Raw genomic sequence first — 57,671 nt, forward strand, 5'->3', positions numbered from 1 at the left:
CGCGCCTGCGACGTCCTCGCGCGGCGCGCGGGCGACGTCGACCGAGCCCGCCTCGGCCCGCCGGGCGGCGGGTCCGCGCTCGGCCGCCGACGCGGCGGGCCCGCGCGACGTCGCCGCCTCCGGCGGGGGACCCGGCGATCCCGCCGCCTCCACCGTGGCCGACCGCAGCGGGCTGCCGGGCGCACCTTCGCAGCCGGGCCGACCGACCCTCCCCTCGAGGCCATCCGTCCCGACGAGCGGATCGACGCCCGGGCGCATCGACGCGCTCGGCGGCGACCTGGGCGGCGGAGCGCCGGAGGCGGTCCACGCGCGTTTCGCCGACGCGACCGCGCCCGATGCCGCTGCCCGCCTGCGCGAACGACGCGCTGCGCTCGACGCCTGGGGAGCGGCGCAGCCGCCGGAAGCCATCGTGACGCTCGCGCAGGACACGCTGTCCGGGTTCTTCCCGCGCGAGATGGTGGAGAGCCGGTGGAGCGAGCTCGCGGAGCTGCGCAGCACCATGCTCGCCGACCTCACCGGAGTGGGGGTCGCGCCGAGCGACAACTTCTGGGGAGGCGTCTGGCAGCCCCACTCGGCCGAGTGAGTACGGCCGTGGGGACGCGTGCGGACCTGCGCACGCGCGTGCAGGGGGAGCTGTTCGTCGTGCATCTACTCAAGCGCACCTATGAATGGCGCGAGTACGGCCGGTGTCGGCTGAGCGACGAGCAGGAGCCCCTGCACGAGCGCCAGCCGCTGCACGCCCGCTCGGCCTCGGGCGAGGCGCCCCCACCCGCCGGCGACGTCGACTTCATCGCGCTGCGTCCGGGCGTCGACGTGGTGGTGCAGGGAGCCGCCTACACCGTCAGCGCGCGCCAGACGGAGTCGTCGGTGTCGGTCGAAGGACCGGCATTGCGGCGGACCCTGCGCGTGATCGGGGACCGCGTGGCCGAGATGACGGCGGACGGATGCATCCGCTTCAGCGCGCCCCGCCCGTTCCGCCGCATGCCGGTGCGGTACGATCGCGCGTACGGCGGCCACGACGCCCAGGCGCTGGCGCGCTATGGGGACAGCGCGCGCGAGGTGCTGCGGCCACCCGTCGGCGCGCGTGAGCCGACCACGCGCTTCCACTATCCGCGCAATCCCAGCGGCACCGGGTTCGTGGTGGAGCCGACACGGGCGGCGGTCGACGGCCGCCGTCTGCCCAACCTCGAGTTTCCGGACGATCCGCTCACCCCCGCACGGCTGGCGTGCGGGCACATGGATCGCTGGCCGCTCGCGCCGTTGCCCGCCGGTCTGGATTGGTACGGGCTCTTCTGGTTTCCGCGCTCCGCCTACCTGGGCATGATCCCCCGGCACGCGCCGCTGGACCGGCCGCTGCCCGAGGTGCGTGCCCGCGTGGCGTCCGAGGATCTCCTGGCCATCCGCCCGCCGTGGGCGAGCCGCCTCGATCCGCGCGCGGAGTACGCCCAGGGCGCCTCGCCCGGCATGACGCTCGCCACCCTGCGCGCCGATGCCTCCTTCCGTCTGCGGGGCTTCTTTCCCGATCGCACCGAGTGGGTGGTGCGCCTGCCCGGCGAGGTGCCGCGGGTGGCCGCCGTGCCCAGCGGGCGGCGTGCGCCGCCGGTGGAGCCGCGCCTCAACTCCGTGGTGTTCCAGCCCGAGCGACGTCGCATGACGCTGACGTGGGCGGCGCTGGTGCCGGCGGACGCGGCACCCGGAGGCGAAGCGCGGGTGGAGTGGGAATCGCTGCACGTGCACTGAACCTCGCGGGGCCGCCCGCCCGGTCGTCGGGGGCACTGGCGTTGACCTTGCATCCGCACCGGGTCCATACTGCCGGTGTCCGGCCTGTCGGCAGGGCCACCCCCCATCGCTCCCCCGACGCCGATGAGCGCAGCGCACGAGGTCACCCGCCTCTTCACCGCCTGGCGGGAGGGAGACGAAGCCTCCCTGGAGCGGCTGATGCCGCTCCTCTACGACGAGCTCCGCCAGCTCGCCTCCCGCTACATGCGCGGCGAGCGCAGCGATCACACGCTGCAGGCCACGGCGCTCGTCAACGAGGCGTATCTGCGCCTGGTGGGGTCGGATGTCTCGTTCGCCGATCGCTCGCACTTCCTGCGCATCGCCGCGCAGGTCATGCGGCGCATCCTGGTGGATCACGCCAAGGCCAAGAAGGCGCTCAAGCGGGGTGGCAACCAACACCCCGTCACGCTGGACGAGTCGGTGTTGGCCTCGGACGACGCGCCCGAGGTGGTGCTCGAGGTGGACGAGGCCCTCCAGCGCCTGGCCGAGCACGACGAGCGCAAGAGCAAGGTGGTGGAGCTGTTCTATTTCGGGGGGCTCTCCTACGAGGAGAGCGCGGCCGCGCTCGGGATCTCCGAGGCCACCGTGCACCGGGACCTGCGCTTCGCGAAGGCCTGGCTGCACAAGGAGATCGAGGCCCAGCGCCGCGGCGGGTCGGAGACGGCCGGCAGCGCCTGATGCGCAGGCGGGCGCGTGCGCGCCCGCCGACCGTACGACGCAGCGCGCCAGCGGGGACCCCCCGACCGGATCCGCCGATCCGCCCGCGCTGGACGCCCCCTCAGTCCCCGCCCACCAGGCCCAGCAGACCGTCGAGGAGCGGCCGCCCGTTGGCGGCCACGACCGCTCCCGGCCTCAGGTCGAGCGGCCGCCCGTCCGGGCGGACCGCCACGCCGCCGGCCTCCTCCAGGAGGATCAGCCCGGCCGCGATGTCCCACGGGGCCAGGTGGAGCTCCCAGAAGGCATCCAGCCGGCCGGCTGCCACGAAGCACAGGTCGAGCGCCGCCGCGCCCGCGCGGCGGATGCCGGACGTGGCGCGCAGCACGCGGTCGAACTGCACCAGGTAGGGTGGCAACGCCTCCAGACGCTTGAAGGGGAAGCCCGTCCCGATCAGCGCGCCCGCCAGCTCCCCGCAGGTGGAGACCCGCAGCGGCACGGGTGCAGGCGCGCGCGGGCCCTGATACCAGGCCCCACCGCCCTGCCGTGCCCACCAGCGCTCGCCGGTGGCCGCCGCGGTGACGGCGCCCGCCACCACGCGCCCCGCGACGGCCACCGCCACCGAGGACGCGAAGAACGGGTGCCCGTGCAGGAAGTTGGTGGTGCCGTCCAGCGGATCGATCACCCACAGCGGTCCCTCGCCCGGGTCCTGGTCGTGCCCGAGGCCTTCCTCCTCGGCCAGGAGCGCGTGATCGGGATGCCGGGCGCGCACGAGCGCCTCGATCTCGGCCTGGGCTTCCAGGTCGACGGCCGAGACGAAGTCGCTCCGGCCCTTGGTGGTGACGGAGCCCGTCTGCGAGGCGCCGAGGTGGTGCGCGTGCACGCGCGCCGCGGCGTCGGCGGCGTCCCGGGCTGTCGTCAGCCACGCATCGAGGGCGTCCAGCGCTGCCTCCGTGGGTTCCGTGGTGTGGGGGGGCAGTCTAACTTACCCGCCCTCTCCCACCCGTACAGGGAAGCGTGCAGTCGTGAGCAAGAAGCCGGTCGTCCTCAGCGGAGTCCAACCCACGGGCGAGGCCCACCTGGGCAACTACCTGGGGGCGTTCCGCCAGTGGGTGGACATGCAGGACCGCTACGACGCCTTCTACTGCATCGTGGACCTGCACGCCATCATCACCGAGTACGATCCGCGCGACCTGCCCGACCGGGTCTTCGACATGGCGGTCAGCTTGCTCGCGGTGGGGATCGACCCCGAGCGCTCGACGCTGTTCGTGCAGTCGGATGTGCCCGAGCACGTGGAGCTGAGCTGGCTCTTCAACGCGGTGGCGCCCGTGGGGGACCTCGAGCGCATGACGCAGTACAAGGACAAGTCCGCGAAGCTGGAGTCCGTCCCGGCCGGTCTGCTCAACTACCCGGTGCTGCAGGCGGCGGACATCCTGATCTATCGCGCGGACGCCGTGCCGGTGGGCGAGGACCAGCGCCAGCATCTCGAGCTCACGCGCGACATCGCCCGCAAGTGGAACGCGCGCTTCGGGGAGTACTTCCCCGAGCCCGAGGCCATCGTCCCCCAGGTGGGTCGCATCCTGGGCCTGGACGGCGAGGCCAAGATGTCCAAGTCGCTCGGCAACACCGTGGGCATCCTGGCCGAGCCGGACGAGATCTGGGAGCGGGTGCGCACGGCCGTGACGGACCCGCAGCGGGTGCGCAGGACCGACCCCGGCCGACCGGAGGTCTGCAACGTCTACACGCTGCACACGCTGATCACGGATCCGGCCCTGCTGGAGGACATCGCCACGCAATGCCGGGGCGCCACCCGGGGCTGCGTGGACTGCAAGCGCATCCTGGCGGACTCCATCGCCACCACGTTCGCGCCGTTCCGCGAGCGGGCCCGGGAGCTGCGCGCCCGCCCGGAGCGCGTGCAGGAGATCCTGCACGCCGGCGCCGAGCGCGCCCGGTCGGTGGCGCGGGAGACGATGGCGGAGGTCCGGGAGCGGATGGGGCTGGACTGGCGGGTGCGCCAGGCCTGACCGCACGAGGGCGCTCCCGGGCGCAGCCCTTCCGCCACACCCCCGCCGGCTGGTCCGCTTCCTGCTCCCCACGCCGTCCCGGTGGGATCCCCTCCCCCCCAAGGGCCCCGCAAGGCCCGGAACGACGCCGTTTCCGCCGTCCCCCGGGTCGGCGGCGCGAGGTCGCCCGGCACGGAAGGCCCGGCGGAGGGCGTCCCTGCCTACCCCGACCGGCAGAGGCCCATGACCGAGATCTTCAAGGCGGCCATCGAGAAGGGCGCCAGCGACATCCACCTCAAGTCGGGTGACGTGGTCCGCGCGCGGATCCACGGGACCCTCTATCCCCTGACCGAGCAGAAGCTGACGCACGAGCAGGTGCGGCAGATCGCGCTCAAGCTCATCCCCCACGAGCGGGACCGGCAGCGGGTGGACGAGCTGCTGGACTACGACTGCTCCTGGGGCCTGCCGGGGCTGGGTCGCTTCCGCGTCAACATCCTGCGCCAGCGCGGCACGTTCTCGATCATCATGCGTGTGATCCCGATCGAGATCCCGACCTTCGAGGACCTCAAGCTGCCCGGCGTGCTGGAGAAGATCTCGCAGAGCGAGCGCGGCCTGGTGCTGGTGACCGGCGTGACGGGGTCCGGGAAGTCGTCCACGATGGCCGCGATGATCGGCTACATCAACCGCAACCGTCAGCGCCACATCGTGACGCTGGAGAACCCGATCGAGTTCCTGCATCGCGATCAGAGCTCGTCCATCACGCAGCGTGACGTGGGCACGGACACGGACTCCTTCCAGACCGGCTTGCGCGCCGCACTGCGTCAGGACCCCGACGTCATCCTGATCGGCGAGATGCGCGACAAGGAGACCATCGACATCGCGCTCAAGGCGGCCGAGACCGGCCACCTCGTGATCTCCACGGTGCACACCCAGAACGCCTCCCAGACCATCTCGCGTCTGATCGCGGTCTTCGAGCCCACCGAGCAGGAGATGATCCGCATCCGTCTCGCGGAGACGTTGCAGGCCGTCGTCAGCCAGCGACTGCTCCCGCGCTCGGATGGGCAGGGGCGCGTCGTGGCCGCCGAGGTGATGCTGGTCACGGGGACCATCCGCGACTGCGTGCGCGATCCCGATCGGATCGAGGAGATCAGCGAGCTGATCGAGGAAGGGCGCGGTCACTACGGCTCGCAGACGTTCGACCAGCACCTCATGGAGCTGGTGCGCGCGGGGTTCGTCGAGTTCGAGGTGGCCAAGGCGGCCGCGAACAACCCGAACGACTTCGACCTCAAGATGAACCTGTTCGGCGACAGCTCGCCGCAGGATCGCATCTCGGGCGGCCGCGAAGGCGGGATGGCCCAGGAGATGGCGCAGTTCTTCACGTGATCCGGAGCGCCTCCGCGCCCTCGCGGGGCGGAGGCGCGCGGCGCACCCCGAGCAGGGCCTTGCGGGTCGGGAGGGGAGACGAGACGATCCCTGCCGGGATCCGCGCGCACCCACCCTCCAGCCACCATCGGGCAGTCATGGCCACCGCTTCCAGCATCGACCTCTCCGGCGTCTTCATCCCCGCCACCAGCCCCTTCGACCCGGTCTCGGGCGACCTCGACGTGATCGGGCTCCGCAGCAACGTGCGGCGCTGGAGCACGACGGGCGTGCGCGGCATCGTGATCGGGGGCTCGACCGGTGAGGCCATGTTGCTGGACGACGACGAGCGCCTGGCCGCCCTGGATGCGACCGCCGACATCCTGCCCGACGGCATCCTGCTCGTGGCCGGCACGGGCGGCGAGTCGACGCGACGCACCATCCGCCTCACGCGCGAGGCCGCCGAACACGGCGCCGACGCCGTGCTCGTGCAGCCGCCAGCCTTCTACAAGGGCGCGATGACGCCCGAGGCGCTGCAGGTCCACTATGCGGCGGTGGCGGACGCATCGCCGGTGCCGGTGATCGTCTACCAGGTGCCGCTCCGACTCAGCACGCTGGATCTTCCCACCGGCCTGGTCGTGGAGCTGTCGAAGCACCCGAACATCGTGGGCATCAAGGATTCGCGTGGACAGCTCGAGCTGGTCGGGGAGCTCGCCACCCAGACCGCCCGCGGCTTCCAGGTGCTGGTGGGCAGCGGCGCGCACCTGTATGCCTCGCTCGAGGTCGGTGCGGTCGGCGGCATCCTGGGCGTCGCCAACCTGGCGCCGGCGGAGTCGGCGGCCATCTGCACCGCCTTCCAGCGCGGGGACCATGCGGGAGCCGGTCGTCTGCAGAAGGAGGTGGGACCGGTCCACGTGGAGATCGTGGGCGGGCTGGGCGTCGCAGGCGTCAAGGCCGGCCTCGATCTGCTCGGGTACCGCGGAGGCGATCCGCGCCCGCCGCTGCGCCCGCTGCCGGAGCGCGGCCGCGAGACGGTGCACAAGGTGCTGCGCAGCGCGGGTCTGCTCGAGCCGGACCGTGCCGCCCGCGCTTGAACCGGAGCGGATTCGCCGGTAGCTTTTCCCAGAGGATGCCCGAAGCGGGCCCGTCCCCCCGGACGGGCCCGTTTTTCTGTGCCCCGTCGAGGGGCCGGCCGACATCGGCCGGGGCATCCACCGGCGCAACGTCGGCGCCATCGTGATCCGGGAGACCGCGCATCCCGGGTCGCTCACCCTGTATCGATGACCTGCGAGAGGAGTTCGGACGTGTCCGGAGCCCGCCGAGGGCGTTGCACGGTGGTGGTCGGCTGTCAGTGGGGCGACGAAGGGAAGGGCAAGATCGTCGACGTGCTGGCTGCCGACGCGCAGATCGTGGCGCGCTACCAGGGTGGCGCCAATGCCGGGCACACGGTGCACGTCGGCGACGACGAGTTCATCCTGCACCAGATCCCCTCGGGCGTGCTGCACGACGGCAAGCGTTGCCTCCTCGGCAACGGGGTCGTGCTCGACGTGCGCCAGTTCTTCGACGAATACGATGCGCTCGCGGCCCGCGGCATCCGGCTGGACGGTCGCGTGGGCGTGAGCGGCCGCGCCCATGTGCTGCTGCCGTTCCATCGCGCCCTGGACAAGGCACGCGAGGCCGCGGCTGCCGAGAAGATCGGCACCACCGGCCGCGGGATCGGCCCGGCGTACGAGGACAAGGTGGGCCGGCGTGGCCTGCGGGTGGGCGACCTGGCCGACGCCGCCGGTGTGGAGCGCTGGCTGGACGGCGCGCTGACGCGCGCCGAGGCCCAGTTGCGCGAGCTGGGCGAGGACGTCGACACCGTCGCGGCCGAGACGCGTGACGCGTTGGGTCTGGCGGCCCGACTGCACGCCCTCTCGACCGAGGTGGGCGTCGAGATCCTGGAGGGTCTGCGCGCGGGTCGGGACGTCCTGCTCGAGGGCGCGCAGGGCGCGCTGCTCGACCTGGATCAGGGCACCTATCCCTTCGTGACGTCCTCCAACACCACCGCCGCGGGTGCGCCTGTGGGGGTGGGGATCGGCCCCACGGCCGTGGACGATGTGCTGGGCGTCCTCAAGGCCTACACGACCCGCGTCGGCGAGGGCCCGCTGCCCACCGCCATGACGCCCGAGCTGGACGAGCAGGTCCGGCAGTGGGGCGGCGAGTTCGGCGCCACCACGGGCCGCCCGCGTCGCTGCGGATGGTTCGACGCGGTCGTGGCGCGCCACGCCGCCCGCGTGAACGGCCTCACCGGCCTGGCCATCACGAAGCTGGACGTCCTGGACCAGCTGCCGGAGATCCAGATCGCGGTGGGCTACCGGGTGGACGGCGAGGAGACGTCGCACTTCCCCGACGCCGGCTGCGGATACGACGCGATCGAGCCCGTGTACGAGACCGTGCCCGGCTGGAAGGCCTCCACCGCGGACGCACGCAAGCTGGAGGACCTGCCCCGCGCGGCCCGGGCCTATCTGAGCCGCCTCCAGGAGCTGGTCGGGGTCCCGATCTGGATGGTCTCGGTCGGCACCCGGCGCAGCGACATCATCCGCGTCTGATCCACCCGGCGGAGGATTCCGCCCCCCATGGCCGCATCCATCACCTCCTACGCCTGGCTCTCGGTCGGGCTCGCCCTCGCCACCATCGGGCTCAAGACCTGGGCGTGGTGGCTGACGGGCTCGGTCGGCCTGCTGTCGGATGCGGTCGAGTCGGTGGTCAACCTCGTGGCCGCGCTGTTCGCGCTGTTCATGGTGGGTCTGGCGCGCCGCCCCCCGGACGAGGAGCACGCCTACGGCCACGCCAAGGCCGAATACTTCGCCAGCGGGTTCGAGGGCGCGTTGATCCTCTTCGCCGCGGGCTCCATCGTGTGGGCCGCGGTGGGCCGCATGTTGGATCCGGTCGCGCTCGAGCGCTGGGGGCTGGGTGTGGCGGTCGGGGCGGTCGCGACCGGTCTGAACGTGGCCGGTGGCTGGATCCTGATGCGGGCCGCCCGCCGCTTCCGCTCCATCGCGCTGGAGGCGGACGCCGAGCACCTCTATTCGGACGTCTTCACGTCCGTGGCCGTCCTCTCCGGTGTCGTGGCCACCGCGCTGTCGGGGGTCTCGTGGCTGGATCCCGTCGTGGCCCTGGGCGTGGCCCTGAACGTCTTCCGGATCGGATTCAACCTGGTCCGCCGCTCGCTGCTCGGTCTGATCGACACGGCGCTGCCGGCCCAGACCCGCGCTGCCGTCGATGCCGTCCTCGCCCGCTACCGCACCGGCGGCGTCGATTTCCACGCCCTGCGCACCCGGCAATCCGGGTTCCGGGGCTTCGTCTCCATGCACGTCCTGGTGCCCGGCGCCTGGAGCGTACAGCAGGGGCACGACCTGCTGGAGCGGCTGGAGGAGGAGATCCGGGCGGTGGCGCCCGACCTGACGGTCTTCACCCACCTGGAACCGGCCGAGGACCCCGCATCCTGGCACGATACCGAGCTGGATCGGAGCGAGGAGGCCCCGGAGCGGAGGCACGGGGCCCCGGATCGCCGGCACGCCGGCGGGGAGTAGGGAGGCCGATCCGGGCTCGTCCTTGAGCCATTCCGGGGCCGGTGGCTATCTTTTCAAGCTTTGCCACCGCCGTCCGACGCGCCTCGGGGCGCGCCCCTGCGGCGGACCTGAGTCTTGGCAGTGGGGCCGGGGAGGCCCGATTCCGGATGTTCGACGAGCTCGGCCAGAAGCTGGACACGGTCCTCGGGCGCTTCCGCCAACGAGGTCTGCTCACGGAGCCCATGATCAAGGAGGGGCTCCGGGAGGTTCGTCGTGTCCTTCTGGAAGCGGACGTCAACTACCAGGTCACACGCGACTTCCTGACCCGCGTCCAGGCCCGGGCGCTCGAGGAGCCGGTCCTCAAGTCCGTCTCCCCGGGACAGCAGATCGTCAAGATCGTCCACGACGAGCTGGCCCACCTGCTCGGCGACGAGCGGCCTTCGCTGCGCTGGGCGCCCTCGCCGCCTACCGTCTTCATGCTGGTCGGTCTGCAGGGGTCCGGGAAGACCACCACCATCGCCAAGCTCGCCCGCCGGCTGGTCAAGGAGGGGCGCCAGCCGCTCCTCGCGGCCTGCGACCTCTACCGGCCCGCGGCCGTGGATCAGCTCCAGACGCTGGGGCAGAAGATCGGCGTGCCGGTGCACGCCGGTGCGCCCGGCTCCGATCCCGTGGACGTGGCCAAGGCCGCGCTGGTGGAAGCCCGCGCCCAGAAGCGGGCCGTCGTCCTGGTCGACACCGCGGGACGCCTGCAGATCGACGAAGCCATGATGGACGAGCTCCGCCGCCTCAAGGCCGAGCTCGCTCCGCAGGAGATCCTGCTGGTCGCGGACGCGATGACCGGACAGGAGGCGGTGAAGATCGCCGAGGGCTTCGATCAGGCGTTGGACCTGACCGGGGTCATCCTCACCAAGATGGACGGCGATGCGCGGGGCGGTGCGGCGCTGTCCATCCATGGCGTGACGGGCAAGCCCATCAAGTTCGTGGGCACCGGCGAGGGCGTGGCCGAGCTCGAGCCCACGGACCCGCAGCGTCTCGCCGGACGGATCCTGCAGCTCGGCGACGTGGTCGGCCTGGTGGAGCGCGCCTCGGAGGCGTTCGACGCCGAGGAGCAGAGCCGCCTCGAGAAGAAGGTGCTCGGCAAGGGCCGCTTCACGCTCGAGGACTTCCTCGCCGCCATGCGGCAGATCCAGAAGATGGGACCGCTGGAGCAGATCGCCCGCATGATCCCGGGCGTGGGCAAGAAGCTGCCCGTGGGCGCGGTCGATCCCAAGCGGATCAAGCACGTGGAGGCGATCATCCTGTCGATGACGCCCTCCGAGCGGAAGAAGCCCGAGATCCTCAACGGATCCCGGCGCGCGCGCATCGCGCGCGGTAGCGGACGGCCGGTCGCCGAGGTCAACCGGCTGCTCAAGCAGTTCAAGGAGATGGAGAAGTTCCTCAAGCAGATGAAGGGCATGGTGCCCCGCTGAGGGCTTCCCGAAGGCGTTCACCGTACGATCCACACCACACAGAGGACCGATGGCCGTTCGCATCCGACTCCGGCGCATGGGCCGGAAGAAGCAGCCGCACTACCGCATCGTCGTCGCCGACAGCGCCGCTCCCCGTGACGGTCGCTTCGTCGAGACCCTCGGCTACTACAAGCCCCTGAGCAAGCCGGCGCGCGTCGTGGTCGACCTCGAGCGCGTGGACTATTGGGTGGCGCAGGGCGCGCAGCCGTCGCACACGGTGCGCTCGCTCGTCTCCAAGGCCCGCACGGGCGGTGACGCCAAGGTGGCCGTCGGCGCTCCGGACGTCGAAGCCGAGAAGGCCCGCAAGGCCGCGGAGCTCGAGGCCAAGCGCCAGAAGGAGGCGGAGGCCGCCCAGGCGGCCGCCGAGGCCGAAGCGGCCGCGGCCGCGGAAGCCGCCGCCGCCGAAGCGGCGCAGGCCGAGGCCAGCGCGGAGCCCGAGGCCGCCGCGGAGCCCGAAGCCGCCGAAGAAGAAGCGGAGCCGGAAGCCGGCTCCTGATCGGAGCCGGCCCTGCGCGACGTGGCCACCAGCCCGCCGCCCTTCCTGGTCGTGGGCCATCTCAACAAGGTCCACGGCATCCGCGGTGAGCTCTTCGTCTGGTCGTTGACGGACCGGGCGGAGGACATCTTCCATCCGGGCGCCACGTTCCGGTTGGGGGACGCCGACGCGCAGCCGATGGACGTGCCGGTGCGCTCGCTCACCATCGAGTCGGTGCGTCCCTACCGCACCGGGTGGCTGGTGCGGTTCGAGGACGTGGAGGACCGCACGCAGGCGGAGTTCCTCGCCGGCAGCTACCTCCTGCAGCCCTTCGCGGAGGTGGATGCGCCGGAGGAGGGCGAGTATTTCTACCACGAGCTGCTCGGCGCCACCGTGGCGACGGGGGACGGCACCGTGGTGGGAACGGTGCGCGAGGTCTACGAGCTGGCCCCCGCCCACATGCTGGAAGTCACGCGTCCGGGGCGGCCGTCCCTGCTCGTCCCGCTGTCGCGTCCGATCGTGACGTCGGTCGAGCGCGATCCGCTCCGCATCGTGATCGAGCCGCCGGACGGTCTGCTGGACCTCTGAGCGAGGGCGCGCCGATGCGCATCAACATCGTCACGATCTTCCCCGGGTTCTTCGCGGCGCCGCTCGCGCTGTCCATCCCCGGTCGCGCCCAACGGGCGGGACTGGTGGAGTACCGGGTGGTCGACCTGCGGGACTTCACGCACGACCGGCACCGCACCGTGGACGACGTCCCCTACGGCGGGGGCGCCGGGATGGTCATGAAGCCCGAGCCCTTCTTCGAGGCGGTGGACCACCTCGCCCCCACGGGCCCGATCGTGCTGCTGTCCGCGCGCGGCCGGCCGTTCCGCCATGCGGATGCCGTGCGCTTCGCCGTGCAGGACGAGCTCACCCTGCTCTGCGGGCACTACAAGGACGTGGACCAGCGCGTGGCCGATCACCTGGCCACGGAGGAGCTGGCGCTCGGCCCGTTCGTGCTGTCCGGGGGGGAGATCCCCGCGCTGGCCGTCACGGACGCGGTGGTGCGGTTGCTCCCCGGCGCCCTCGGCGACCACGACTCGGCCGCGTCGGATTCGTTCTACGAGGAGGAGCGCGTGAGCGCACCCTCCTGGACCCGCCCGCCCGAGTACCGCGGCCATGTCGTGCCCGACGTGCTGCTCTCCGGGGACCACGCCCGCATCCGCGCCTGGCGGGAGCAGGCGGCGGAGGAAGCCGAGGCGAAGCGGCGCGGCGGCTAGGCTGCGCTCACCGCCGCGGCCCGCTGGCCGGTGGCGACGTGGCCGGCCGCCCAGGGCGCATCGGGAGGATCGCGCCCGCCCGACCCTCTTCGTGCTACTCCTGCCGCAGCGTCTCCAGCGGATCGGTGCGCCCTGCGCGGCGGGCCGGAAGCCAGCTCGCGAGCAGCGCGATGGCGAGCAGCAGCAGGGAAGCGCCCACCAGCGTGCCCGGATCGCCCGCCTCCACCCCCCACAGCCGGCTGGACAGGAAGCGACCGCTGGCCCAGGAGCCCAGCAGGCCGAGCCCCACCCCCGCGGCGGTCAGACCGAGGCCGCCCAGGACCAACGAGCGCTGGATATGCCCCCTGGACGCGCCCAGCGCGAGGCGGATGGCCAGATCGCGACGGCGTTGGCTGGCCACGTAGAGCAGCAGGCCGTAGAGACCGCCGGCGGCCAGCACGAGCGCGACCAGCGCCAGCGACCCGAACAGCGCGGAATCGAAGCGACGGCCGGCGCTGGCGTCGTCCACGAGCGCGTCCAGTGTCTGGACCTGCGGCACCGGCAGCGCCGGTGCGACCGACCAGATGGCATCGCGCAGGCGCGCCGGGACATCGGTGGCGGAGGGATCCATCCGCACCGCGAAGACGGCGCGGTCGGACTGGAAGGGCATCTCCTGGAGCGGCACGTAGGCCGCGGGCCCGTGCTCGTACTCCGCGCCGTAGTGACGGTCGTCGGCCGCGACGCCCACGATCTGCGCGGTGAGGCCCTGACCGTGGTGCAGCGTACGCCCCACCGCCGCGGTCGCCGATCCGAAGACCTGGATCGCGAGCGGCTCCGACACGACCACCGGCGCGGGGTCCATGGACGTCTCGGACGGCGTCCAGACCCGACCCGCGAGGAGCGGGAGCTGGAAGGTCGTGAAGTAGTCGGTGCTCACCGGGTGCATCTGCGTGCGCACGCCGTCTGCGTCCGCCGTCGCGGCGACGTTGCGGGTCCAGCAGCAGCGACGACCGCCCGTCATCTGCATGGGGACGGTGAGCGAGAGGGCGGCGCTCTGGACGCCCGGCACCTCCGCCAGCGCGGTCCGGACCGCCTCCATCCCCTGCACCCAGGATTCCGGCGAGTCGTAGCCGGTGGGCGTGACCGGGACGGACCAGACGCCGGCGGTCTGGATGCCGAGCGCCTGTCCCTGCACCTGCAGGAACGTCCGCAACAGCAGACCCGCGCCTGCGACCAGCGTGAGGGACAGCGCCACCTCCGCGACCACGAGACCGCCGCGCAGCGAGCGGATGCCTTTGCCTTCGGTCGCGGTGCGGGCGGCGCCGCGCACGGCGCCCGCCAGGTTGGCGCGGGCGGCCCGGAGCGCGGGCAGCAGCCCGAACAGCAGCGCCGTGGCGAGCGAGAGGACCGCGGCGAACCCGAGCACGCGCAGGTCGACGTGGACGGCGGCTTCGCGCGGCAGCGTCTGGGGGTTGAGCGTCAGGAACGTGCGCAGTCCGACGACGCTCAGCGCCACGCCGAGCGCGCCGCCCACCAGACCCACGAGCACGCTCTCGGTCATGAGCTGCTCCACCAGGCGTCCGCGACCTGCGCCCAGGGCATGCCGGACGGCCATCTCCCGTTGCCGCTCCACGCCGCGCGCCAGGAAGAGGTTGGCCACATTCGCGCAGGCGACCAGCAGCAGCATGGCCACAGCGCCGAGCAACAGGCCCAGCCCCTCCCGCACCGGACGAACGATGATCTCGGACAGCCCAACCGCCGGCAGCGGCTCGGGCGCGTCGCCGTCCCGCACGCGATAGTTGGGATGCACCTGCGCCATCTCCACCATGAGCGCGTCCAGCTCGCTCTGGGCGGCAGCGTGCGACGCACCCGGCTCGAGCCTCCCCGCCACGTCCAGGACGGACCAGTCGTGGCCGGTGTACATCTCCGCGCTCCAGTCGACAGCCCGCCATACGTCCACGTCGGTCCCCACCAACGCCTCCGGTGGCGCGAACGTGCTCGGCAGGATGCCCACCACCACGACGGCCTCCCCGTCCAACGCGATCGTGCGGCCCACCAGGTCGGGGTCGCCTCCCCACAGGCGGCGCCACGTGCCTTCGGCGAGCACCACGGCCGCCGGACCCCCGAAGTCGTCCCGCTGCAGCAGGCGACCGCGCGCCGCGGTGGCCCCGAACAGCGTGAAGAAATCCTCCGTCACCGTGGCGCGCTCCAACCGCTCGGGCTGACCCGTTCCGGTGAGGTTCACGTCGTCCGTGAAGGCGCCGGCCCACTGCTCCACGGTGCGAACGGAGCCGAGCTGCTGGAACAGCGGGCCCGAGTGCGAGCCGTTCTCGAGGTAGATCAGGCGCTCGGCGGCGGGGTAGGGGAGCGGCCGCAGCAGCACATGGTCGACGATCGTGACGATCGTGGTCACGGCGCCCACACCGAGCCCCAGCAGCAGCACGACGGTCCACGTGAAGGTGGGCGCGCGCCCGAGCGAACGGAGGGCTTGACGGACGTTGCGCGACCAGCGGTCCATGAGGAGCTCCCGGGGCAGGCGCGCACGATCCCGACCGTGCGTGCGCAGGTGATGGACCCACTCCGACGCCCACGCCAGCGGCAGCCGGCCAAAGCAGCGGACGAGGAGGGACGCTCGTGCGCGGGCGCCGACGGCGTCCGCCCAGAGCAGCGCGAACGTCTCGGCGGCATCGCCTGCCGACCGTTCGCGGAAGGGGCGAGGGAAGAGGCGGAGCAGCCCCCCGTACAGACGGGGCACGCTCACGCGTCGGGACCCTCGGCGAGCAGGGGGCGCGCCTCGGCCAGGAGGGCTTCGAGGCGCCGAAGCTCGGTGGCCAGCACCCCGCGGCCGGAGGGCGTGAGCGCAAAGGTGCGCCGTCGATCGTCGTTGTCCGCCTCCACCTCCTCCACCCAACCGTCCCCGCTCATGCGCCGGAGGGACCGGTAGAGGTTGGCGGGGTCGAGCTGCACCCCTGACCGGGAGCGCGCCTCCACCGCCTTGATGATCCCGTAGCCGTGCTGCGGCTGCTCGGCCAGGACGGCCAGGATCATCAGGTCGCGCGGGTTCAGTGGAACGGCAGGGTCATCGCTCATGACGAAGCGTATTCGTCACTCGACTATTAGTCAAGTGACTATATGTCGCCGCCCCGAGGCGGCCCCCAGGCGTGGCGCTGCGAAACCGGTCCCGGGGCGTCAGCAGCCCAGATCGGCCTTCCCCTGGGGGTCGTTCACCGGGAAGCACGCGCCCGACGGCAGCGCGACCGGGACGTACCGCTCGAGCTCGGGGTCGTACAGGGCTTCCTCGAGGAAACGGGCGAGGTCGGCGATCTCCTCGTCCGTCAGGCCCAGCGGCACGAAGCCTTCGGCCAGGCGCTCGCTCGGCACCAGGCCGGTCTCCGCCTGCGCGCGGTTCTTGTACTCGATCACGGCACGCACCGTGGGGAACGTGGCGCCATGCCCCAGCGAGCCGACATCCGCGAGGTTGTAGAGCTGCGGCACCTTGAACGCGTACATCTCCTCGGACCGTCCGGTGAAGCCGCCGCGACCCAGGTGCTCGGGCCGCGCCAGCTCGTTGCCTCCGTCGAGGAACACGTCCGGCCCGCGCAGGTCGCCCATGCCCAGCGCGTAGAACGCCATCGAGCTCAGCGCCGGACCCGTGTGGCAGGTGGCGCAGCGGCCCCTCCCGAAGAAGACCAGGGCGCCGCGCTTCTGTGCGTCGCTCAGCGCACCTCGTTCGCCCCTCAGCCAACGCTGGAACGGCGCTCGATCGGCCAGCAGCGTACGCTCGTAGGCGGCGATGGCGAGACCCGCTCGCTCCCGATCGATGGGCTGTCCCGGAAAGGCGGCCGCGAAGAGCTCGCCATACCGCGGGTAGCGCGTGGCCAACGTGGAGTCGGCGCCCTCGAGGCGGTGCACACCGAGCGCGGCGATCGCCTGGGTCTCCAGGCCCTCGTATCCGAGCCGGTTGGTCTCCTTGGGGGTCCCGGCCGTCCACGCGGCTTCCGTCCCCGCGTTGGGCCCGAGCGCGCCGAACTGACCGTTCCAGAGCATCACGGACTGGTAGGCCGCGTTCATCGCGCTGGGGGAGCGGATCGGCTGCACATCGAGGTCCCCGAGCCCGTACGCCGGATCGCGCGTGCGCGCCTCGCCGCGCACCCCGAAGCCCATGCCGCCCTCGCCGATGCCCTGGCGGCGACCGGCCTGGAAGCCGGCCCGGGCGTGGTGACACGACGCGCAGGAGGCGGTGGAGCGACCCTGTGGGCGCTTGGGTGCGCTCAACAGGGCAGGCTCGTGGAAGAGCAGACGGCCCAGCTCCACCTTCGCAGGCGACAACGGATTCCGGGGATCCTGCGGGATCGACGCGAGGTCCGCGCCCGCAGGCAACCGGAAGAACCCGAGGTCTCCTCCCGGTGCGGCCTCTGCGAGGCGCGCCTCGAGCGCCTGATCGAGCTCGGACGCTTCATCCCCGGACCCCAAGGCTTCGCAGCCGGAGATCGCGCTTCCGCCCAGCACCAACAGGATGATCCATCGGACCCGGCGTTCCATGGGCAGTCCCCTGTGCATGCGGCAGGACCGGTGTCGTGTGCGGGGGTCGCTGCCGCCCGGTCGGTGTCCCGTATCGGGGTGGCGTCGAAGCGATCCGGACCGGACGGGCTCGTGGATGGCGCCGCTCGCGGGTGGTGTTCCGGGGTGGGTCCGGCGCGTATCCACGGGATCCGGGCCGGCGCGCGCGCCTGGCCCCTCCGCTCCCTGGAACGACGCGCCGCAACAATCGGGCTCACGCGTCGCCGGGTGAAGTGCGTCGGAGCGGGGGCGGCGCTACCCGGCGGGATCCGGCGACGGCTTGCCGCCGATGTCCACGACGATGTCCCGCCACTTCCCCTGACGGAAGCGGATGACGCTCAGGGTGGCGCGCGTGATGTGGCCCAGCAGGATGGCCAGCCAGACGTCGGTGGCCTGCAGCCCACGCGTCTGCTGCAGCACGAAGCACAGGCCGAGCGGGATGATGATCTGCGAGACGATCGAGATGTAGAGCGGGCTCTTGGTGTCCCCGCTGCCTTGCAGCCCGCCCGTGTAGGTCAGCGCGACCGTGATGAACAACCCGGACACCGACAGGAAGCGCAGCAGCTCCAGGCCGATCCCCACCACGATGGGCTCGGTCATCCCGAACAGCCCGAGCAGGGCACGAGGCAGGAACACGAACAGCGCCCCCACGGCGATGGCGACGCCGATCCCGATGCGCGCCGCGCCGTGCACGGCATGGATGGCGCGCTCCGGCTTGAGCGCGCCCAGGTTCTGCCCCACGACCGCCGCGGTGGCGCCCATCAACCCGACCGACGTCCAGGTGATGAGCGAGAACAGCTCCGTATAGGCCACGGCGTAGGCGGCCTGGGCCTCCGCGCTCTGCTCCAGCGAGCCGATGAAGCGCAACAGCAGCACGCCGGCCACGTTCATGGCCACGCCCTGCACGCCGGTGGGAAGCCCGAACCGGAAGAGCGAGCGGATGACCTCCCAGTCGGGCTTGAGGGACATCCCCTTGGGGAAGCCCACCACCCAGCGCTCGCGGCGCAGCTGCACCAGGGCCACGATGGCCATGCTCCAGGTGGCGATCACCGTGCCCATCGCGGCGCCCAACGTTCCGTACGCCGGGATGGGCCCCAATCCCCGGATGAAGATCACGTTCAGCGTGATGTTCAAGACGGTGAGCACGAGCCCGTAGCGCAGCGGCGTCTTGGCGTCACCCGCGGCGCGCAGCGCGCCGCCCAGCATGAAGAAGATCAGCAGCCCGAAGCTGAACAGGAACAGCATGCGCAGGTAGGGGAGCGCTTCGGCGCGCACCTCGGGCGCGGCGTTCACCAGGTCCAGCAGCGAAGGCGCCAGCAGCAGCCCGATGGGGGCCAGCACCAGCACCGACAGGAAGATGGCCGTGAGGAACGCCTGATAGACCGTGCGGTTCACCTTGTCGTGGTCGCCCTGACCGGCGAAGCGGGCCACCAGGATGCCCATCCCGGCGAAGAGCGAGGAGATGAAGACGATCACGACCAGGAAGATCTGCCAGCTCACACCGATGGCGGCGTTGCCGGTGAAGCCCACGTAACGGCCGACCATCACATGGTCGACGATGCCCTGCAGGCCCCCCACCACGTTCTGGAGCATGGTGGGCCAGGCCAGCTTCCACACCGCGGAGAGGATGGGCCCCTCCACGATGGAGCGATCGAACGTGCGGGGCCGGCGCGCCCCCCGAGCGGGTCCCGCGGGTGCGGAGGCCTTGCCGGATGGGCTTCCGCTCACGGGCGGCGACCCACCCAGACGGTGGAGGGCGCGTCGCTCCAGGGACTCGATGCCACGAACCCCACCTCCGTGAGCAGGTCCAGCTCGGCCTCCAGCGGGAAGTAGGTGTCCTCCTCGTCCCACTCGCTGAAGTGCTGCCAGGCCCGCGCCTCGGAGATCCCGGACCGCACCAGGTGGTCCGCCCATCCGCGGCGCACCGCGGCGCGCGCGTGCGGGTCCGCGGGAAGGGTGGCATCGGCGACCACCAGCACGCCGCCGCTGCGCAGCGCCGCGAAGATGCTGCGGTAGACCACGGCCTTGCCCTCGAGCGTGGGGATGTGATGCAGGGACAGCGACGCCATCACCGCGTCACAGGCCGGCAACGGCTCCAGGAAGGAGCGCTCCACGAACCGCGTGCGCGCCTCGTGCGCGGCCAGCCGCGCGCGCGCCCGTGCCAGCATGGACAGGTCCACGTCCCACAGCTCGATCACACCTTCGTCCGTCCGCTCCAGGAGGGCCGCGCTCAGCGCGCCGGTGCCGGCGCCCAGATCCAGGATCCGCGCGGGCTGCGCCTGGGCGACCACGTCCACGGCCGTCCCGACCATCGTCTCGTAGGACGGGATGAAACGGCGGATCTCGGCGTCGTAGGCGTCGGTCTCGACCCGCAGGTGGCGGAGAACGGAATGGGTCATGGAGTCGCGGGGGGCAGGGATGGGACGGCCGAATATGGGGAAGGGACGGCCTCGGGGGGAGGGAAGGGTCGACGGTCGGAAGCGAGGGCGGCCCCCGAGCGCGGGCCGGTCCATGCCCTGCGATCCCCGTCCCGCGCCCGGCCGCGGCGCGTCGGCGCTCCACCGGCCCCGGGTTGAGATTCCGTGCCCGCCACGGGATGTTGGGCCGGGGTGCGGCGCCTGCGGCGGCGCGGCCCCGCGTCCCCGGGCGTCGCGATCCTGCGCATGAGCCCGGGGATGGCTGATTTCCGCCTTTCGGGGAGTGGACCGCCGTGGAGGCCGTAGACGTCACGCAGCTCCTGGAGGAGGCCACCGCGGGCAACGCGGCGGCCCTGGACCGGCTGCTGCCGCTCGTCTACGACGAGCTGCGTACCCTGGCCGGGCGCCATCTGCGCAAGGAGCGCCCCGACCATACGCTCGGGGCCACCGCCCTGGTGCACGAGGCCTACATGCGCCTGGTGCGCGTGGACCGGATGGCGTGGCAGGGACGGGCCCACTTCTTTGCCATGGCCTCGCGGGTCATGCGGCGCATCCTGGTGGATCACGCGCTGGCCCGGAAGGCACAGAAGCGGGGCGGCGGCGCGCCCGCCACGGGGCTGGACGGCGTCTCCGCGGTGGTGCTCACGCAGGTGGAGGATCTGCTGGCGCTCGATCAGGCCCTGGAGCGGCTGCAGGAGCGCAGCGAACGACAGTGCCGCGTGGTCGAGTGCCGGTTCTTCGGCGGCATGAGCATGGAGGAGACCGCGGAGGCGCTCGGCGTCTCCCCGGCCACGGTCAAGCGCGACTGGGCCGTCGCGCGCGCCTTCCTGAACCGCGAGTTGGCGTGAGCCCGGTCCGGCGGCCGTGAGCGGATCCGGCCCCGCCTGGGAGCGGGTGAGCGAATGCTTCGAGGAGGCGCTGGCGCTCCCCGAGTCCGCGCGGGCCGCGTGGTTGGACGCGCTGCGGGCCCGCGAGCCCGCCGTGGCCGACGAGGTGGGCTCGCTGCTCGGCTTCCACGACGGTGCCGCGGTGTTGGACGAGGTGCCGGAGGCGTTGATCGCCGACGCGCTCGGACCGTGGGGGGATGCCCCCACCCTCATCGGCTCCTTCCGTGTGCTTCGCACGCTCGGGACCGGCGGCATGGGCGCGGTCTACCTCGGCGAGCGGGCCGACGCGGACTTCCAGCAGCGCGTCGCGCTCAAGCTGGTGCGCCGCGGCTTCGATTCGCCCGCGCTCCGCGAGCGCTTCCTGCGCGAGCGCCGGATCCTGGCGCGGCTGGAGCACCCCAACATCGCGCGTCTGGTGGACGGGGGGCTCACCGACGACGGGTTGCCGTTCTTCGCGATGGAGTACGTGGACGGCGTGCCGCTGCACCGCTTCGCCGACGACCGCCGGCTCTCCATCGAGACCCGACTGGAGCTGTTCGCGCAGGTGTGCGATGCGGTCGACCACGCGCACCGGCAGCTCGTGGTCCACCGCGACCTGAAGCCCGCGAACGTCTTCGTCACCGAGGACGGCACGATCAAGCTGCTCGACTTCGGGGTGGCCAAGCTCCTGGAGGAGAGCGCGGCCGACGAGCAGCCCGGCACGCGCTATACCGAGCGTTGGCTGACGCCCGAGTACGCGAGCCCCGAGCAGATCCGTGGCGAGCCGGTCACCACCGCGTGCGACGTCTACGCGTTGGGCGTGCTGCTCTACGAGCTGTTGAGCGGCCACCGGCCCTACGGCGGACAGGACACCCCGCCCCACCTGCTGGGGCAGGCGATCCTCGAGCAGGACCCCGTGCGGCCCAGCACGGCCATCTCCCGCGGCCCGCGCGCCGCGGAGACAGGGGGAGACAGCCCCACGACCACGGTGTCCGCGGAGACCGTGGGCCAGGCGCGCGGTCTGGCGCCCGACCGCCTGCGCAAGCGACTGGCGGGTGACCTGGACACGATCGTGCTGAAGGCGATGCAGAAGGAGCCGGCCCGGCGCTATGCGGGCGCGGCCGAGCTCGCCGCCGACGTGCGCAACCACCTGGTCGGGCGGCCCGTCAGCGCGCGTCCGGACTCGCTGGCGTACCGCTGGGGTCGATTCGTGCGGCGCAACCGGACGGCGGTGGCGCTCGCCGCGCTGGCGCTCGTGAGCCTCGTCGGAGGTCTGGTGGGCACGGCCTCCCAGGCGCGACGCGCGCGCGTCGAAGCACGGGCCGCGGAGGCGGAGCGCGACCGGGTGGCGCGGGTCGCGGGGCTGCTCGTGGACATGTTCCGGTTGGGGGATCCGGCGAGCGCGGAGGGTCAGGACGTGACCGCGCGTGAGGTGCTCGACCGAGGCGCCGAGCGCATCACCGCCGAGTTCGCCGACGAGCCCGCGCTGCAGGCGGACCTCCTCTCGGAGGTCGCGCGCATCTACGACAACCTGGGTCTGTTCGACGCGGCGGCGGGCCATCTGGAGCGGGTCGTGGAGATCCGCACGCGTCTGTTCGGCGATGCGCACCCGAGCGTGGCGGAGAGCCGCGTCGAGCTGTCGCACGCGCGGGTCGAGCAGGGCCGCGCCGACGAGGGATTGGCCTTGGCCGACTCCGGCGTGGCGGTGCTGCGCGCGTCGGTGGGCGCGGGAGGGTCGGTGCGGGACCTGGCGCTGGCCCTGATGCAGAAGGGGGTGGCCGAATCGGTCGTGGGCCGCCCGACGGAGGCCGCGACGTCGCTCGCGGAAGCGACGCGACTCCTGCAGCAGGAGGGTGGCGACGACGACGAAGCCCTGGCCCGAGCGCTCTACCTGTGGGCGGATGCCGCCCATTCGTCGGGCGACTTCGAGGCCGCGGACTCGCTCTTCGAAGCCGCGGTGGCGCGCTACCGCAGCCGAGCGGGCGTGCCGTCGGTGGAGCTGGCGACGAGCCTGAACAGCCTCGCCAACATCCGCTTGTACCGCGGCCAGCTGGGCGAGGGGGCGGCGCTCATGGAGCAGGCGCTGGACGTGGCGCGCACCGTCTACGGGCCCATGCACCCGGCCGTGGCCGAAGGCCTCGTCGGGTTGACGAACGCGCGGGCCCTGCAGGGTCGCTTCGCCGAAGCGCGGGCGAGCGGGGAAGAGGCGGTGCGGGTGGCCGAGGTCGTCTGGGGACCCGACCACATGAGCACCGCCAACGCCCGCCTCGTGTTGGGGACCACGCTTCTCCAGGGCTCCTCCGCCGCGGAGGCGCTGCCTGTCCTCGAGGGCGCCGCGCGCGTCCTGGCGCGCGAGCTCGGGCCGGGCAACGCGCGCACGATCGCCAACGAGGTGACGGTGGCACAGGCGCTGCGCTCGGCCGGGGAGCGAGCGCGAGCCCGTGCGCGCTTCGAGCGGACGCTCGAGGCGTCCGACGCGGGGCTCGGTGTCGAGCATCCGTATCATGCCTTCCTGCTGCTCGAGCTGGGTCGGATGGACTTCGAGGACGGCGCGGTGGAGTCGGCGCGGACGCGGGCCGAGGCCGCATTCGACCTGGCCAGCCGCGCCCTGCGTCCCGATCACCGGTTCGCGGTCTGGGCCTCGCGCCTGTTGGCTCGAGCGCGGATGGAGCAGGGGGATCTGCCGGGGGCCGACTCCCTGTTGGCCGGTGTGATCGCGGCGCAGGTCGAGGCCGGGCCGGCCGAAGCCCGCGAGCTGGTCACGAGCCGGGTGGTGCGGGCGGACCTCGCGCTCCGTCAGGGCCGGGTGGACGAGGCCGAACGGTGGGTGGACGAGGCCTTCGCCGGCATGGATGAGACCCGCGGCCCCACGTCCGCCGTACGCCTGGAGGCCGAGGCCGTCCGGGGCGCCGTCCTGGCGGCCCGCGGCCGGACGGAGGAAGCCCGGGCCCTCCTGGCGCCCGCCGCCGAGGGGCTCCGGCGGGCATTGGGGCCGGCCAGCCCCCAGGCCCGCACGGCGGCGGCCCGGCTGGCGGCGCTCCGGTAGGGAAGGGGGCTCCGGTCCCTGGCCTTCACCTCCCCACCGTCGCCCATTACCTTGATGGGCTCCGAATCACGCGCCCGGACCAGCCGAGCCGGGCCGTGGGCGGTTGGTCCTACAGGTAGAGGAGGCGACGATGGCGGACCTGATCCGGGAGTTGGAGACAGCGCAGTTCAGGGACGACATCCCCCCCTTCCATCCGGGCGACACCGTCCGGGTCAACTACCGCGTGCGCGAGGGCCAGAAGGAGCGCGTCCAGGGTTTCGAGGGCGTCGTCATCGGTCGCCGGGGTGGTGGGATCGGGGAGACCTTCACGGTCCGCAAGATCTCCAACGGCGTCGGCGTCGAGCGCGTCTTCCCGCTGCATTCGCCCTCCATCGCCGACATCAAGGTCGTGCGGCAGGGCGTCGTGCGCCGGGCCAAGCTGTACTACCTGCGCGAGCGGACCGGCAAGTCCGCGCGCATCAAGGAAAAGCGCACCCGCTGACGCCACGCCGGCCAGCCACCATGGCTGCGCACGCCGAGGAGACGCGGCTCCAGGACCTGCTCGGGTACGAGCGTGGGTTCTGGAGCCGCGGTCTTTTGCGGGTGGCGGGGGTCGACGAAGTGGGGCGGGGTCCGTTGGCGGGCCCGGTGGTGGCCGCCGCCGTGGTGTTGCCGCGGGACGTCTGCATCGACGGAGCCACCGACTCCAAGCTCCTGACCGAGCCCGAGCGCGATGCGCTGGCCGCGGAGGTGCTGGCTCGGGCGCTGGTGGGTGTGGGTGCGGCGTCCACGCGCGAGATCGATCGCCTGAACATCCTGGTCGCGACGCGGGTCGCCATGGAGCGCGCGCTCGCGCATCTCGGGCGGAGCATCGGCGCCGCGCCCGACCACGTCGTGATCGACGGGCTCCCCATGAAGGGCCTGTCCTGCGTGCACGAGGCGATCGTCGAAGGAGACCGCCTGGTCCACTCGATCGCCTGCGCCTCCATCGTGGCCAAGGTGGTCCGCGACCGGCTGATGCGGCGGCTGCACGAGCGCTACCCGGACTACGGCTGGATCACCAACGTCGGCTACGGCACGCTCGAGCACCGCGAGGCCATCCGGGCGCACGGCCCCACGCCCCACCACCGGATGACCTTCGGACTGCTGCAGCTCGAGTTCGCGCTGTAGCGGAGCGAGGAGGCGTGCCCCCGCATGAGCGTGGGTCCGGTAGAATCCGACGCGCGAACGGGATACCTTGTGCCGTACCGAGCCGGTAGCTCAGCTGGTAGAGCAACGGACTTTTAATCCGTAGGTCCTGGGTTCGATCCCCAGCCGGCTCATTCCTCCCTCTCGCCGCAGTGGATCCGCTGCGGCCGTTCACCCGGCCCGCTGGAAGCCGGCGCCGCCCTCCACGGCGGAGTTGCCGACCGTGATCGGGGGCAGCCTGCCCGCGTCTCCGATCCGCAGGAGCGCGTTCGCGATCGCACGGAGCTCCGCCGCGCTGCCCGCGAAGGTGACCCGGGCGTGGTCTGGGTAGCCGTCCACCACCGCGTCGATCCGGGCCGCGAGCCGGGCCGCGTCACGGGCGCTCACAGATGACCTCCAGCAGCGCCGGAGATGGGTCCGTTCGCGCGGCCGTTGGCGGAGAAGCGGCGATTTCCCTGTACGACGTGTGATCGTTCCATCGGTGCGCATCCGGGCTCGGGGGAGCGATGCCCAAGGATACGCGCGGGGGGTGACAGTCGGTGGCGTCCGCGCGCGAACCCAGCCCTCGAGGCGGGAGCGAGGTCGGAAAGGCGAGGCCGTCAAGGGAGCGTCAAAGCGCTGGTAGGATGCGCGCTTGTCCGGCTGCCTCCGCCTTCACCAGGCGCCCGTTGTGCGCCCCCGCCGTTCGTGGCCTCACCTGCGCTCCACGTCGGAGCGCTTGCCTTCGTCGGTTCCTCTGCTCGCGCAGCGCTGTCACAGGGTCTCGCTAAGGTTGTCGCGTTCATTCGGGATGCGCGTATTGCGCGACCAATGAACGCATCCTATAAGCACCCCGACGGCGCACATCCTATGCGCAATATCAGGGTGCTGTCGCCGCGGAGAATCAAATGTTTCTCCGGCTGCCCCCCAGCTGGAACGAACGCATGCGTCGCCATTGCCTCGTGGCGCTGGCCGCACTCTGTGCGGCCTGCGCGGATCGTACGGATCCGACCGGCCTCGACCTGGATCCGCTCCTCTCCCGTCCTGCATCGTCCGTCCGCCTGCCCGGCACCTACAGGTCCAAGGTCGTGCGATCGCGCACGGCCGCGGGCGAGGCCACCTCCGCGGCGCTCCCGGCGTGGGGGGCGCGTACCGAGTGGGACCTGCTCGTGCTCTTCGATGGGGAGGCGGTACGGGACATGGTGCACGCCGGCCCCGGAGCCCGTTCGGACCTGGTGCTTGCCACCGACGGCATCCAGACGAAGGTGGCGGTCCAGGTGGGCGTGGATGGAGCCGGCGACATCCTGCTCGAGTTGGTCTACCGCGAGCTCGGCGGCGGCTACCGCACCGTTGCGGGGACCCCGCTCCCGGCGATGTCGTTCGTGGCGGGGGAGTGGTACGTGCTCGATGCGGGCCTCAATGGCTCGACGGCCTGGTTGGACGTGACCCACTTCCACAGCGGCGCACGCATCGGCTCGGTCCGGGAGGCGAGGAGCGGCTCGGATGGTGTCTCGCTCCCAACGGCAGCGCTCGTCGTCTCGGCCGGTCCCGGTCGCGACGCCGGTCTGGGCCAGGCCACCCACGCCGCCACCGCCCGGGTACAGACCGTCGTCCTGGGTGACGGGTCCCGGGGTCCCTTTCCCACCGGGTCTGCCGCGGTGCACGGCCTCGATCCCAATGCGTCCGGCGTCGACCACTACTGGCCCTACGCCGAAGGGAGCGGAGCCACGGTCGCGGACGTCGTCGGCGGTGCCCCGCTCACGTACGGCGGAGCTTTCGGGGCCGATTGGTACTGGATCGGTGGTCGGAATCCGTCCTGGGACTTCAACAACGGATTCCCCGCAGGCTCGACCCCGGTGGGGAACGTCATCGTCGAGAACGGCGTGCTGAAGCTCCACCGGGAAGGGGCCGACGCGCGGGCTACGGTTCGCCTGAACGAAGATGGGCGGGTGCTCGGACTCTGGTGGGACGAGGTCCACGTCATCGTCGGGACGGACACCGACGATCCTGATCAGTACCTGAACCCTGCGCATCCCTACTCGGGCTTCGCGGCTGCGCTCCGCACCGACGTCGGCGTGAATCAGCCTCCGCAGCGGGACTTGATCGCGTGGTCGATCACGCACGAGAAGGGGTACGGTCCCCGCTTCCAGGTGCAGACGGAGCAGTCGTCGAGTGGGATCGTCCTCGCGGGCGCCACGCCGCTCACCGACCCGGTCGCCAACGGCCCCTTCCACGTACGCATCATGGGTCTGGGCAGCACGGTCCAGGTGGACTTCCTCCGGCTCCGCTCCTCCTCGTCGCCGCTCGACCTGGACTGGCAGGCGGGGGGCACCACGACCGGGTGGACCCAGGCGCAGCTCGAGGGGCCCCGGCTCGGCATGAGGTTGTCGCACAAGAACCCCGGGCCCACGGTCTATGGCCCAGGCCGCTACTCGTACTACGACGATCTCAATGCGCGCTACGTGGGATTGTGGAGCACCACGGTGCTCCCTCCGGCGCCGAATGTGCCGCCGGTGGCGGCGTTCTCCAGCGCGTGTACCGACCTGGACTGCACGTTCACGGACGGGAGCACGGATCCGGACGGGTCGGTGGTGGCATGGGCGTGGGACCTCGGGGACGGCACCACGTCGACGGCGCCCAGCCCGACGCACACGTATGCCCTGGCAGGGACCTACACCGTCACGCTCACCGTCACGGATGATCAGGGTGCAACGGGTCTGGTGACCCAGACCGTGGGTCCCACGGCGGCCAATGTGCTGCCCACCGCCGCCTTCACCGCCGCCTGCACGGATCTCGACTGCACGTTCACGGATGGCAGCTCCGACCCGGACGGGTCGGTGGTGAGCTGGCTGTGGGATTTCGGGGATGGGGCCACTTCGACGGCTTCCAGCCCGACCCACACCTATGCGGGGGCGGGCACCTACACGGTCACGTTGAACGTGGCGGACAATTCCGGCGGCGTGGCGTCGGCGAGCCAGACGGTGGGCCCGACGGCTCCGAACCAGATGCCGGTCGCCGCCTTCACCGCGACCTGCACGGATCTCGACTGCACGTTCACGGATGGTAGCTCCGACCCGGACGGGTCGGTGGTGAGCTGGCTGTGGGACTTCGGGGATGGGACCACCTCGACGGCTTCCAGCCCGACGCACACCTATTCACCGGCCTCACCGTCACCGCGACCTCGGGGCACGTCACGACCAGACCTTCACCGCGACCTGCACGATCTCGACAGACCGGGAGCGGGACGCACCAGTTCACGGACGGCACCGACCGTCAGCCAGCACCTGGAGCCCGACGGGTCGGTGGTGAGCTGGTTGTGGGACTTCGGGGATGGGACCACCTCGACGGCTTCCAGCCCGACCCACACCTATGCGGGGGCGGGCACCTACACGGTCACGCTGAACGTGGCGGACGACGCGGGGGGCGTGGCCTCCACGAGCCAGTCGGTGAGCCCGACGGCGCCGAACCAGCTTCCGGTGGCCGCTTTCACGGCGGCCTGCACCGACCTGGACTGCACGTTCACGGATGGTGGACGGGTCGGTGGTGAGCTGGCTTCAACCTCGTCCGCCGCGAGCCCGACGCACACCTACGTTTCAGCTGCAACGTTCACGGTGAGCCTCACCGTCACCGACGACCTGGGGGCAACCGGCTCGACCACCCAGACGGTTCCAGCCCACGCACACCTACGAGTTCACCGTCAGCCTCACCGTCACCGACGACCAAGGCGCGACGGACTTCACGGACGGTCAGTCCCACCTCCGCGTTCACGGCGGCGTGCACCGACCTGGACTGCACGTTCACGGACATCGGTGGGGCCACCTCGAGCTCCAGCCCGACGCACACCTTGGGGACTTCGGGGATCCGAACGACGGGTCGGTGGGGATGGACTTCACCACCTCAGACCCCGGCCAACCAGGTTCCCCACCGCCGCGTTCACCCACCGACCTGGACTGACCCGGGGTCGGTGGTGAGCTGGCTGTGGGACCGATGACCACGCGACGGCTTTCCAGCCCGTGGCCACCTACGCTGCAACGTTCACGGTGAGCTCGACGACCGAACCCAGACCGTCAGTCCCACCCCGGTGGCCGCTTTCACGGCGGCCTGCACCGACCTGGACTGCACGTTCACGGATGGTAGCTCCGACCCGGACGGGTCGGTGGTGAGCTGGCTGTGGGACTTCGGGGATGGAACAACCTCGACGGCTTCCAGCCCGACGCACACCTACGTTCACGGATGGGAGCTCCGACCCGGACGGGTCAGCTGCAACGTTCACGGTGAGCCTCACCGTCACCGTGGGGGCGTGGCGTCGGCGAGCCAGACGGTGAGCCCGACGGCTCCGAACCAGATGCCGGTCGCCGCCTTCACCGCGACCTGCACGGATCTCGACTGCACGTTCACGGACGGTAGCTCCGACCCGGACGGGTCGGTGGTGAGCTGGCTGTGGGACTTCGGGGATGGGACCACCTCGACGGCTTCCAGCCCGACGCACACCTACGTTTCAGCTGCAACGTTCACGGTGAGCCTCACCGTCACCGACGACCAAGGGGACGGACTTCACGACCCAGACGGTCAGTCCCACCCCGGCCAACGCTCTACCCACCGCCGCCTTCACTTCGGCGTGCACCGACCTGGACTGCACGTTCACGGACGGTAGCTCCGACCCGGACGGGTCGGTGGTGAGCTGGCTGTGGGACTTCGGGGATGGGACCACCTCGACGGCTTCCAGCCCGACGCACACCTACGTGGGTCACGCTGCAACTGCACGTTCACGACACCGCGCCGAACCAGCCTCACGGCACGCCGACTTCAACCCCAGGCACTGCCGGCACCCAGACCGTCGTGGCGGAGTCCCACCCCGGACAACGTCAGCCCAACGGCCCCGAACCAGGTGCCCACCGCCGCGTTCACGGACTGCACCGACCTGGACTGCACGTTCACGGACGGGAGCTTCCGACCCCGACGGGTCGGTGGTGAGCTGGCTGTGGGACTTCGGGGACAACCTCGACCGCTTCGAGCCCGACGCACACCTACGTTTCAGCTGCAACGTTCACGGTGACCGTCACCTGACAGACCTGGCCCACGGCAACCGGCCTCACGGCCAGTTGGCTCTGGGACGCCCACCGCCGCCTTCACCGCGACCTGCACCGGCTCGACGACCCAGACCGTCAGTCGCTGCACGTTCACGGAACCGACCCCCGACGGGTCGGTGGTGAGCTGGCTGTGGGACTTCGGGGACGGAAAACCACCCCGGGCTTCCACCGACGCCCAGTTCCTCACGCGACCTGCCGGCACCTACACGGTCACGTTGAACGTGGCGGACAATTCCGGCGGCGTGGCGTCTTCCGAGCCCGACGCCTATGCCGCGGGCGGCACCTGGAACGCAACCGACCTCGACTGCACGTTCACCGACGGTAGCTCGACCCGGACGGGGTGAGCGGTGGTGGGCTGGCTGTCCCAGGACTTCGGGGATGGTCACGACCGGACCCTGGCGTCACCTCGACGGCTTCCAGCCCGACGCACACCTACGTTTCAGCTGCAACGTTCACGGTGAGCCTCACCGTCACCGACGACCAAGGCGCGACGGACTTCACGAGCCAGACCGTCAGTCCCACCCCGGCCAACGCTCTACCCACCGCCGCGTTCACCGCGACCTGCACCGACCTCGACTGCACGTTCACGGATGGCAGCTCCGACCCGGATGGCTCCATCGTGAACTGGCTGTGGGACTTCGGAGATGGCTTTACATCAAGCCTTCCAAGTCCAGTGCATACATACGCTTCCGCCGGCAGTTACACCGTGACCCTGACGGTCACGGATGATCGAGGTGCCAGCGCCTCCGCGACCCAGACGGTCGCTCCCGCCCCCAACCAGGTGCCGACCGCAAAGTTCCAGACACAGTGCAGCGGCACGACCTGTACCTTCCTGGACAAGAGCACCGACAGCGACGGGACCCTCGTGAGCTGGACCTGGGACTTTGGCAACGGCGGAAGCTCCAACACCCAGAATCCAACCACCACCTATCCCGGCTCCGGCCGCTTCCGCGTCTGGCTGACCGTCACCGACAACGCCGGCGCGACTAGCCAGGCGACAGACCTCCTCGTATGTAAGGTTCGCGGGGGCAGCCTGGAGTGCAGGTGAGCGAGGGGCCCCCGGTCCTCCACCGGGGGCTCCCATGGCGCACCTCCCGTCAGGCGGCGGCCGAACGCTCGAGCGATGAGCGGCTTCCTGGCGTCGCCGCACCTGGCCGATCTGGTGCTGGGAGTGCTGATCCTCGAGGCCACGGTCCTCGCCGTATGGGCTCGCAGGTCCGGCCGGGGGCCATCGGTCAGCGCCTGGCTCCCCTTCCTGATCGCGGGCGCCTGCTTCGCGCTGGCGTTGCGGGTCGTCCTGGCCGGAGGGTCGTCCGTGTGGGTCGGCGCCGCGCTCGTCGGCGCAGGCATCGCCCACGGGGTCGACCTTGGGCTGCGCCTGCGGGACGGCTCCGACCGGTGACCCGGTCACTGCAGGGGATGGCCGAACCTCCACCGGACCGCACCCCCGCCGGCGGGTCCACCGCAGGACGCGCGGACGCGCCTGCTCAGGGACCCCCGTGCCCCTTCCCGGACGACACCGCGATCGAGCGGATCGCCACGGGTCTGATCACACGAACGCTCCCCCGCGTGGAGTGGACCCACGCCGCCCACTGGGCCGCCGCGTTCTGGATCACCCGAGCCTGGGGCAGGGAAGCGGCGTCCATGGAGCTGCCGGGACTGATCCGGCGCTACAACGAGGCCACCGGCACCCCCAACAGTGACTCCTCCGGGTACCACGAGACCATCACGGTCGCGTCGTTGCGCGCGGTGGACGCGGCGCTGGCGGCCGCGCCCACGTCGGAGCCACTCCATCGCGTGTGCGCGCTGCTGCTCGCCTCCGAGCTGGGGACGAGCGATTGGGTGCTGCGCCACTGGACGCGCGAGCGTCTCTTCTCGGTCGAGGCCCGTCGCTTCTGGGTGGAGCCCGATCTGCAGCCGCTGCCCTTCTGACGTCCAAAGGCCCGGCCGTCCCGGAGGGAGCCCCGAAGCCGACCGCGCCGGTCGCGTTGCCTGTCCCCGCGAGGGCGTCGCGCGGTCCCCTCAGGTCGAGATGTCCTCCTGCACGCCCAGGAGCAGGGCCTCGTCGAGGTGCGCGTCCGGATCGTTCGCATGGAGCACCGAGACGTCCCCCGTGGTCTCGAAGATCACCGCGCGCACCTGCCGGGGATCGAGCACGTTGGCCTCGCGCAGCTTCGCGAAGAGGTCCTCGCGGGTGACGTTCGCGTGCTCCATGTTGTGCTCGAGGAGCTCGGTGCCGCGCATGAGCAGGAGCGGCTGGTTGTCCACCAACCACGAGACCCGGCCGCTCCGCCTCCGCGACCACGCGATCAGCCCCTGCCCGGCGAACAGGCACGCGAGCGCCGTGACGCCCACCAGCACGCTGGGCTCCGCCTGCGCGGTGGTGGACGCGAAGAGGGAGCCCACGGCCACCGTCATCGCGAAGTCCGACGCCGACATCTTCGAGAAGCTGCGCAGCCCGGTCATCCGGGTGAGCGCGAGGATGGCCGCGTAGGTGAGCACGGCGGAGATGACGACGCGCAGCAGCGCGTCGGCGTCGGAGATGAGCCAGTCGGGCATGAGGGTCTCCCGGTCGGGTGCGACACGATCGGCAGGGGGACATCCCCACCGTTCGTGCCGGAGCCGTGCCAGCCGGGAGGAAGCAGATCGGCCGCGGGGACGGCCCGCCCGCGCGACGACCGATCGGACCGCACCCCAGCCGTTCCGGCGCGGAGCGGATCGGCCCGACCACCCTGCGGCCCGAGCGAAGACAGCCCCCCGTTCGTGCACGGCCGCAGCAGCGCGAACACGCTCCAGGAGATCGGCGAGCCGGCGGATCCATGTCCAGGCATGACCGTCCTCGAACGGAAGACCGACCGGCGCCGGCTCCCTGAACGCACAAACCCCCGCTCCGGCCGGAGCCGGAGCGGGGGTCGCAGCCGCCCGCGAGCGGGCCCCGATCAGTTCGGCGCGGGACCGCGATAGTCGGTGTGACAGCCGCGGCAGGTCTGACCCACCGCCTGCGCCGCTTCACCGATCGCGGCCCGGTCGCCGCCGTGGGCGGCGTGGACCAGCGCCTCGGTGGCGCTCTGGAATCCGGAGATCTTGCTCTGGAAGTCGCTCCAGTTCTGCCAGATCTCGGGCTTCGCGCGCGAGCCCTCCGCCGTGCCCTCCGGGAAGATGTCCGAGAGGCTCATGGCCAGCGCGTTGAGCGCCTCGGCATGACCGACCGCGTGACCCGACCAGGTCACGTCGCCACTGGCGATGGCGCGGATGGCGCCCATGTGCGACTGGATCCCGTTCATGGTGGAGGAACGGTAGGCGGCGATCGGGGGCTTCTCCGGCTGGTTCTGCGCTGCGGCGGAACCGGCGGTCACGGCGGCGAGGCCGGCGCTCAGCGCCACGGCCGCGATCGTACGATGGAACGGCTTCACAGGACGACCCTCTGTCTGCAGGTGGCACGAAAGCTCTGAGGATACCTTGCGATTCCGGGGTTTGTCGAGAGCCGTCGCGCAACAGGAACGGTTCCGTGGGCACGCAGGGCGTGGAACTCCCCGCCGCCGAGGTCTCGCGGAGGCTCGCTCCGCCCCTCACAGCCTGCGCCCCCGGCCCCCTCCGCGCGCCGGCTCCGCCAAGCCCCGGTGGACCAGGACCTCGAGGGCCGCCGCCGCGGTCACTTCGGCACGCTCGCCGGTGGGGACCTCGACCCGGGCCCGTGCGCTGAACGGGGAGGCGTCCTCCCAGCGGGCCGCCGCGGCCTCGTAGATGGCCACGTCCGCATCGGAGGGATCGCCCGACCGGGCGCGGAGTCGTCCACGCACCTCGTCCGCCGGGGCGGTGCAGTGCAGGAAGAGCGCGGGCACCCCGAGCGTGCGGGCCCGCTCCAGGAACGCCGTGCGCCAGCGGTCCTCGCGGAAGGACGCATCCACGACGACCCGCCCACCCTCCACCAGGATGCGCTCGGCGGCCTCGAGGCAGGCCTGGTAGGTGCGGCGGTTCCATTCGTCCGAATAGAGCCCGGCGCCGAACGGCGCGGCCGCGGACGTGGTGGCGTCGATCCCCGCCAGGGCTTTCCGGGTCCGGTCGGAGGAGACGCGCTCCAGGCCGGCGGCCTCGGCGAGCGCCCGCGCCAGCGTGGACTTGCCCGTCCCCGGGAGGCCGCCCACCAGCAGGAGGCAGGGACGCCGGGCGGGCGGCTCCAGGGCGCCGAGGGCCAGGAGCCAGTGGGCGCGCGCCTGCAGGGCAGCCCGGGTCCGGGCCTCGCCCGGAGCGCCCTCGTCGGCCGCGAGGATGCCCTCCACCTTGGCCCGCACGACGGCGCGGTAGGCGAGATAGAAGGGGACCAGGTCCTCGCCGTCCGGGTCCTCACGGACCGTGAACCAGGCCCGAGCGTACGCGGCCGCCAGATCCCCGCGCCCGCGGAAGGCCAGGTCCATGGCCAGGAAGGCCATGTCGGCCACCGGATCGGCCCAGCGGAACCGGCGGTTGAACTCCACGCAATCGATGATCGCCAGGTCCGCCGGCGGCTCCCGCTCCGGGAAGACGTAGACGTGGTCGAGGTGGAGGTCCCCGTGCGTATCCCGCGGGATGCCGGCCTGCGCGCGCGCCTCGATGCGGCTGCCCATCGCGGACAGCGCGGCTTCCGTGGCTTCCTTCACGCGCGCGAACACCGATGCGTGCACCGTGCGGCCCACGTGCGCCTCGGTCTGCTCGAAGTTCTCGCGCGCGTTGCGCGCCACCACGTCCAATCGTCCCTGCTCGGCCACGTCCGCGCCGCCGCGCGCCTCGAGGTGGAACGCCGCAATCCGGCGGGCCACGCGCGCCACCAACGCCTCGTCGGCCTCGTCCCGCTCCACGCGCGCGAGCAGTGTGGCGTCGGCCGGAAGCCGCCGCATGTGCACGACGTACTCGACGGGCTCTCCCTCGCCACCGATCCGGTAGCCGTCCGGGCCCCGCGTCACGGGCAGCACACCCAGATAGACGTCGGGGGCCAGGCGCCGATTGAGCCGCACCTCCTCGTCGCAGAAGTGCTTCCGCGACTCGAGGGTGCGGAAGTCCAGGAACGCCAGGTCCACGGCCTTCTTGAGCTTGTGCGCGGACGTCTCGGTGAGAAAGACCACGGAGATGTGGGTCTGGTGCACGGTCACGGGACCGCGCTCCTGCGGATACGCTGCCGGATCCCCGAGGTCACGGATCAGCGCGGCCAGATCCTGCCCGTCCGCCGGATCCGTTCGCTCTTCTGGATGCGCACCCGAGCCCGGCTCGGGGAGTTGGACCGGATCCGCGGAGCCCGGATCCGAGCGCGCGCCCGGATCACCGGTGCGCTCCCGCGCACCCTCCGTGTGCGCGGAATCCTCGCGCGGATCGCCCATGGAAGGGACTCCCGCCCCTCAGCCGCCGAGGTCCAGCTCGATCACGGTGCCGGCCGGCCCCGCGTTGAGCACCTGCGTATCCCCGATCTGCGAGCGCTCGCCCCAACAGGCGTGGATGTGCCCGCACACGAGCAGGGGAGACCGGACACGCTCGGCCGCCTCCAGCACGGCCCGGCTGCCCAGGTGCCGGCCGCTCCCGTCCACGTCCGCATGGCCGAACGGTGGGGAATGCGACACCAGGAGCGCGCCCTCCGGGCAGCCGGCCAGGAGCGTGCGGGCCTCGTCCTCGGACAGGTCGAAGCTCCACGGTCCGAACGGGGTGACCGGGATGCCGCCCCCGATGCCGAAGACCGGCACGCCGGCCACCTCTGCGCTCTCCCCATGGAGCACCCGGGCCGCGTCCCACCCCCGGCAGGCCGTCCGGAGCTCGGCGTCGCTCTCGCCGTTGCCGGGGACCAGGACGGTGGGAGTGCGGATCTCCCGCAACGCATCGATGAGCGGCTGCAACCCCTGTCGCATCACGGCGAAGTCGCCGGCCCCCAGCAGGAGGTCCACGTCGGGCGCGCGCTGGACCAACGCGCGGGCTGCGGCCTGGTCGCGGTGCAGGTCGCTGAAGCACAGGATGCGCACGGGGGCCTCCCGGGGCCTGGGGATCCGCTCGATGGGGGGACCCGAACGGTGTACACAGCCACCGACCCGCGCCACCCCTACCGGAGCCCAGACATGTCGGTCCGCGTCCTCGTCACCGGCGGCACCTTCGACAAGGAGTACGACGAGATCCGCGGCGTCCTCTATTTCCGGCAGACCCACCTGCCGGAGATGCTCCAGCTCGGCCGCTGCCGCCTCGACGTGGAGGTGGAGACGCTGATGATGATCGACAGCCTGGAGATGACCGACACCGACCGGGCCCGCATCGCCCGGCGCGTGCAGGAGTGCCCCGAGCGCTCCGTGGTCGTGACCCACGGGACCGACACCATGGTGCAGACCGCCGGCGTGCTGGCCGAGGCCGTCCGGGGCAAGACGGTGGTGCTCACCGGCGCCATGGTGCCCTGGGCCTTCGGCAGCTCCGATGGCCTGTTCAACCTCGGGAGCGCGCTCTCCTTCGTGCAGGTGCTGCCGGAGGGGGTCTACGTGGCCATGAACGGGCGCTGGTTCCCGTGGGACCGGGTGCGGAAGAACCGGGAGACCGGGCGGTTCGAGGGGCTCGGGGCGTAGCCGGACGGCCGGCCCCGGCCCGGGTGGCGTGGGTCCTGCAGGGACCCCGACCGTCTCCCGGGTTTGCCGGGAGCGGCACCCCCGCTAAGGTAGGGTCCCGGCGGCCGGGAGGCGCCCGTGGCGGCATCCCTGCCGGGCGTCCAGCGGGCCCGCCGGCCACTGCCGACCAGAGAAGGACATCCAATTGAACGCGGTCCCAGCAACGTGAAAGACCTTCCCCTGGGCTCGACCAACCTGGCCGAGCTCGAAGCCGAATCGATCCACATCATCCGCGAAGTCGCCGCCGAGTTCGAGCGGCCCGCCATGTTGTTCTCCGGCGGCAAGGACTCGGTGGTGATGCTGCGTCTGGCCGAGAAGGCCTTCTATCCCTGCAAGATCCCGTTCCCGGTGGTCCATATCGATACGGGCCACAACTTCGACGAGGTGATCGAGTTCCGCGATCGCCGCGTGGAGGAGCTGGGCATCCGCCTGGTGGTGGGAAGCGTCCAGGAGGACATCGACGCCGGGCGCGTGGCCGAGGAGACGGGCCCGCGCGCGAGCCGCAACCGACTGCAGATCACCACCCTGTTGCGGACCATCGAGGAGCACCGCTTCGACGCGGTGTTCGGCGGGGCCCGCCGCGACGAGGACAAGGCCCGCGCCAAGGAGCGCGTCTTCTCCTTCCGCGACGAGTTCGGCCAGTGGGATCCCAAGAACCAGCGGCCCGAGCTCTGGAGTCTGTACAACGGCAAGATCCGGCGTGGCGAGCACATCCGGGTCTTCCCCATCTCCAACTGGACCGAGCTCGACATCTGGCAATACATCGCCTCCGAGTCGATCGAGCTGCCCACCATCTATTACGCGCACCACCGACCGGTCGTGCGCCGGGACAACATGTGGCTGGCGCACACCCGCTTCATCACCGTCCTGGACGGGGAAGAGGTGGTCGAGCGCCAGGTGCGCTTCCGCACGGTGGGAGATGCCTCCTGCACCGGCGCGGTGGACAGCGCGGCCACCACCATCGAGCAGGTCATCGCGGAGGTGTCGGTGACACGGATCACCGAGCGCGGAGCGACGCGGGCGGACGACCGCATCAGTGAAGCCGGCATGGAGGATCGCAAGAAGGAGGGCTACTTCTGATGGAGCTGCTCCGCTTCGCCACCGCCGGCAGCGTCGACGACGGCAAATCCACGCTGATCGGGCGCCTGCTCTACGACTCCAAGGCCGTCTTCGAGGACCAGCTCGACGCCGTCGAGCGCACGTCCATCCAGATGGGCAGCGAGTACACGAACCTGGCCCTGCTGACGGACGGCCTGCGCGCCGAACGGGAACAGGGCATCACCATCGACGTGGCGTATCGCTACTTCGCCACGCCGCGCCGCAAGTTCATCATCGCCGACACGCCCGGGCACATCCAGTACACGCGCAACATGGTGACGGGCGCGTCCACGGCGGATCTGGCGCTCATCCTGATCGACGTGCGCAACGGCGTGGTCGAGCAGTCGCGGCGGCACGCCTTCCTGTCTTCGCTGCTGCGGATCCCCCACCTGGTGGTCTGCATCAACAAGATGGACCTGGTGGACTACAGCCAGGAGGCCTTCGAGCGCGTGGTGGAGGAGTTCAAGGCGTTCGGCCGCAAGCTGGACGTGACGGATGTCACGTTCGTGCCCATCAGCGCCCTGCACGGCGACAACGTGGTCGAGCGCTCGGAGCGCATGCCCTGGTTCCAGGGCACGTCGCTGCTCTACCACCTCGAGCATGTACACGTGGCCTCCGATCGCAACCTGATCGATCCGCGCTTCCCGGTGCAGTACGTGCTGCGTCCCTACAACGACGAGTTCCACGACTACCGGGGGCTCGCGGGCACGGTGGCGGGCGGGCAGTTCCGGCCCGGGGACGAGGTGATGGTCCTCCCGTCCGGGTTCACCACCACCATCGAATCGGTGGACTCCTTCGAGGGTCCGGTCGAGGAGGCGGTGCCGCCCATGTCGGTGGCCATCCGGCTCAAGGACGACCTCGACGTCAGCCGCGGCGACATGCTCTGCCGTCCGCGCAACCAGCCGCACGTGGGCCAGGACCTCGAGGCCATGGTCTGCTGGATGGCGGAGCGCTCGACGCTGCAGACCGGCGCCAAGCTCGCCATCAAGCACACCACGCGCTGGGCGCGGGCGATGGTGAAGGAGCTGTACTACCGGTTGGACATCAACACGCTCAGCCGGGACGAGGACGCCACGCAGCTCGCGCTGAACGAGATCGGGCGTGTGCGCCTGCGCGTGACGCAGCCCCTCTTCTTCGACGAGTACCGCCGCAACCGCGCTACCGGCAGCTTCATCCTGGTGGACGAGAGCACCATGAACACGGTGGCGGCCGGCATGATCATCGGGCCCGCCGAGGGATGAGCCGCGCGCGGGAGACCTCTCCCGACGTGGTGTGGCACGAAGGCCTGTTGCCCCGCGCGGAGCGCTGGGCGCGCGCCGGCGTCTCGGGCGCGACGGTGTGGCTCACCGGGCTGTCCGGCTCGGGCAAGTCCACGGTGGCGAACGAGCTGGAGCGCCTCCTGGTGGAGGCGGGCCGCCCCTGCTACCGGCTGGATGGAGACAACCTGCGCCACGGGCTCAACCGCGACCTGGGCTTCTCCGCCGAGGATCGCACCGAGAACGTGCGTCGCGTGGCCGAGGTGGCGCGCCTGATGGCGGACGCCGGTGTGGTCGCCCTGGTGCCCATCATCAGCCCGTATCGCGCCGGCCGTGAGGAGGCGCGCGCGCTGCACCGCGCGGCGGGCGTCCCGTTCTTCGAGGTGTTCGTCGACACGCCGCTCGAGCTCTGCGAGGCGCGCGACCCCAAGGGGCTGTACCGCCGCGCCCGGGCGGGCGAGCTCACGGGGATGACGGGGATCGACGACCCGTACGAGGCGCCGACGGACCCCGATCTGCGGCTGGTGCCTTCGGACGGGGACGCGCGCGGGATGGCCGAGCGCGTGCTGGCGCTGCTCCCCTCCTCCTGACGGGTTGCTCGCGGGCCGGTCGCACGTTCCACTAGGAGCCTCGCGACCCCCCACTCCAACGATCGGACGGCCCATGCCGGTCCCACGCTCCTCGGAGGCGCGCAACGCGTCCTCCGCCGTCCCCGCCGACGCGTCCTGGGACCACCTGGACCGCCTCGAGGCCCGGGCGCGGGTGCTCGAGCCCGGTCCTGACGTGCGTCGGGACTGGACGGAGCAGGTGATCGCGCAGGCGGAGCGCTTCCTGACCCGCCTCGCGGACGCACCCACCTACGTGCCGCGCGGACCGGACGACCCCAGCCGCGCGGTCGCCGACGTGCCGCTCGCGGAGGAGGGCCTGCCTCTGGACACGCTCCTCCGCACCCTGGAGACGGCGGACGTGCCCGGCATCAACCCGGCGTCGGGTGGTCACCTGGGCTACATCCCCGGCGGCGGGCTCTTTCCCTCCGCGCTGGCCGATCTGCTGGCCGATGTCGAGAACCGCTACTCCGGGATCTTCTACGCGGGACCGTCCGCGGTGCGCATCGAGAACCGCATGATCCGCTGGATGTGCGAGCTCGTGGGCTATCCGCAGGGGGCGTGGGGTGACCTCACGTCGGGCGGCTCGATCGCCAACCTCACGGCCATCGTCGCCGCGCGGCAGGCCGCCGGGCTGCGCGGCGCGGACCTGGAGCGCGCGGTCGTCTATCGCACGCCGCAGACGCACCACTGCGTGACCAAGGCGCTGCGCATCGCCGGCCTGGGGGACGCGCCGGTGCGGGAGATCGCGTTGGACGCGCAGTGGCGCATGGACATCGGCGCGCTGGAGACGGCCATCCGCACGGATCGAGCACAGGGCCTGCGCCCGTTCCTGATCGTCGCGAGCGCCGGCACCACCGACACCGGGGCCGTCGATCCGCTGGGCCCGGTCGCGGAGGTGGCCGAGCGCGAGGCCTGTGGCTGCACGTGGACGCGGCCTACGGCGGGTTCTTCGCGCTCGTCCACCGTCTGCGTCCCCTCTTCGCCGATCTGCGGCGGGCCGACTCCGTGGTGCTGGATCCGCACAAGGGGCTCTTCCTGCCGTATGGGTCGGGGGCGGTCCTGGTGCGGCGGGGCGCGGCGCTGCGCGATGCGTTCGGCTACGAGGCGGCGTACATGCGCGACGCGGCGGACGAGCCGGAGGAGCCGTCTCCGGCGCATCACTCGCCCGAGCTGACGCGGCCGTTCCGGGGTCTGCGCATGTGGCTGCCGCTGCACCTGTTCGGCGTCGGTCCCTTCCGCGCGGCCCTGGAGGAGAAGCTGGAGCTGGCGCGCTACTTCCATGCGCGCGTGCGCGAGCTTCCCGACATGGAGGTCGGCCCGCCCCCCACGCTGTCCGTCGTGTGCTTCCGTTGGGCACCGCCCGGGCGCGATCCCGACGAGGCCACGCGCGCCCTCACCGACGCCCTGCACGCGGACGGCCGCGTCTTCCTGTCCTCCACCCGGATCGACGGCGCGTTGTGGCTGCGTTGCGCCGTGCTGTCCTTCCGGACGCACCGGCGACAGATCGACCAGGCGCTGGAATTGATCGCGACCGCGCGCGCTCGCCTCGCCTGAGGCGGCGGGGGACGCTTCCGCACAGCCACGTAGGGATTTCTCCGACCGCGCCCCGGCCCGTCGAGGGCCGAGATTGGCAGTGTACGGAGAGTTCCCTCTCAGGGAGGCATCATGGCCACCGTGGCGGAGATCATGCACAAGGAAGTGATCACCGTCTCCCCGCGCGCGACCCTGCGCGACCTGGCGCGGCTGCTCTCGGAAGCCGAGATCAGCGGCGTGCCCGTGGTCGACAACGGCGGGTCGGTGCTCGGCGTGGTATCCGCCACGGACGTGCTGCGCGCCGCCTCGGAGGAGGATGAGGGTCTGCAGCGCGCGCTGGACGCGGTGGAGCGGCGCGGCAGCGGGTACTACCGTGACCTCGGGCGTCTCTTGAGCGATGCCGAGCTCGAGCTGCTGCTGGGCAACGGGAGCGAGCTGGACGACGTCATGGTCCGGGAGATCATGACCACGAGCCTGCTCGCCGTGGAGCCCGCGCTGCCGATCCCGGCGGCCGCCCGCTTGATGTCCGACAAGCACGCGCACCGCGTGTTGGTGATCGACAACGAGGAGCTCGTGGGGATCGTCACGGCCTTCGACATGGTCAAGGCCATCGCCGACGGTCACGTCTGATCCCTGCGCCGCGCCGGTGCCCCCCACCGGCGCGGTCTCCTGTCTCGGGCGCTCCGCGCGGCCGACCCGCGCGGGAGCGTTCTTCGCCTCCGCTCGAAGCGTCGTCGCGTCGGTCCGCCCTCAGCGCCGCTCCTTGCCCTCGACGGCCGGGAGGTCCGTGCGGCGGGCCCATTCGTCCCACGAGCCATCGTAGAAGCGTGCGTCGTAGCCCAGGTGCTTGGAGATCATCCAGGCGTAGCTGGCGCGCATGCCGATGTAGCAGTAGCTGACCACCGTGCCCCCGGCCTCGGCCCCCGAGGCCGCGTACCGGGCGCGCACCTCGTCCAGCGTCCGCAGCACGGGGTTGTCGCGCGAGACGATCAGGTCTTCCCAGTAGAGGTTGTACGCGCCCGGGATATGACCGGCGCGCAGCTCTCCCGGCCGGCGTGCGCCGGTGTACTCGTCCTCCGGCCGCGCGTCCACCAGCGAGACGGAGGGGTCGTCCAGGCGGGTGTGGATCCAATCCGCGTCCACCACCAGGTCGGTGCGCACGTTCGGTTCGAACGTCCCGGGACGTGCAGCGGCCGCCGCCTCCGCGCTCACGGGTCCGCCGCCGGACTTCCAGGCCGCAAGCCCGCCGTCCAGGTAGGAGGTGTGATCTCCGTGCCCCAGGTAGTCGAGCGTCATGACGATCCGGGCGGCCAGGAGCGGGTCGCCGTAGACGATCACCCGGCTGTCGTTGCTGACGCCCGCCGCGCGCAGCGCCTCCACCATCCGCTCGACCGGCTGGATCTGCACGGACAGCCCGTCGGCCTCGTCGGCGAACACCATGTAGTCGAGCACGCGCGCGCCTTCGATGAACTCCGTGGGCGGGCGTTGATGGACCATGGCGACGTGCAGGAGCACCAGACCGGGATCGGCGCGATGCGACCGCAGCCAGTCCGCCCCGACGAGCACGGGCGCTTGCGCGACCAGGGGCGCGGACGGAGCGAGCAGCGCCAGCGCTGCGACGAGCGGGAGGGCCACGCGGAGCGAGAGGGCGGGCGCGTGGCGGAACCGTGGGGACGTGGGACGAGGCATGGATTCCTCCAGAAGGGATCTCCCTGCTACGCGTGGGACGCGCGAGGGTGCCGGGCGCGTTGCCGCGCGGTCCCCGCGATTGGGGCCGCTGGCCCCATCCAGCGGGGGCAGGAACGCCGGGTCAGCCGATCCGGTGGATGCCCGCCTGCCCGGAGAGTGCGAGCCGGCGTGCGTCGTCGGGTCCGGCCTCTGCCGTCTCGAAGAGACCGCCGGCCACCACCACCGCCTCCACGGCCTCCCCGTCCGGGGCCAGCCGCACCGCCGCCAGCTCGGCGTCCGTCCGCCAGAGCGGGCCGGCCTCGCCGCTTCCGGCGGGCCCCGCGTCGGACCCGGCCTGGACCGCCCACACCCGGTCGCCGCGCCGGACCCGGAGCGCGCTCCCCCAGGGCTCCACCCGGGCGTCCGGCGCGGTCACGAGCGTCAGCAGCGGGCCGTCCCCGAGTCGGGCCTGGACGGTCTGACTGTCCGCCTCGGAGCGGTAGCTGGCGGAGACGGTGTCGGGGACCACGGCCACGCCGGCCGCACCCATCAGGTGGAGGCGCGCCCGGTCTCCCACCGCGACGCGGTGGAGGCGCGCGGGGCGGGCGGAGCCCGCGGCCGGGCCCGGCTCCACCGGCTCCACACGGGCCTCGACCCCGGCCGGGAGATGGAGGTGGGCGGTGGCGGTCGATCCGGCGGCGGCGCCCGTGATCCGGTCCGCCCAGGCCACCAGCAGTCCGGGCACGTGCACCAGCGCGCGACGATGACCGGCTCCGCCGTCGAAGCCCGCGTGCGCGCCCGCGAAGGCCCGCACGCCGTCCCAGGCCCGCCACTGCGCACCCGAGCCGTGCGTGATCCGCGCCCACTGGAACGGCCGGTCCGGCCGCGAGGCCCCCTCCCCGTCCAGGGTGACGGTGTTGTGCGCGGAGGCGGTGCGGTAGCGGTTGCGGGCCGCGGGATCGGACGAGTACGTGAAGGTGCCGGGATCCACCAGCACGTCCTGCCCGTCCACGGCCACCACCACCGACAGCAGATCCGCGTGCGCGTGGCCACAGTTCAGGACGCCGTGCGGACCGCAGTCGATCAGCACGTAGTCGGACGTGGCCGTAGCGTCCGAGCGGCTGACGTAGAGCCCGCCGTCGTCGAAGGCATGCGCGGTACGCGGGTCCGGCGTTGCGTCCACCGCAGCATACGCGTCCAGCCCCGCGGGTCCCAGCACCCACGCCACCTCGTCGACGGCGTCGCCCGCGAGCGTCTTCAGGTCGCCCCGGCCGAATCGTGCGGCCGCGAGCGCGTACGCCGGCCGCACGTCGGCGCGCGGACGCGCATCCACCGGCCACGTGCGGCCGCCGTCGTCGTCGCCCATCAACGGGACCAGCCCGTTCGGGAGCGTGAGCGCGGCCAGGTGGTCCACGGCCGATTCCAGGCGCGCGAGCACCGCCGCCGGCACCGGCTCGCTGCTCCGCTCGGCGAGCGCGGCCCATTGCTGGTAGAAGTCCACCGTGTAGCGCTGATAGGCCGTGGACTGCTCGAAGTACGTCCCGTCCTCGCGGATCTGCACGGCCGCCCAGCGCGCCAGCACGTCGCGCCCCGTGCGCCGCCACCCGTCCGCCACCGCCAGCTCGGGGAAGGCGACGCCGACGGTGTACAGCGCGAGCGCCTCGCCCGTCAGGTGCGTGTTGGGGCTGTAGTACGTGGAGAGGTAGCGCTCGATGTGCAGCCCCTGCGTCTCGATGGACGCGAGGATCCGCGCGAAGCGCTCGGGCGTCAGCGCCGGGGTGCCCCGGAACGCGTGCAGGGCCCAGATCCACGACTGCACCCGGAAGGCCAGCTCCAGGCTGCTCGCCCAGTGGATGCCCAGACCCGGCGGGTTGGCGTGGATCCAGTCCTCGACGTGCGCGAGCGCCGCCTCCGCCCAACGCGCATCCCCGTCGAAGGCGTGCGCACGCGCCAGCGTCAGGATCTGCTGCTGGCGGGCCAGCTCCCAGATCAGCTTGTATTCGCCACCGACGGCGGGATCGAGGTAGTCGATCCGGCTCCAGTGCACCTGCGGATAGCGGACGCCGGACAGCGGCTCCACGTGCCAGTCGGGTCGGAGGCCCACGTCCCACCGGCGGTCGAAGAGGCGCACGCGGCCGGCCAGCACCGCCTCGGCCTCGGCGCGGGCCTCGGCCGGCGCGTCGGGCCGGACCCGCGCGAGCGCGCGGGCCGTGGCGGCGGGGTCGTCCAGCCCGGCGAAGAAGCGGGAGGGGCGCTCCCGGAAGCGGGCCAGCAGCGCCTCGGCAGAGTCGATGCCGCCGGCCAGGCGTCGGGCCACGAACGCCGCGGGAGCCAGGCTCCGGGTCCGGGGCGAGCCCAGGCTGCGGTCGCGGCGGACCGCCAGGGCCTGGGTGACACGCTCGACGATCTCGGCGGGCCGCATCGCGGCCAGCTTCCGGAGTCGGCTCACGTGGCCGACTGACCCGGTTCGTTGCGGCTCCTCAACAGATTTCTGTCCACCGAGACGGTCCGACGGCGCCGCTCCGGGCCTGCGCACAGACCCGATGGCGGTACCAAAATTGCCTGCACCCGCTACGATTCTCCAGCCCGAAGCCGAACTTGAGGAAGGATCCCGCCGGAATGTCGACGCGTCTCAGCGTGTTTGGAATGGGGTACGTGGGGTGCGTCTCCGCGGCCTGCTTCGCCAAGGAAGGCCACACCGTGGTGGGGGTGGACGTCAATCCCACCAAGGTCGGCATCATCAATGGCGGGCACTCCCCCATCGTCGAGGAGGGCATCGACGAGCTGGTGGGGGCCATGGTGGCTGCCGGACGGCTCCGGGCCACCGACTCGGTGGCCGAGGCCATCGCCGAGACGGACGTGTCCCTCGTCTGCGTGGGGACGCCGTCGAACAAGAACGGCAGCCTCGACCTGCGCTACGTGGAGCGCGTGAGCGAGCAGATCGGCGCGGCCCTGTCCCACAAGGACACGCCGCACACGGTGGTCATCCGCAGCACGGTGCTCCCGGGGACGGTCGAGACGCTGGTGGTCCCGGCGCTCGAGCGCACGTCCGGCAAGCGGGTGGCCGGGGGCGGGATCCACGTCTGCATGAACCCGGAGTTCCTGCGCGAGTCGACGTCCATCAAGGACTTCTACGACCCGCCCTTCACGCTGATCGGTGGGACCAGCGCCGAGGGGATCGAGCGGGTGGCCGAGCTGTACGCCGGGATCGACGCGCCGCTCTACCGCACCGACATCAAGGTCGCGGAGATGGTCAAGTACATCTGCAACTGCTTCCACGGCCTCAAGGTGGCGTTCGCCAACGAGGTCGGGAACGTGGCCAAGCAGCTCGGGGTCGACTCGCACCAGGTCATGGAGATCTTCTGCCAGGACACCAAGCTCAACCTGTCCCCCTACTACCTGAAGCCCGGCTTCGCCTTCGGCGGCTCCTGCCTGCCCAAGGACATCCGGGGCGCGCAGTACCTCGCGCGTGACCTGGACGTCGAGACGCCGGTGCTGGGGTCCATCCTGCCCTCGAACGACCGTCAGATCCAGCTCGCGGCCGAGCGCATCCTGGCCAAGGGCAATCGGCGCATCGGCGTGCTGGGCATGAGCTTCAAGGCCGGCACCGACGATCTGCGCGAATCCCCCATGGTGACGCTGATCGAGCACCTGATCGGGCGGGGGATGGAGCTGGCCATCTACGACAAGAACGTCTCCAAGGCGCAGCTCATGGGCGCCAACAAGGAGTACATCGAGGGCGAGATCCCGCACATCTGGTCGCTGATGCGGGACAACGTGGACGAGGTGGTCGAGCACGGCGAGACCATCGTGGTCGCGCACAAGAACCCGGAGTTCGAGGCCGCGCTGGCGCGCAGCCGTCCGGATCAGGTCGTGGTGGACCTGGTGCGCATCCCGTTCGAGGGCGAAGCGGAGTACGACGGGCTCTGCTGGTAGGCTGCGTATCGCCGGGCTCCCGCCCGGCTGCGCGGCCGGGCGGAGGGCCGGGCCCGTACGTGTAGCCGCGCGGCACCCTGGCCCGCAGCCTCACCCCGGCAGCAGCGCGCGCACCGTGGCGAGCGTATCCGCCTCCTCGGACGCCTTGTCCGGCCGGTACCCCTTGAGCCGCGCGAAGCGCAGCGCCACGCCGCCCGGGTAGCGCGGGCTCGCCTGCACGGAGTCGAAGGCGACCTCCACCACCAGGCGCGGCTCCACCCACACGGTCCCGCGCGTGCGCCGCACCTCGATCGCCTGGAGCGCCTCCGTCTGCCAGGCCAGCACCTCGTCCGTCATGCCCTTGAAGGTCTTGCCCAGCATCACCCACCCGCCGTCCTCGCCGCGCGCGCCCAGGTGCAGGTTGCTGAGCCAGCCCTGCCTGCGCCCGTGCCCCCACTCGGCCGCCAGCACCACCAGATCCAGCGTGTACACCGGCTTGACCTTGAGCCAGCCGGCGCCGCGCCGGCCCGCGTCGTACGGCGCGTCCAGGGCCTTGGCGATCACCCCCTCGTGACCGGCGGCGGTGACGGCCGCGAGGAACGCCTCTGCCTCCTCGGCCCGCTCGCAGAGGCGGGCCGGCACCACCAGCTCGGATCCGATCGCGTCCAGCAGACGGGAGCGCCGCTCCGCATAGGGCGCGTCCAGCAGCGGGTGGGCATCCAGCAGGAGCGCATCGAAGAAGCGGGTGGTCAGCGGCAGCTCGGCGCGCAGCGCGTCCACGTCCGTGCGGGTGCCGAAGCGGCTCATCGTGGTCTGGAAGGGCAGGGGCCGCCCCTGCGCGTCCAGCGCCAGCGTCTCGCCGTCCAGGATGAAGCGGGTGAGCGGGAGCGCGCGCGCCGTCTCCACCAGCTCCGGCACCTGCGCGGTCACCTCGTTCAGGGCCCGGGTGTAGACGCGCACGTCCTCTCCATCGCGGTGCACCTGCACGCGCGCGCCGTCCAGCTTGTGCTCGAACGACGCGCGCCCCAGCCGCTGGAGCGCGTCGCCGACCGACTCCGCCGTGGAGGCCAGCATGGGCTTGAGTGGCCGGAAGAGCTGGACCGCCAGTCCGGCCAGCGCCTCCGGTCCCTGGCGGGCCTGCCGCGCCACCGCCGGGAGGCTGCCGGTCAGCAGGAGGGCCCGGCGCACGGCGGCGAGCGGGACCTCGGCCGAGCGCGCGACGGCGTCCACCATCACCCCTTCCAGCGCGCCCTGGCGCAGCTCGCCCAGCAGCAGCGGCACCAGCAGCTCCCGCTCGGCGGCCGTGGCCCGACCGAACAGGTCCGCCACCGCGTCGGTGCGCGCCCGGGTGGAGCCCGGCCCGGAGAGCCCGGCCAGGTCGGTCAGGGCGGCGTCGACGGTTGCGACCGTCAGGGACGGCCCCTCCGCGGCCGGCGTGGCCAGGGCCTCCCGCACCAGGGCCGGGCCCACCCCGATGCGGCCCTGGGGCAGCTCGCCCGCCAGCCAGGCCACCACCACCGCCACCTCCCCATCGGCCGCGCGGGACAACAGGGCGGTCAGGTGCGCCACCTTCTCCCCTCGTTTGGGGGTGGCGGCGACGGCCCGGGACACGTCGGCGAGCGCGGAGAGGGGCAGGGAGGAGGTCATGCGCAGTGCGGGTGCCGGCGCCCGGCGTGCGGGGAAGGGACGAGGGGCTCCGGGGGGCAGTCCCGGCGCCCGGCGGATCCAGACCCCGCGGCGGGCGCTTTGGCGACGTGGGAGGGGACGCTACCTTCTCCGCGACCGGTCCGGCAAGGCGCATCCACCGCCGGGTGCCCCATCCGGACGGCGCGTCTCCTGGGGGAAGGCCCTCGCGTGACCCGTGACGACATGCTGCGGCGGCTCCAGGAACGGACGGAGCCCTGGGATCTCGTCATCATCGGCGGCGGCGCCACCGGCGTCGGCATCGCGGTGGACGCGGCCTCACGCGGGTACGCGGTGCTGCTGCTCGAGCAGAGCGACTTCGGCAAGGGTACGTCCAGCCGCAGCACCAAGCTCGTGCACGGCGGCGTGCGCTACCTGCAGCAGGGCAACATCCCGCTGGTCATGGAGGCGCTCAAGGAGCGCGGCATCCTGCGCGAGAACGCCCCCCACCTGGTGCACGATCTCCCGTTCGTGGTGCCCAACTACCAGTGGTGGGAGGCGCCCTTCTACGGCATCGGCATGCGGGTCTACGACGCCCTGGCGGGTCGCTACGGCTTCGGGGCCTCGCGCAACCTGAGCCGCGAGGAGACCATCGAGCGGCTGCCCACCATCGAGACGGACGGGCTGCGCGGCGGTGTGGTCTATCACGACGGCCAGTTCGACGACGCGCGCCTGCTCATCCACCTGGTGATGACGGCCGCGGAGCAGGGCGCGGTGGTGCTGAACCAGGCGCGCGTGACCGGCCTCCATGCCGGGGACGACGGCTACCTGGACGCCGTGGAGTTGATCGACGAGGAGACCGGCCGCACGCATACCGCGCCCGCGCGCCTCGTCCTCAACGCCACCGGCGCGTTCACCGACGGTGTGCGCCACCTGGACGATCCCTCCGCGCCGCCCATCGTGCGGCCGAGCCAGGGCGTGCACGTGGTGCTGCCCCGCCGCTTCCTGCCGGGCGAGTCCGCCATCATGGTGCCGCACACGGACGACGGCCGGGTCTTGTTCGCGATCCCCTGGCTGGACCGTGTCCTGATCGGCACCACGGATACGCCGCTGGAGTCCGTGGCGCTGGAGCCCGAGCCGCTCGCGGAGGAGGTGGACTTCATCCTCGCGCACGCCGCGCGTTACCTGGACGAGGATCCCACGCGCGCCGACGTGCTGAGCATCTTCGCGGGCATCCGTCCGCTCGTGGGCAACGTCGCCGAAGGTGGCGACACCGCGAAGATCTCGCGCGAGCATTCGATCCAGGTCTCGAAGTCCGGGCTCATGACCATCGCGGGCGGCAAGTGGACCACGTACCGGCGCATGGCCGAGGACGCGGTCGACTACGCCATCCCGCTCGCGGGGCTGGACGCCCGTCCTTGCGTGACGCGCGAGCTGCGGCTGCACGGCTACCACGCGCGGGCCGAGCGCTTCGGGCGCCTCGCGCCCTACGGCTCGGACGCCCCGTCCGTGGAGGCCGTCATGGAGGAGCAGGACGGGTGGGACGTGCCACTGCACCCGCGCCTGGACGTGACCCCGGGCGAGGTGGTGTGGTCCGTGCGGGAGGAGATGGCGCGCACGGTGGACGACGTGCTGGCGCGGCGGTGCCGCGCCCTGGTGCTGGACGCGCGGGCCGCGATCGAGGCGGCGCCGGCGGTGGCGGACCTCCTGGCCCGGGAGCTGGGCCGGGACGCGGCATGGCGGGACCGGCAGGTGGACGACTTCCAGGAGATGGCGAGGATCTATGTCCCCGAGTAGGTGGGTTGGCGTGGGCGCCGGTGCGGCGCTCGCGATCGTGGCGGCCCCGCTGGCCGCCCAGTACGCGTCCGGACCTTCGGTGTTGAGTCTGCTCCCGACCACGGACCGGGTGGCGAGCGCGGGCACGGATCGCACGGGCCGGCTCGGCGAGGGCGACTATGTCCTGCCCGGCGGCCAGGCGCTCCAGGCCTGGCAGGTGCGCGGGCGGGCCGGGGAAGGGCTGGTGCTCGAGCTCACCTCGGAGGACTTCGACGCCTACCTGTACATGCTCGGGCCGGGGCTGGACGAGCCCCAGACCGACGACGACGGGAGCACGGGCTGCGGCGCGCGCATCGACATCGTGCTGCCGGCGGACGGCCCCTACACGCTGGTGCTGTCCTCCCTGTCCGGACAGGCCGGCGAGTACCGCCTGCGGGTCGCCAACGAGGCGGGACCGCGGCAGGACTCGGACGAGTGCATGGGCGCCGACACCGGCGGCGGGTGGGACTGGGCCGTGGACGACGTGCCCACCGACGGCCGCACGCTGGTCGACGGTGACGTGGTGGAGGACCAGCTCAGCCTGGACGACCACCAGCTCCCGGACGGCTCGGCGGCCAAGGCGTGGACGGTGCTCGGCACGGCGGGCATGACGCTCAGCATCGACATGCTGAGCGACGACTTCGACAGCATCCTGTATGCGTCGGGCCCCGGTCTGTCCGACCGTCTCATCGACGACGACGGGGCCGGCGGCTGCAACGCGCGCCTGACGATCACCTTCCCGGAGGACGGGGAGTATCGCGTGGTGGCGTCCTCCATCTTCGGAGGCGCGGCGGGTGCGTTCACGCTGCGGGTCGCGGCGTCGCCCGAGCCGCCGGCCGCGCAGGGGTGCGACCCGCGTTAGGCGGCGGGGATCTGGATCGCGGCGTAGGGACCTGATCGCGGCGTAGGGGCTGCGGCGCACGGGAGGAGGGTCCCTCCGGCGCCGCGGTCCCGGACGCGCCGCGTCAGGTGGGTTCCGGCAGCACCGTGACCGTGGTCGAGCGGGTCTGCCCGCGCCACGTGAGGGTGACCGTGAACGAGGCCGGCTCGGTCAGCCCCGCGGCCATGGACGGAGCCACGTTGCACATCAGCGGCATCTCGTACGTGCCGCCGCTGCCGGCCCCGTGGGGGAACCGGAGCGTCGTGGGGTCCTGGCCGATGTACACGAGGTCCGGCCGGTCCGTCTGCATCTGGAACGGCTCCGTGAGCAGCTCGCCCACGACCGGCAGCGGCATGTCGAACACCAGCACGCAGTGGCCCGGGCTCCCGTACAGCGGGAGCTGCGCCTCCGTGGTCGCGCCGCCCTGTCCGTCCACCCGCCAGTACAGGTCCATCAGCTCCGGCAGGACGAACGGGATCGACGTCGCGACCTCCACCGCGCCGGTGCGGGCCCGGACCGGAAACGACCCCGGTTCGGTGAACGCGCCGATCTCCACCGTGACGGAGCCGCTGGGATCCGACACGACCACCGCCGGCGGCAGGTTGACCAGCACGCCCTCCGTCTCCGGCACGATCTCGATCGTGGTGTTCTGCGCCGGGTAGCGGTCGAGCGTCCAGCGCAGGCGCACGTCGTCGCCCGGGTAGAACGCCGTGCGGCCCAGCATGGGTTCGACCGCGAACGCCGTGAGGTACGGCGCGCTGTGCACCATCGTGTAGGTCTTGCTCACGGTCTGGTTGCGCAGGGTGGCCGAGATCGTGAGCGGAATCGCTTCCCCGGGCGCCGGGTCGTGCAGCACCGGGTACGACACGGACACGGTCTGCTGGGTCACGAACGTCTGGGTGGCGGGGAGATCGATGAGGTCGGGACGGTCCGTGGAGAGCGTCACCTCGGTGGGCGTGCTCGGCGCGGCGGACAACTGGAGCTGGAAGACGCGGGTGCCGCTTCCGCCGACGATCTGGCTCCCGCCCCCGATCGGGGCGAGCGTGACCGCCTCGTGGATGGCGAAGGCGCGCGACAGGGTTCCCCCCAACGGATTCGCGACCGACAGGATCACCTCCGGCGCGGCGGAGCGCGCCTCGAGCACGAACGTGCCGGACGTCGCGCCGGGCGGCACGGTGACCCGGGTGCTGTTTCCTGCCGCCCTCGGCTCCGGCATCAGGATGGCCGAGTGCAGCCCCTGGACCACGAGCTCCGCGCCTCCGGGGGGCGCGGGCTGCTGGAGCACGACCTCGACCTCCACGTCGTCTCCCACGTACACGACGGCCGGATCGAGGAGAAGGGTCTGGACCTGCACGGCCGGGTAGGTCGCAAGCGTGGCCTGCACCGACGAGCCGCCGTAGGACGCCGTGACGTCGATGGAGCCGGCCGCGTCGCCGTTGCCGAGGCCCGGGGCGATCGCGCTGGCCTGGGTCTGGCCGGGCGGGACCGTCACGCGCACGCCCTGCCAGGAGGAGCCGCTCGCGAACTGCGCCGACAGGACCACCTCCCGCGCGAGCGGCGCCGGCTGCGCGAACGCGACCGTGGCCGTGCGGTCCGCGAACGGGCTGACCCAGTCCTGATCGAACGTGAGCGACACCAGCTCGGAGGGGACCGGCAGCAGCTCCACCTGGGCCTCGACGGTGTGGAAGCTCCCTTCCGCCCGGACCCATGCGCCTTCGATGCGGGGCTGCGCGACCTGGGGTGTCTGGAGGACGATCTCGAACGTCTGCAGACCCGCGGGCACCACCTGATCCGGTCCGCCGACCGGGTTCAGGTTCGTGTTGTTGAAGTGGATGGGGACGCCGCCGGCGGGCGCCGGCGCGATCAGCTCGACCACCGCCGTGAGCGGTACGCCGCCGATCGCCGAGACGGACGTCCCCTCGGGGATGCCGGCGCCCCGGAACCGGAGCGACTGGGGCATGGGCAGCGCAGGCGGCTCGAACCGGATCGCGTAGTCGAGTTGCTGCGTCCCGAGGTGCGCGGAGAGGGTGCCCGTGACCAGCGTCGGGCTGACGCCGTGTTCCACCTGGAGGACCAGCTCGGTGGCGCCGGCGGGCACGGTCATGGAGGCCGGAAGCTGCACCAGGTTCGGCAGGGTGGTGGACAGCGTCACCTCCGTGCCGCCGGCGGGGGCCGGACGGTCGAGGCGGGGCCGCACGGCCACGTCACCGGGCTCGTCCACCATGACCTGGCCGGCCCCCGAGACGTTGCCGCCGTAGACGTCGAAGTCGATCAGCACGGGTGGGCCGATCAGCACGAGCTCGGCTTCGGCCTTGTCCTCGCCGAGCGTGGCGGCCACGACGGTCCGCGCGTCCTGCGGCACGCTGCCCACCTGCACCGTGAACGTGGCAGTGGTGGACCCGGCCGGGACCGTCGCGGTGGCCGGGACGGTCACGAACGCGCCGTCCGCGGCCAGCGCGACCGCCAGCGCCGATGCGGCGGGGCGGTCGAGCGTCAGCGTGCCGGTGAGTTGCTGACCGCTGCTGGCTTCCGCCGCCGAGAGCGCCACGGCGCTCACCGCCGGCCCGGCCAGGGCCACGACGGCATGCGTCGCCTCGCCGGCCGCCGTGCCCGCTCCGTCCAGGGCCCGCACCACCAGCGTGTGGGATCCGGCGGGCAGCCCGGGCATGGGCACGACCACGTCGGTGGTGGTCCCGCGCGCCTCCACGGAGCCTTCCCTCCCGCCGCCCGTGACCACCACCTTCCCCGCCCCCGACGGCAGGCGCACGCCCACCTCCAGGTGGAACGGCGCGCCCGCCTCCACCTGGGTCGGGCCGGCCACGCGCTCGACCGCGGCGCTCGCCGCCGCGACGGTCAGTCGCAGATCCACGCGCACCGCGCCCTTCTCCGACACGAGCTCGAGCCCGTAGTCCCCGGGCGCCGCACCCTCCGTGAGGAGCTCCGCGGGGCGAAGGGATCCCCGTACGGTTCCGAGCACCACCCGGAAGCCGCGGGCGGCCCCCCCGCGCGGGTCCACCACGCGTGCCTCCCGGAAGGCGTCGAGGTCGCGGCCCTCGAGCTGCACCACGGCGCGCCCGCGCTCGGGGGTCAGGTCCACCCGGTCGGGGGTGGGGCGGGGAGCGGTCTGGGCGGCCGCGGGCGACGGCACGGCCAGGGCGCCCGCCAGGACGAGGGCGAGGGGCGCGGCGGCGAGCGGGCTGCGGCAGGGGGGGCGCGGCATGGGAGCCTCCGGACGGATGGATTCGTCCGTCCCTAGCGAAGGACGCCGCGGAGCGGATCACCCCGTGCCCCACAGCGGTCGGGGTCTCCGCCCCGGGGTGTGCACGCTCGGCCGGCCCACGAGCGCCGCGCCCGGTGCCCGGCGGAGCATACCCGCCTCCCCCCGGGAACGCGAAACCCCCCGGAGCATGCGCTCCGAGGGGCTCGCTGAACCGGGCCTTGTGCTGCGCCCGCCGGGCCGTCTCCGGCCCCGGTCTCCTCGCCCCGGAGGGGCGGGTCCTAGTTCACGGTGATCTTGGTGCTCTTCAGGCTGCGCAGCCCCGCCGCGTCCCACACGCCGATCCGCACCGTGTACGTGCCGGGCTGGGCGTAGGTGTACTGCACGGCCGGGGGCTGACCGCCACCCGTCTGCGTGGAGCCGCCCGCACCGAACGAGTAGCTCCAGAACACGATCCCGTTGTCGTCCGTCGAGCCCGATCCGTCGATCGTGCAGGTCAGGCCCGTGCACGTCACGACCAGGTCCGCCACGGGCGCCTGGTTGCCCGGCGGCGGCGGAGGCGGCGGAGGCGGCGTGGTCGCCGTCACCGTCACCTGCACGTTGACCGCGCCGCGCAGACCCTGCGCGTCGTACACCTCGATGCGCGGCAGATACGTGCCCGCGCTCGCGTACGTGTGCTGGATCGCCGTGGGATGCCCCGTGCCGGTGACCCATGGGGTCTGATCGTGGAACTTGTAGATCCACGACACGATGCCGTTGTCGTCCATGGAGCCGCTGCCGTCCAGCGTGCACACGAGCCCGTTGCAGCTGACCGTCAGGTCGGCCACGGGCGCGGAGTTGCTCGGCGGCGGGGGCGGCGGAGGCGGCGGGCTGCCGCTCATGAAGCCCGTATAGAGCAGCAGGTTGGGCGAGCCCGACCCGACGCTGCCGATCACACCGGTCGTGGCGTTGGACTCGAGCGCCTGCTCCACCTGGGCGGGCGTGGCGTTCGGGTTGGCCGAAAGGTACAGCGCGGCGGCCCCGGCGGCGTGCGGCGACGCCATGGACGTCCCCGACAGGTTGGCCACGGCCGTGTTGGACGTGTAGTAGGCGGCGCGGATGTTGGAGCCCGGCGCGAAGAAGTCCACGCAGGTCCCGTAGTTGGAGAAGCTCGAACGCGCGTCCGTGGACGTGGTCGAGCCGATGGTCAGCGCGGCCGCGGCGCGGGCCGGCGACTGCGTGCAGGCATTCGTGTTGGAGTTGCCCGCGGACACCGCGAACACCACGCCCGCGTTGACGGCGTTGGTCACGGCCTGGTCGAGCGCGGTGGACGCGCCGCCGCCGAGGCTCATGTTGGCCACGGCCGGCTTGACGTGGTTGGCGCGCACCCAATCGATCCCGGCGATCACGCCGGACGTGGTGCCGCTCCCGGTGCAGCCCAGCACGCGCACGGCCACCGCCTTGGCGTTCTTGGCCACACCCCACTCGCTGCCGACCGCGGTGCTGGCCACGTGCGTGCCGTGCCCGTTGCAGTCGTTGGTGCCGTTGCCGTCGTTGATGGCGGTGAAGCCTCCCGACGCCCGGCCGCCGAAGTCCACGTGCGACGTCCGGATGCCCGTGTCCAGGATGTAGACGTTCACGCCGGAGCCGTCGGGGCCCCAGGAATAGTTGCCGTCGAGCGGCTGCGTGCGCTCGTCGATGCGGTCCAGGCCCCACCAGGCACCCGTCTGCGTGCCAACGCCGGTCATGAGACGATCGCGCTCGATGAGCACGATGTCCCGGTCCGCCGCGATGTCGGCGAGCTGGTCGTACTCCGCGTCCACGGCGAAGCCGCGGATCGCGTTCTCGTACACGTGCACCACGTCACCCCCGGTCTTGGCCACCAGGCTGCGGACGTGATCGGGAACGTCACCCACCGTGGCGTCGAACACCACGATGTACCGGTCGGGCACGACATCCGGGCCGACCGGTCCCAACTGGTCCAGCAGGGCCGTCCCCGCCAGCACGGGTGCCCGTTCCTCGACGGGCTGCACCGGCGTGGACAGGTCCGAACAGGCCGTCAGCAGCACGGCCGCCGTGAACACCACAAAACGCTTCATCTCTCTCCCTTACCGTTCGTGGGGGAGTTCACACATGGCCGCCGGGAGCGCCTCGCGCAGGTCGCTTCCCCCGACGTCCGGGGTCTCTATCACCTCAATTCGGCGCGTGCACGCCGTGGCCGCTGTAGGGCCGGTTGCGTCCGATGCTGGGTCCGCGCGGCGACAGGGCGCCGTTGTCCACCGAGGCCACGATCTGCCGGATCGAGCCGGGGAAGGGCGTGGGGCTCCCGTTGCGGCCGAAGCCGTCCGTGTACCAGACCTCGGGACCGCCCGCGTTGCGGACGTGGACGCCGTTGATGTCCACGTCGCGATGCGCGCCGTCGAAGGCCGAGCCCGGGTGGTCCCAGGTGGCACCGGCCGCGGTCTGGTCGCAGAGGTTGCCGCGGGCCTTCCGCCCGTCCGCGCGGTCGGCGAAGCACAGATCCACCACGTTGGCCAGCAGGTTGGGCGCGGACGGATCGAAGACGCGGCTCGGGTTGAAGACGTTGAAGTAGGGCCCGATCGAGACCAGCGTCTGGTTGGCCGACGTCCTCAGGCTCTGCGAGAACTGCCAGCTCTCGCGCAGCACGCCGAAGTTGGAGCGCTGACCCTCGGGCACGAGCAGCTCGCGCTCCAGGCAGGTGATGTCGGGGATCACGCGCTGGCCGCCGCCCCGCAGACCGCCCGTCACTTCCTTGGCCGTGACGTGGGTGCCGTCGCAGGAGCGGACGTATTCGCCCTCGTGGCCGATCGTGGTCACGATCTGGAAGTAGGCCTTGGAGCCGTCCGTGCACGCGATGAAGTAGCCCATCTCGTGCTTGGGCTGGACGAAGCGGCCGCTGCCGTCCGTGCCCTGGTGCAGCTCGAACATCACGTCGCACTCGATGCGGAAGAGGCCGCCCACGCCCCCTTCGGCCTGCATCTCGACGTTGTTCTCCCACTCGATCTTGAAGCCCTCGTGCGGCGCGAAGAAGTCGATGGCCTCGTTGGCGAGCCCGAAGGGCACCATCCCCAGGTCGTCGAAGAGGTCCGAGCCCCGCGGATCGCGACCGTGCTCGTGCCCGAACGTGCAGCCGGTCTCGGGGTCGACGGGGGGATGCCACGTCGGGTAGAGCTTCCCGTCCGAGCCCACCACGGCGTAGCGGTCGTGGATCTCGGTGGTGCACGTGTCGGTGGACTTGGGGGCCCACGACGAGTAGGCGCGGCTCAAGCCGGCCGGGGCATCGCCCGGTCCCATGAGATCGCCGGCGTGGTCGCAGGCGAGCACGGTGAAGGGGAGCGCCGCGGCCAGCAGGAGCAGGCGGACGGCGGAACGGCGCAGCACGGCGGGGGACGGGATCATGATTCGACCTCGATCACTCGTTGTTCTGCGCCCCGGCGGCGATCCAGAACCGAACGCTGTCGATCTGTGCCGCCGTGAGCGCGCCACCCAGTGGCATCTGGGTTCCCACTCCTCCCACGGCTCCGGCCATGCCGCGCAGCTTGAGCAGCAGGTAGCTGGAGTCTGGACGCGCCGGATCCACCCGCAGCAGCCGCGGGACCTGCCGCGACGCCACACCCACCACGCTCGCGTGCGTGCGTCCTGCGCTCAGGTCCATGCCTTCCTGGGGCGTGGGCCCCGAATGGCACTGGCTGAAGGCGCAGGTACGGGTGAGGATCGGCTGCACGGCCTGGCTCAAGGACTCGGGGGCCACCGGC

General features: G+C 72.0%; 49 protein-coding genes, 1 tRNA gene and 3 pseudogenes (2 of these 53 only partly in view). 33 read left to right on the top strand and 20 right to left on the bottom strand.

Going from position 1 to position 57,671, the window contains the following annotated elements; translation table 11 throughout:
* The 3 genes from R3E98_02485 to R3E98_02495 form a co-directional block, all read left to right on the top strand.
* Window positions 1-583 carry the final stretch of a hypothetical protein gene (locus R3E98_02485; GenBank protein ID MEZ4422254.1) on the top strand. 860 nt of this gene lie to the left of the window's left edge, so only the last 583 of its 1,443 coding nucleotides appear in the window; its start codon lies beyond the left edge, outside the window; its stop codon occupies window positions 581-583.
* Between the two features lie 8 nt (window positions 584-591).
* Window positions 592-1,740, top strand: a complete 1,149-nt coding sequence (locus tag R3E98_02490) for a DUF2169 domain-containing protein (protein MEZ4422255.1) — start codon at window positions 592-594, stop codon at window positions 1,738-1,740.
* Window positions 1,741-1,863: 123 nt separating this feature from the next.
* Window positions 1,864-2,457 (top strand): sigma-70 family RNA polymerase sigma factor, encoded by a 594-nt coding sequence (locus R3E98_02495; GenBank protein ID MEZ4422256.1) that lies wholly within the window; start codon window positions 1,864-1,866, stop codon window positions 2,455-2,457.
* A 100-nt stretch (window positions 2,458-2,557) separates the two neighbouring features.
* On the opposite strand, the gene R3E98_02500 is transcribed toward R3E98_02495, so the two are convergent.
* Complete coding sequence (locus R3E98_02500) at window positions 2,558-3,412, bottom strand: inositol monophosphatase family protein (protein MEZ4422257.1); 855 nt, start codon at window positions 3,410-3,412, stop codon at window positions 2,558-2,560.
* A gap of 46 nt (window positions 3,413-3,458) precedes the next feature.
* On the opposite strand from R3E98_02500, the gene trpS reads away from it, so the two are divergent.
* Together trpS and R3E98_02510 are read left to right on the top strand one after the other, a co-directional pair.
* A complete protein-coding gene (gene trpS, locus R3E98_02505; GenBank protein MEZ4422258.1) occupies window positions 3,459-4,457 on the top strand; it encodes a tryptophan--tRNA ligase in 999 nt (332 codons plus the stop codon).
* Between the two features lie 222 nt (window positions 4,458-4,679).
* Entirely contained in the window at window positions 4,680-5,819 is a 1,140-nt protein-coding gene (locus tag R3E98_02510) for a PilT/PilU family type 4a pilus ATPase (protein MEZ4422259.1), read from the top strand.
* Here R3E98_02510 and R3E98_02515 read toward each other — a convergent pair.
* Complete coding sequence (locus R3E98_02515) at window positions 5,812-5,958, bottom strand: hypothetical protein (GenBank protein ID MEZ4422260.1); 147 nt, start codon at window positions 5,956-5,958, stop codon at window positions 5,812-5,814. The two genes, R3E98_02510 and R3E98_02515, sit on opposite strands and share 8 nt — an antisense overlap.
* On the opposite strand from R3E98_02515, the gene R3E98_02520 reads away from it, so the two are divergent.
* The 7 genes from R3E98_02520 (at window position 5,957) to trmD (ending at window position 12,594) form a co-directional block, all read left to right on the top strand.
* A complete protein-coding gene (locus R3E98_02520) occupies window positions 5,957-6,889 on the top strand; it encodes a dihydrodipicolinate synthase family protein (protein MEZ4422261.1) in 933 nt (310 codons plus the stop codon). The genes R3E98_02515 and R3E98_02520 overlap by 2 nt on opposite strands.
* Before the next feature lie 210 nt (window positions 6,890-7,099).
* The gene (locus tag R3E98_02525) at window positions 7,100-8,386 is read left to right on the top strand and encodes an adenylosuccinate synthase (GenBank protein ID MEZ4422262.1); all 1,287 of its coding nucleotides are present in this window, start codon (window positions 7,100-7,102) and stop codon (window positions 8,384-8,386) included.
* 27 nt (window positions 8,387-8,413) lie between these two features.
* Window positions 8,414-9,370 (top strand): cation diffusion facilitator family transporter, encoded by a 957-nt coding sequence (locus R3E98_02530; protein MEZ4422263.1) that lies wholly within the window; start codon window positions 8,414-8,416, stop codon window positions 9,368-9,370.
* A gap of 146 nt (window positions 9,371-9,516) precedes the next feature.
* Window positions 9,517-10,818: a signal recognition particle protein gene (gene ffh, locus R3E98_02535; protein ID MEZ4422264.1), complete on the top strand. Its 1,302-nt coding sequence runs from the start codon at window positions 9,517-9,519 to the stop codon at window positions 10,816-10,818.
* Window positions 10,819-10,867: 49 nt separating this feature from the next.
* A complete protein-coding gene (gene rpsP, locus R3E98_02540) occupies window positions 10,868-11,353 on the top strand; it encodes a 30S ribosomal protein S16 (GenBank protein ID MEZ4422265.1) in 486 nt (161 codons plus the stop codon).
* 21 nt (window positions 11,354-11,374) lie between these two features.
* Window positions 11,375-11,920 (top strand): ribosome maturation factor RimM, encoded by a 546-nt coding sequence (gene rimM, locus R3E98_02545; GenBank protein ID MEZ4422266.1) that lies wholly within the window; start codon window positions 11,375-11,377, stop codon window positions 11,918-11,920.
* A 14-nt stretch (window positions 11,921-11,934) separates the two neighbouring features.
* Window positions 11,935-12,594 carry a tRNA (guanosine(37)-N1)-methyltransferase TrmD gene (trmD, locus tag R3E98_02550; protein MEZ4422267.1) on the top strand — a complete coding sequence of 220 codons (660 nt, stop codon included), beginning with the start codon at window positions 11,935-11,937 and terminating at the stop codon, window positions 12,592-12,594.
* Window positions 12,595-12,688: 94 nt separating this feature from the next.
* Here trmD and R3E98_02555 read toward each other — a convergent pair whose 3' ends face one another.
* From R3E98_02555 to R3E98_02575, 5 genes are all read right to left on the bottom strand, one after another.
* A complete protein-coding gene (locus tag R3E98_02555; GenBank protein MEZ4422268.1) occupies window positions 12,689-15,334 on the bottom strand; it encodes an ADOP family duplicated permease in 2,646 nt (881 codons plus the stop codon).
* A complete protein-coding gene (locus tag R3E98_02560; protein ID MEZ4422269.1) occupies window positions 15,331-15,663 on the bottom strand; it encodes a helix-turn-helix transcriptional regulator in 333 nt (110 codons plus the stop codon). The genes R3E98_02555 and R3E98_02560 overlap by 4 nt, the downstream gene beginning before the upstream one ends.
* Before the next feature lie 99 nt (window positions 15,664-15,762).
* Window positions 15,763-17,115 (bottom strand): cytochrome c peroxidase, encoded by a 1,353-nt coding sequence (locus R3E98_02565; GenBank protein ID MEZ4422270.1) that lies wholly within the window; start codon window positions 17,113-17,115, stop codon window positions 15,763-15,765.
* A gap of 273 nt (window positions 17,116-17,388) precedes the next feature.
* Window positions 17,389-18,774: an MATE family efflux transporter gene (locus R3E98_02570; protein ID MEZ4422271.1), complete on the bottom strand. Its 1,386-nt coding sequence runs from the start codon at window positions 18,772-18,774 to the stop codon at window positions 17,389-17,391.
* 83 nt (window positions 18,775-18,857) lie between these two features.
* Window positions 18,858-19,532 (bottom strand): class I SAM-dependent methyltransferase, encoded by a 675-nt coding sequence (locus tag R3E98_02575; protein ID MEZ4422272.1) that lies wholly within the window; start codon window positions 19,530-19,532, stop codon window positions 18,858-18,860.
* A gap of 311 nt (window positions 19,533-19,843) precedes the next feature.
* On the opposite strand from R3E98_02575, the gene R3E98_02580 reads away from it, so the two are divergent.
* The 5 genes from R3E98_02580 (at window position 19,844) to R3E98_02600 (ending at window position 24,763) form a co-directional block, all read left to right on the top strand.
* Window positions 19,844-20,398: a sigma-70 family RNA polymerase sigma factor gene (locus tag R3E98_02580; GenBank protein ID MEZ4422273.1), complete on the top strand. Its 555-nt coding sequence runs from the start codon at window positions 19,844-19,846 to the stop codon at window positions 20,396-20,398.
* Between the two features lie 16 nt (window positions 20,399-20,414).
* Window positions 20,415-23,462: a tetratricopeptide repeat protein gene (locus tag R3E98_02585; protein MEZ4422274.1), complete on the top strand. Its 3,048-nt coding sequence runs from the start codon at window positions 20,415-20,417 to the stop codon at window positions 23,460-23,462.
* 130 nt (window positions 23,463-23,592) lie between these two features.
* Window positions 23,593-23,943 carry a 50S ribosomal protein L19 gene (rplS, locus tag R3E98_02590; GenBank protein ID MEZ4422275.1) on the top strand — a complete coding sequence of 117 codons (351 nt, stop codon included), beginning with the start codon at window positions 23,593-23,595 and terminating at the stop codon, window positions 23,941-23,943.
* 20 nt (window positions 23,944-23,963) lie between these two features.
* A complete protein-coding gene (locus R3E98_02595) occupies window positions 23,964-24,611 on the top strand; it encodes a ribonuclease HII (protein ID MEZ4422276.1) in 648 nt (215 codons plus the stop codon).
* Between the two features lie 79 nt (window positions 24,612-24,690).
* A tRNA-Lys gene (locus tag R3E98_02600) sits at window positions 24,691-24,763 on the top strand.
* Between the two features lie 37 nt (window positions 24,764-24,800).
* On the opposite strand, the gene R3E98_02605 is transcribed toward R3E98_02600, so the two are convergent.
* Window positions 24,801-25,016, bottom strand: a complete 216-nt coding sequence (locus R3E98_02605) for a hypothetical protein (protein ID MEZ4422277.1) — start codon at window positions 25,014-25,016, stop codon at window positions 24,801-24,803.
* Window positions 25,017-25,552: 536 nt separating this feature from the next.
* Here R3E98_02605 and R3E98_02610 point away from each other — a divergent pair.
* The 3 genes and pseudogenes from R3E98_02610 (at window position 25,553) to R3E98_02620 (ending at window position 29,341) form a co-directional block, all read left to right on the top strand.
* Window positions 25,553-28,579 (top strand): PKD domain-containing protein, encoded by a 3,027-nt coding sequence (locus R3E98_02610; protein MEZ4422278.1) that lies wholly within the window; start codon window positions 25,553-25,555, stop codon window positions 28,577-28,579.
* A 110-nt stretch (window positions 28,580-28,689) separates the two neighbouring features.
* The gene (locus R3E98_02615) at window positions 28,690-29,262 is read left to right on the top strand and encodes a PKD domain-containing protein (GenBank protein MEZ4422279.1); all 573 of its coding nucleotides are present in this window, start codon (window positions 28,690-28,692) and stop codon (window positions 29,260-29,262) included.
* Window positions 29,222-29,341, top strand: a pseudogene (locus R3E98_02620) (PKD domain-containing protein). The gene R3E98_02615 and the pseudogene R3E98_02620 overlap by 41 nt, the downstream one beginning before the upstream one ends.
* A 73-nt stretch (window positions 29,342-29,414) precedes the next feature.
* Here the strand turns inward: R3E98_02620 and R3E98_02625 are convergent.
* On the bottom strand, window positions 29,415-29,546 hold the full coding sequence (locus tag R3E98_02625; GenBank protein ID MEZ4422280.1) for a hypothetical protein: 132 nt from the start codon (window positions 29,544-29,546) through the stop codon (window positions 29,415-29,417).
* 187 nt (window positions 29,547-29,733) lie between these two features.
* On the opposite strand from R3E98_02625, the pseudogene R3E98_02630 reads away from it, so the two are divergent.
* The 4 genes and pseudogenes from R3E98_02630 (at window position 29,734) to R3E98_02645 (ending at window position 31,630) form a co-directional block, all read left to right on the top strand.
* Window positions 29,734-30,042: pseudogene (locus R3E98_02630) on the top strand (PKD domain-containing protein).
* Complete coding sequence (locus tag R3E98_02635; GenBank protein MEZ4422281.1) at window positions 30,039-30,746, top strand: PKD domain-containing protein; 708 nt, start codon at window positions 30,039-30,041, stop codon at window positions 30,744-30,746. Before R3E98_02630 ends, R3E98_02635 begins: the two are co-directional and overlap by 4 nt.
* Before the next feature lie 75 nt (window positions 30,747-30,821).
* On the top strand, window positions 30,822-31,100 hold the full coding sequence (locus R3E98_02640; GenBank protein MEZ4422282.1) for a hypothetical protein: 279 nt from the start codon (window positions 30,822-30,824) through the stop codon (window positions 31,098-31,100).
* Window positions 31,097-31,630: a hypothetical protein gene (locus tag R3E98_02645; protein MEZ4422283.1), complete on the top strand. Its 534-nt coding sequence runs from the start codon at window positions 31,097-31,099 to the stop codon at window positions 31,628-31,630. The genes R3E98_02640 and R3E98_02645 overlap by 4 nt, the downstream gene beginning before the upstream one ends.
* 90 nt (window positions 31,631-31,720) lie before the next feature.
* Here the strand turns inward: R3E98_02645 and R3E98_02650 are convergent, their stop codons facing one another.
* The 4 genes from R3E98_02650 to R3E98_02665 all read right to left on the bottom strand — a co-directional run bounded on the left by R3E98_02650 (window position 31,721) and on the right by R3E98_02665 (window position 35,679).
* Window positions 31,721-32,257 carry a DUF421 domain-containing protein gene (locus tag R3E98_02650; GenBank protein MEZ4422284.1) on the bottom strand — a complete coding sequence of 179 codons (537 nt, stop codon included), beginning with the start codon at window positions 32,255-32,257 and terminating at the stop codon, window positions 31,721-31,723.
* 380 nt (window positions 32,258-32,637) lie between these two features.
* Window positions 32,638-33,111 carry a cytochrome c gene (locus R3E98_02655; protein MEZ4422285.1) on the bottom strand — a complete coding sequence of 158 codons (474 nt, stop codon included), beginning with the start codon at window positions 33,109-33,111 and terminating at the stop codon, window positions 32,638-32,640.
* 156 nt (window positions 33,112-33,267) lie between these two features.
* Window positions 33,268-35,049, bottom strand: a complete 1,782-nt coding sequence (locus tag R3E98_02660; protein MEZ4422286.1) for an AAA family ATPase — start codon at window positions 35,047-35,049, stop codon at window positions 33,268-33,270.
* Window positions 35,050-35,067: 18 nt separating this feature from the next.
* On the bottom strand, window positions 35,068-35,679 hold the full coding sequence (locus R3E98_02665) for a metallophosphoesterase family protein (protein ID MEZ4422287.1): 612 nt from the start codon (window positions 35,677-35,679) through the stop codon (window positions 35,068-35,070).
* 93 nt (window positions 35,680-35,772) lie between these two features.
* On the opposite strand from R3E98_02665, the gene R3E98_02670 reads away from it, so the two are divergent.
* From R3E98_02670 to R3E98_02695, 6 genes and pseudogenes are all read left to right on the top strand, one after another.
* Entirely contained in the window at window positions 35,773-36,264 is a 492-nt protein-coding gene (locus tag R3E98_02670) for an asparaginase domain-containing protein (GenBank protein MEZ4422288.1), read from the top strand.
* Window positions 36,265-36,468: 204 nt separating this feature from the next.
* Window positions 36,469-37,383, top strand: a complete 915-nt coding sequence (gene cysD, locus R3E98_02675; protein ID MEZ4422289.1) for a sulfate adenylyltransferase subunit CysD — start codon at window positions 36,469-36,471, stop codon at window positions 37,381-37,383.
* The gene (locus R3E98_02680) at window positions 37,383-38,642 is read left to right on the top strand and encodes a GTP-binding protein (protein ID MEZ4422290.1); all 1,260 of its coding nucleotides are present in this window, start codon (window positions 37,383-37,385) and stop codon (window positions 38,640-38,642) included. The genes cysD and R3E98_02680 overlap by 1 nt, the downstream gene beginning before the upstream one ends.
* Window positions 38,639-39,247 carry an adenylyl-sulfate kinase gene (gene cysC, locus R3E98_02685; protein ID MEZ4422291.1) on the top strand — a complete coding sequence of 203 codons (609 nt, stop codon included), beginning with the start codon at window positions 38,639-38,641 and terminating at the stop codon, window positions 39,245-39,247. The genes R3E98_02680 and cysC overlap by 4 nt, the downstream gene beginning before the upstream one ends.
* A gap of 73 nt (window positions 39,248-39,320) precedes the next feature.
* Window positions 39,321-40,819, top strand: a pseudogene (locus R3E98_02690) (aminotransferase class V-fold PLP-dependent enzyme).
* Between the two features lie 111 nt (window positions 40,820-40,930).
* Window positions 40,931-41,428 (top strand): CBS domain-containing protein, encoded by a 498-nt coding sequence (locus R3E98_02695; protein ID MEZ4422292.1) that lies wholly within the window; start codon window positions 40,931-40,933, stop codon window positions 41,426-41,428.
* A gap of 120 nt (window positions 41,429-41,548) precedes the next feature.
* Here the strand turns inward: R3E98_02695 and R3E98_02700 are convergent, their stop codons facing one another.
* Window positions 41,549-42,487, bottom strand: coding sequence for a rhodanese-like domain-containing protein (locus tag R3E98_02700; protein MEZ4422293.1), 939 nt, complete (start codon window positions 42,485-42,487; stop codon window positions 41,549-41,551).
* Between the two features lie 121 nt (window positions 42,488-42,608).
* Entirely contained in the window at window positions 42,609-44,915 is a 2,307-nt protein-coding gene (locus tag R3E98_02705) for an alginate lyase family protein (protein MEZ4422294.1), read from the bottom strand.
* Between the two features lie 170 nt (window positions 44,916-45,085).
* On the opposite strand from R3E98_02705, the gene R3E98_02710 reads away from it, so the two are divergent.
* The gene (locus R3E98_02710; protein MEZ4422295.1) at window positions 45,086-46,402 is read left to right on the top strand and encodes a nucleotide sugar dehydrogenase; all 1,317 of its coding nucleotides are present in this window, start codon (window positions 45,086-45,088) and stop codon (window positions 46,400-46,402) included.
* 90 nt (window positions 46,403-46,492) lie between these two features.
* Here the strand turns inward: R3E98_02710 and R3E98_02715 are convergent, their stop codons facing one another.
* The gene (locus R3E98_02715; protein ID MEZ4422296.1) at window positions 46,493-48,016 is read right to left on the bottom strand and encodes an ATP-dependent DNA ligase; all 1,524 of its coding nucleotides are present in this window, start codon (window positions 48,014-48,016) and stop codon (window positions 46,493-46,495) included.
* Window positions 48,017-48,235: 219 nt separating this feature from the next.
* Here R3E98_02715 and R3E98_02720 point away from each other — a divergent pair, with 219 nt between their 5' ends.
* The gene (locus R3E98_02720) at window positions 48,236-49,801 is read left to right on the top strand and encodes a glycerol-3-phosphate dehydrogenase/oxidase (GenBank protein MEZ4422297.1); all 1,566 of its coding nucleotides are present in this window, start codon (window positions 48,236-48,238) and stop codon (window positions 49,799-49,801) included.
* A 10-nt stretch (window positions 49,802-49,811) separates the two neighbouring features.
* Window positions 49,812-50,681 (top strand): hypothetical protein, encoded by an 870-nt coding sequence (locus R3E98_02725; GenBank protein MEZ4422298.1) that lies wholly within the window; start codon window positions 49,812-49,814, stop codon window positions 50,679-50,681.
* 103 nt (window positions 50,682-50,784) lie between these two features.
* Here R3E98_02725 and R3E98_02730 read toward each other — a convergent pair whose 3' ends face one another.
* The 4 genes from R3E98_02730 to R3E98_02745 form a co-directional block, all read right to left on the bottom strand.
* A complete protein-coding gene (locus R3E98_02730; protein MEZ4422299.1) occupies window positions 50,785-53,919 on the bottom strand; it encodes a hypothetical protein in 3,135 nt (1,044 codons plus the stop codon).
* A 278-nt stretch (window positions 53,920-54,197) separates the two neighbouring features.
* Complete coding sequence (locus R3E98_02735; GenBank protein ID MEZ4422300.1) at window positions 54,198-55,994, bottom strand: S8 family serine peptidase; 1,797 nt, start codon at window positions 55,992-55,994, stop codon at window positions 54,198-54,200.
* A 94-nt stretch (window positions 55,995-56,088) separates the two neighbouring features.
* Window positions 56,089-57,315, bottom strand: a complete 1,227-nt coding sequence (locus R3E98_02740; GenBank protein MEZ4422301.1) for a hypothetical protein — start codon at window positions 57,313-57,315, stop codon at window positions 56,089-56,091.
* Between the two features lie 13 nt (window positions 57,316-57,328).
* Window positions 57,329-57,671, bottom strand: the 3' portion of a protein-coding gene (locus tag R3E98_02745; protein MEZ4422302.1) for a hypothetical protein. The gene runs 122 nt beyond the window's last position; only the last 343 of its 465 coding nucleotides appear in the window; its start codon lies off the right edge, out of view — the gene reads right to left on this strand; its stop codon occupies window positions 57,329-57,331.

The sequence above is a fragment of the Gemmatimonadota bacterium genome, assembly GCA_041390125.1.
GTDB lineage: Bacteria > Gemmatimonadota > Gemmatimonadetes > Longimicrobiales > Gaopeijiaceae > JAGQIF01.

What these genes read in the sequence shown, in the direction of transcription:
- R3E98_02565 (MEZ4422270.1), bottom strand. Translation starts at nt 17,115, where the DNA reads ATGGAACGCCGGGTCCGATGGATCATCCTGTTGGTGCTGGGCGGAAGC.
- R3E98_02740 (MEZ4422301.1), bottom strand. Translation starts at nt 57,315, where the DNA reads ATGATCCCGTCCCCCGCCGTGCTGCGCCGTTCCGCCGTCCGCCTGCTC.
- rplS (MEZ4422275.1), top strand. Translation starts at nt 23,593, where the DNA reads ATGGCGGACCTGATCCGGGAGTTGGAGACAGCGCAGTTCAGGGACGAC.
- R3E98_02495 (MEZ4422256.1), top strand. Translation starts at nt 1,864, where the DNA reads ATGAGCGCAGCGCACGAGGTCACCCGCCTCTTCACCGCCTGGCGGGAG.
- R3E98_02640 (MEZ4422282.1), top strand. Translation starts at nt 30,822, where the DNA reads ATGAGCGGCTTCCTGGCGTCGCCGCACCTGGCCGATCTGGTGCTGGGA.
- R3E98_02680 (MEZ4422290.1), top strand. Translation starts at nt 37,383, where the DNA reads ATGGAGCTGCTCCGCTTCGCCACCGCCGGCAGCGTCGACGACGGCAAA.
- R3E98_02650 (MEZ4422284.1), bottom strand. Translation starts at nt 32,257, where the DNA reads ATGCCCGACTGGCTCATCTCCGACGCCGACGCGCTGCTGCGCGTCGTC.
- R3E98_02730 (MEZ4422299.1), bottom strand. Translation starts at nt 53,919, where the DNA reads ATGCCGCGCCCCCCCTGCCGCAGCCCGCTCGCCGCCGCGCCCCTCGCC.
- cysC (MEZ4422291.1), top strand. Translation starts at nt 38,639, where the DNA reads ATGAGCCGCGCGCGGGAGACCTCTCCCGACGTGGTGTGGCACGAAGGC.
- rpsP (MEZ4422265.1), top strand. Translation starts at nt 10,868, where the DNA reads ATGGCCGTTCGCATCCGACTCCGGCGCATGGGCCGGAAGAAGCAGCCG.
- R3E98_02575 (MEZ4422272.1), bottom strand. Translation starts at nt 19,532, where the DNA reads ATGACCCATTCCGTTCTCCGCCACCTGCGGGTCGAGACCGACGCCTAC.
- R3E98_02510 (MEZ4422259.1), top strand. Translation starts at nt 4,680, where the DNA reads ATGACCGAGATCTTCAAGGCGGCCATCGAGAAGGGCGCCAGCGACATC.
- R3E98_02515 (MEZ4422260.1), bottom strand. Translation starts at nt 5,958, where the DNA reads ATGACTGCCCGATGGTGGCTGGAGGGTGGGTGCGCGCGGATCCCGGCA.
- trmD (MEZ4422267.1), top strand. Translation starts at nt 11,935, where the DNA reads ATGCGCATCAACATCGTCACGATCTTCCCCGGGTTCTTCGCGGCGCCG.
- R3E98_02700 (MEZ4422293.1), bottom strand. Translation starts at nt 42,487, where the DNA reads ATGCCTCGTCCCACGTCCCCACGGTTCCGCCACGCGCCCGCCCTCTCG.
- R3E98_02610 (MEZ4422278.1), top strand. Translation starts at nt 25,553, where the DNA reads ATGCGTCGCCATTGCCTCGTGGCGCTGGCCGCACTCTGTGCGGCCTGC.
- R3E98_02735 (MEZ4422300.1), bottom strand. Translation starts at nt 55,994, where the DNA reads ATGAAGCGTTTTGTGGTGTTCACGGCGGCCGTGCTGCTGACGGCCTGT.
- R3E98_02695 (MEZ4422292.1), top strand. Translation starts at nt 40,931, where the DNA reads ATGGCCACCGTGGCGGAGATCATGCACAAGGAAGTGATCACCGTCTCC.
- R3E98_02520 (MEZ4422261.1), top strand. Translation starts at nt 5,957, where the DNA reads ATGGCCACCGCTTCCAGCATCGACCTCTCCGGCGTCTTCATCCCCGCC.
- R3E98_02660 (MEZ4422286.1), bottom strand. Translation starts at nt 35,049, where the DNA reads ATGGGCGATCCGCGCGAGGATTCCGCGCACACGGAGGGTGCGCGGGAG.
- R3E98_02530 (MEZ4422263.1), top strand. Translation starts at nt 8,414, where the DNA reads ATGGCCGCATCCATCACCTCCTACGCCTGGCTCTCGGTCGGGCTCGCC.
- R3E98_02560 (MEZ4422269.1), bottom strand. Translation starts at nt 15,663, where the DNA reads ATGAGCGATGACCCTGCCGTTCCACTGAACCCGCGCGACCTGATGATC.
- R3E98_02710 (MEZ4422295.1), top strand. Translation starts at nt 45,086, where the DNA reads ATGTCGACGCGTCTCAGCGTGTTTGGAATGGGGTACGTGGGGTGCGTC.
- R3E98_02670 (MEZ4422288.1), top strand. Translation starts at nt 35,773, where the DNA reads ATGTCGGTCCGCGTCCTCGTCACCGGCGGCACCTTCGACAAGGAGTAC.
- R3E98_02595 (MEZ4422276.1), top strand. Translation starts at nt 23,964, where the DNA reads ATGGCTGCGCACGCCGAGGAGACGCGGCTCCAGGACCTGCTCGGGTAC.
- ffh (MEZ4422264.1), top strand. Translation starts at nt 9,517, where the DNA reads ATGTTCGACGAGCTCGGCCAGAAGCTGGACACGGTCCTCGGGCGCTTC.